The organism is Paracoccus ferrooxidans (assembly GCF_029909815.1).
GTDB classification, from domain to species: Bacteria; Pseudomonadota; Alphaproteobacteria; order Rhodobacterales; family Rhodobacteraceae; genus Paracoccus; species Paracoccus versutus.
Genome location: NZ_CP038202.1, coordinates 1242938 through 1300608 on the forward strand (window position 1 = coordinate 1242938; position 57671 = coordinate 1300608).

The 57671-nt window shown below is 69.0% G+C and carries 49 protein-coding genes (2 of these 49 running past the window's edge); 10 read left to right on the top strand and 39 right to left on the bottom strand.

Going from position 1 to position 57671, the window contains the following annotated elements; translation table 11 throughout:
• From E3U26_RS23055 to capB, 7 genes are all read right to left on the bottom strand, one after another.
• Nucleotides 1-161, bottom strand: partial view of a tripartite tricarboxylate transporter TctB family protein gene (locus E3U26_RS23055; protein ID WP_036753322.1) — the 5' end (the start) only. The gene continues 304 nt to the left of window position 1, outside the view; 161 of the gene's 465 nt are visible here — the first part of the coding sequence; its start codon is at nt 159-161; the stop codon falls past the left edge of the window.
• A gap of 56 nt (nt 162-217) precedes the next feature.
• Entirely contained in the window at nt 218-1192 is a 975-nt protein-coding gene (locus tag E3U26_RS23060) for a type 2 periplasmic-binding domain-containing protein (RefSeq protein ID WP_499106781.1), read from the bottom strand.
• A gap of 191 nt (nt 1193-1383) precedes the next feature.
• Nucleotides 1384-2730: a sigma-54-dependent transcriptional regulator gene (locus E3U26_RS23065; protein WP_036753328.1), complete on the bottom strand. Its 1347-nt coding sequence runs from the start codon at nt 2728-2730 to the stop codon at nt 1384-1386.
• Nucleotides 2727-4556 carry a sensor histidine kinase gene (locus E3U26_RS23070; RefSeq protein WP_499106783.1) on the bottom strand — a complete coding sequence of 610 codons (1830 nt, stop codon included), beginning with the start codon at nt 4554-4556 and terminating at the stop codon, nt 2727-2729. The genes E3U26_RS23065 and E3U26_RS23070 overlap by 4 nt, the downstream gene beginning before the upstream one ends.
• Nucleotides 4557-4674: 118 nt before the next feature.
• Nucleotides 4675-5997, bottom strand: coding sequence for a purine-cytosine permease family protein (locus E3U26_RS23075; protein ID WP_449045825.1), 1323 nt, complete (start codon nt 5995-5997; stop codon nt 4675-4677).
• Nucleotides 5998-6086: 89 nt separating this feature from the next.
• On the bottom strand, nt 6087-8210 hold the full coding sequence (gene capA / locus E3U26_RS23080) for a caprolactamase subunit alpha (RefSeq protein WP_499106786.1): 2124 nt from the start codon (nt 8208-8210) through the stop codon (nt 6087-6089).
• Nucleotides 8211-8304: 94 nt separating this feature from the next.
• Entirely contained in the window at nt 8305-10053 is a 1749-nt protein-coding gene (capB, locus tag E3U26_RS23085; RefSeq protein WP_036753335.1) for a caprolactamase subunit beta, read from the bottom strand.
• A gap of 306 nt (nt 10054-10359) precedes the next feature.
• On the opposite strand from capB, the gene E3U26_RS23090 reads away from it, so the two are divergent.
• Nucleotides 10360-11316 carry an AraC-like ligand-binding domain-containing protein gene (locus tag E3U26_RS23090; protein WP_116220680.1) on the top strand — a complete coding sequence of 319 codons (957 nt, stop codon included), beginning with the start codon at nt 10360-10362 and terminating at the stop codon, nt 11314-11316.
• Nucleotides 11317-11501: 185 nt separating this feature from the next.
• On the opposite strand, the gene E3U26_RS23095 is transcribed toward E3U26_RS23090, so the two are convergent.
• Together E3U26_RS23095 and E3U26_RS23100 are read right to left on the bottom strand one after the other, a co-directional pair.
• On the bottom strand, nt 11502-12647 hold the full coding sequence (locus E3U26_RS23095) for a CaiB/BaiF CoA transferase family protein (RefSeq protein WP_499106788.1): 1146 nt from the start codon (nt 12645-12647) through the stop codon (nt 11502-11504).
• A complete protein-coding gene (locus E3U26_RS23100) occupies nt 12647-13846 on the bottom strand; it encodes an acyl-CoA dehydrogenase (protein ID WP_499106789.1) in 1200 nt (399 codons plus the stop codon). The genes E3U26_RS23095 and E3U26_RS23100 overlap by 1 nt, the downstream gene beginning before the upstream one ends.
• A gap of 104 nt (nt 13847-13950) precedes the next feature.
• Here E3U26_RS23100 and E3U26_RS23105 point away from each other — a divergent pair, with 104 nt between their 5' ends.
• On the top strand, nt 13951-14853 hold the full coding sequence (locus E3U26_RS23105; RefSeq protein ID WP_499107531.1) for a LysR family transcriptional regulator: 903 nt from the start codon (nt 13951-13953) through the stop codon (nt 14851-14853).
• Nucleotides 14854-14876: 23 nt separating this feature from the next.
• On the opposite strand, the gene gabT is transcribed toward E3U26_RS23105, so the two are convergent.
• Nucleotides 14877-16157 (bottom strand): aspartate aminotransferase family protein, encoded by a 1281-nt coding sequence (gabT, locus tag E3U26_RS23110; RefSeq protein WP_499106791.1) that lies wholly within the window; start codon nt 16155-16157, stop codon nt 14877-14879.
• Nucleotides 16158-16300: 143 nt separating this feature from the next.
• Here gabT and E3U26_RS23115 point away from each other — a divergent pair, with 143 nt between their 5' ends.
• Nucleotides 16301-16879: a cupin domain-containing protein gene (locus E3U26_RS23115; RefSeq protein ID WP_036753347.1), complete on the top strand. Its 579-nt coding sequence runs from the start codon at nt 16301-16303 to the stop codon at nt 16877-16879.
• Here the strand turns inward: E3U26_RS23115 and E3U26_RS23120 are convergent.
• The 5 genes from E3U26_RS23120 to E3U26_RS23140 form a co-directional block, all read right to left on the bottom strand.
• The gene (locus E3U26_RS23120) at nt 16876-18309 is read right to left on the bottom strand and encodes an NAD-dependent succinate-semialdehyde dehydrogenase (protein ID WP_072462269.1); all 1434 of its coding nucleotides are present in this window, start codon (nt 18307-18309) and stop codon (nt 16876-16878) included. The genes E3U26_RS23115 and E3U26_RS23120 overlap by 4 nt on opposite strands.
• A 130-nt stretch (nt 18310-18439) precedes the next feature.
• Nucleotides 18440-18808: a hypothetical protein gene (locus E3U26_RS23125; protein WP_147278991.1), complete on the bottom strand. Its 369-nt coding sequence runs from the start codon at nt 18806-18808 to the stop codon at nt 18440-18442.
• Between the two features lie 60 nt (nt 18809-18868).
• A complete protein-coding gene (locus E3U26_RS23130; RefSeq protein WP_499106794.1) occupies nt 18869-19372 on the bottom strand; it encodes a hypothetical protein in 504 nt (167 codons plus the stop codon).
• A gap of 51 nt (nt 19373-19423) precedes the next feature.
• Entirely contained in the window at nt 19424-21223 is a 1800-nt protein-coding gene (gene lepA, locus E3U26_RS23135) for a translation elongation factor 4 (RefSeq protein ID WP_036753359.1), read from the bottom strand.
• 41 nt (nt 21224-21264) lie between these two features.
• Nucleotides 21265-22170, bottom strand: a complete 906-nt coding sequence (locus E3U26_RS23140; protein ID WP_116220673.1) for a DMT family transporter — start codon at nt 22168-22170, stop codon at nt 21265-21267.
• A 104-nt stretch (nt 22171-22274) separates the two neighbouring features.
• On the opposite strand from E3U26_RS23140, the gene E3U26_RS23145 reads away from it, so the two are divergent.
• From E3U26_RS23145 to E3U26_RS23165, 5 genes are all read left to right on the top strand, one after another.
• Nucleotides 22275-22460, top strand: coding sequence for a heavy-metal-associated domain-containing protein (locus E3U26_RS23145; RefSeq protein ID WP_036753366.1), 186 nt, complete (start codon nt 22275-22277; stop codon nt 22458-22460).
• Between the two features lie 167 nt (nt 22461-22627).
• On the top strand, nt 22628-22933 hold the full coding sequence (locus E3U26_RS23150) for a hypothetical protein (RefSeq protein ID WP_072462232.1): 306 nt from the start codon (nt 22628-22630) through the stop codon (nt 22931-22933).
• Between the two features lie 7 nt (nt 22934-22940).
• Nucleotides 22941-23621: an NAD-dependent deacylase gene (locus E3U26_RS23155; RefSeq protein ID WP_214274477.1), complete on the top strand. Its 681-nt coding sequence runs from the start codon at nt 22941-22943 to the stop codon at nt 23619-23621.
• Nucleotides 23622-23802: 181 nt separating this feature from the next.
• Nucleotides 23803-24948 carry an alpha-D-ribose 1-methylphosphonate 5-triphosphate diphosphatase gene (locus E3U26_RS23160; RefSeq protein ID WP_072462234.1) on the top strand — a complete coding sequence of 382 codons (1146 nt, stop codon included), beginning with the start codon at nt 23803-23805 and terminating at the stop codon, nt 24946-24948.
• A 103-nt stretch (nt 24949-25051) separates the two neighbouring features.
• Entirely contained in the window at nt 25052-25390 is a 339-nt protein-coding gene (locus E3U26_RS23165; RefSeq protein ID WP_449045815.1) for a carboxymuconolactone decarboxylase family protein, read from the top strand.
• A gap of 21 nt (nt 25391-25411) precedes the next feature.
• Here the strand turns inward: E3U26_RS23165 and E3U26_RS23170 are convergent, their stop codons facing one another.
• The 10 genes from E3U26_RS23170 to nadA form a co-directional block, all read right to left on the bottom strand.
• Nucleotides 25412-27043 (bottom strand): phosphohexomutase domain-containing protein, encoded by a 1632-nt coding sequence (locus E3U26_RS23170; RefSeq protein WP_499106799.1) that lies wholly within the window; start codon nt 27041-27043, stop codon nt 25412-25414.
• Nucleotides 27044-27053: 10 nt separating this feature from the next.
• Nucleotides 27054-28889 (bottom strand): 4-alpha-glucanotransferase, encoded by a 1836-nt coding sequence (locus E3U26_RS23175; protein WP_499106801.1) that lies wholly within the window; start codon nt 28887-28889, stop codon nt 27054-27056.
• Nucleotides 28882-30975 carry a glycogen debranching protein gene (gene glgX, locus E3U26_RS23180; RefSeq protein WP_499106803.1) on the bottom strand — a complete coding sequence of 698 codons (2094 nt, stop codon included), beginning with the start codon at nt 30973-30975 and terminating at the stop codon, nt 28882-28884. Before glgX ends, E3U26_RS23175 begins: the two co-directional genes overlap by 8 nt.
• The gene (glgA, locus tag E3U26_RS23185; protein ID WP_499106805.1) at nt 30975-32378 is read right to left on the bottom strand and encodes a glycogen synthase; all 1404 of its coding nucleotides are present in this window, start codon (nt 32376-32378) and stop codon (nt 30975-30977) included. The genes glgX and glgA overlap by 1 nt, the downstream gene beginning before the upstream one ends.
• On the bottom strand, nt 32375-33637 hold the full coding sequence (gene glgC, locus E3U26_RS23190) for a glucose-1-phosphate adenylyltransferase (protein ID WP_072462239.1): 1263 nt from the start codon (nt 33635-33637) through the stop codon (nt 32375-32377). Before glgC ends, glgA begins: the two co-directional genes overlap by 4 nt.
• Nucleotides 33638-33680: 43 nt before the next feature.
• Nucleotides 33681-35882: a 1,4-alpha-glucan-branching protein gene (glgB, locus tag E3U26_RS23195; protein ID WP_499106807.1), complete on the bottom strand. Its 2202-nt coding sequence runs from the start codon at nt 35880-35882 to the stop codon at nt 33681-33683.
• Between the two features lie 22 nt (nt 35883-35904).
• Entirely contained in the window at nt 35905-38301 is a 2397-nt protein-coding gene (locus E3U26_RS23200) for a glycogen/starch/alpha-glucan phosphorylase (protein ID WP_499106808.1), read from the bottom strand.
• Nucleotides 38302-38534: 233 nt separating this feature from the next.
• A complete protein-coding gene (gene nadC / locus E3U26_RS23205) occupies nt 38535-39386 on the bottom strand; it encodes a carboxylating nicotinate-nucleotide diphosphorylase (protein ID WP_072462242.1) in 852 nt (283 codons plus the stop codon).
• Entirely contained in the window at nt 39383-40951 is a 1569-nt protein-coding gene (locus tag E3U26_RS23210; RefSeq protein ID WP_499106809.1) for an L-aspartate oxidase, read from the bottom strand. The genes nadC and E3U26_RS23210 overlap by 4 nt, the downstream gene beginning before the upstream one ends.
• 1 nt (nt 40952) lies before the next feature.
• Complete coding sequence (gene nadA / locus E3U26_RS23215; protein ID WP_499106810.1) at nt 40953-42005, bottom strand: quinolinate synthase; 1053 nt, start codon at nt 42003-42005, stop codon at nt 40953-40955.
• Nucleotides 42006-42233: 228 nt separating this feature from the next.
• Between nadA and E3U26_RS23220 the strand changes: the two genes are divergently transcribed.
• Nucleotides 42234-42998 carry an IclR family transcriptional regulator gene (locus E3U26_RS23220; RefSeq protein WP_499106812.1) on the top strand — a complete coding sequence of 255 codons (765 nt, stop codon included), beginning with the start codon at nt 42234-42236 and terminating at the stop codon, nt 42996-42998.
• 5 nt (nt 42999-43003) lie between these two features.
• On the opposite strand, the gene E3U26_RS23225 is transcribed toward E3U26_RS23220, so the two are convergent.
• The 14 genes from E3U26_RS23225 to E3U26_RS23290 all read right to left on the bottom strand — a co-directional run bounded on the left by E3U26_RS23225 (nt 43004) and on the right by E3U26_RS23290 (nt 57481).
• Nucleotides 43004-43639 (bottom strand): aminotransferase class IV family protein, encoded by a 636-nt coding sequence (locus E3U26_RS23225; protein ID WP_499106813.1) that lies wholly within the window; start codon nt 43637-43639, stop codon nt 43004-43006.
• Entirely contained in the window at nt 43597-44724 is a 1128-nt protein-coding gene (locus tag E3U26_RS23230) for an aminodeoxychorismate synthase component I (protein ID WP_499106814.1), read from the bottom strand. Before E3U26_RS23230 ends, E3U26_RS23225 begins: the two co-directional genes overlap by 43 nt.
• Before the next feature lie 270 nt (nt 44725-44994).
• On the bottom strand, nt 44995-46155 hold the full coding sequence (locus tag E3U26_RS23235; RefSeq protein WP_499106816.1) for a Gfo/Idh/MocA family protein: 1161 nt from the start codon (nt 46153-46155) through the stop codon (nt 44995-44997).
• A 66-nt stretch (nt 46156-46221) separates the two neighbouring features.
• Nucleotides 46222-47271, bottom strand: a complete 1050-nt coding sequence (locus E3U26_RS23240; RefSeq protein ID WP_449045803.1) for a Gfo/Idh/MocA family protein — start codon at nt 47269-47271, stop codon at nt 46222-46224.
• Nucleotides 47271-48056, bottom strand: coding sequence for a ThuA domain-containing protein (locus tag E3U26_RS23245; protein ID WP_036753417.1), 786 nt, complete (start codon nt 48054-48056; stop codon nt 47271-47273). The genes E3U26_RS23240 and E3U26_RS23245 overlap by 1 nt, the downstream gene beginning before the upstream one ends.
• Before the next feature lie 41 nt (nt 48057-48097).
• Nucleotides 48098-49099: an ABC transporter ATP-binding protein gene (locus E3U26_RS23250; RefSeq protein WP_499106817.1), complete on the bottom strand. Its 1002-nt coding sequence runs from the start codon at nt 49097-49099 to the stop codon at nt 48098-48100.
• 3 nt (nt 49100-49102) lie between these two features.
• Complete coding sequence (locus tag E3U26_RS23255) at nt 49103-49936, bottom strand: carbohydrate ABC transporter permease (protein WP_036753423.1); 834 nt, start codon at nt 49934-49936, stop codon at nt 49103-49105.
• Entirely contained in the window at nt 49933-50895 is a 963-nt protein-coding gene (locus E3U26_RS23260) for a carbohydrate ABC transporter permease (protein ID WP_028713855.1), read from the bottom strand. Before E3U26_RS23260 ends, E3U26_RS23255 begins: the two co-directional genes overlap by 4 nt.
• 73 nt (nt 50896-50968) lie before the next feature.
• On the bottom strand, nt 50969-52246 hold the full coding sequence (locus E3U26_RS23265) for an ABC transporter substrate-binding protein (protein ID WP_499106819.1): 1278 nt from the start codon (nt 52244-52246) through the stop codon (nt 50969-50971).
• A 411-nt stretch (nt 52247-52657) separates the two neighbouring features.
• Entirely contained in the window at nt 52658-53290 is a 633-nt protein-coding gene (locus tag E3U26_RS23270) for an SCO family protein (RefSeq protein WP_499106821.1), read from the bottom strand.
• The gene (locus E3U26_RS23275; RefSeq protein ID WP_499106822.1) at nt 53277-54260 is read right to left on the bottom strand and encodes a DUF1775 domain-containing protein; all 984 of its coding nucleotides are present in this window, start codon (nt 54258-54260) and stop codon (nt 53277-53279) included. Before E3U26_RS23275 ends, E3U26_RS23270 begins: the two co-directional genes overlap by 14 nt.
• A gap of 68 nt (nt 54261-54328) precedes the next feature.
• Nucleotides 54329-54748 carry a DUF2946 family protein gene (locus tag E3U26_RS23280; RefSeq protein ID WP_036753432.1) on the bottom strand — a complete coding sequence of 140 codons (420 nt, stop codon included), beginning with the start codon at nt 54746-54748 and terminating at the stop codon, nt 54329-54331.
• Nucleotides 54749-54801: 53 nt separating this feature from the next.
• Nucleotides 54802-56445 carry an ABC transporter permease gene (locus E3U26_RS23285; protein ID WP_499106824.1) on the bottom strand — a complete coding sequence of 548 codons (1644 nt, stop codon included), beginning with the start codon at nt 56443-56445 and terminating at the stop codon, nt 54802-54804.
• 22 nt (nt 56446-56467) lie between these two features.
• Nucleotides 56468-57481, bottom strand: coding sequence for a type 2 periplasmic-binding domain-containing protein (locus E3U26_RS23290; protein WP_499106825.1), 1014 nt, complete (start codon nt 57479-57481; stop codon nt 56468-56470).
• Between the two features lie 92 nt (nt 57482-57573).
• On the opposite strand from E3U26_RS23290, the gene E3U26_RS23295 reads away from it, so the two are divergent.
• Nucleotides 57574-57671 carry the 5' portion of an ABC transporter ATP-binding protein gene (locus E3U26_RS23295; RefSeq protein ID WP_052095842.1) on the top strand. Its footprint extends 1006 nt past the window's final position, so the window shows 98 of its 1104 coding nt (coding positions 1-98); it begins with the start codon at nt 57574-57576; its stop codon lies off the right edge, out of view.

The following is a 57671-nucleotide window of genomic DNA, read 5'->3' on the forward strand; positions in this document are numbered from 1 at the left end:
ACGAACAGAAGGCCGGACAGGACCATCGGGAAATATCCCGGCCCCATCCGCAGCGAAGTGCCGATTTCCAGCCCGGCCGTGTGCCAGCCGAAGAATGCCGCCGCCGCCATCATCGAAAGCCCGGCGACGATGTCGGTGGTATCCTTGGGTTTTGCGGACATGCGTTCCTCCCCCCGAGTGACGGGCCCCGCCGCAAGGGACGGGGCCGCTTTCCGTTTCAGTCGGCATAGACGCCGGCGGCCTCGATCACCGGCTTCCAGCGGGCGATCTCGGATTCCAGCTTGGCCTTGAGCGCGGCCGGCGTGGCGTTTTCCGCCGGCTCGGGCGCGGTGCCCAGGTCGGCCATCGCCTTGGCGACGCCCTCGTCGGCCAGCGCGACCTGCAGGGCCTGCGACAGCCGCTCGGTCACTTCGGCCGGCGTGCCCTTGGGGGCATAGATGCCGTGCCAGATGCCGAATTCCATCGTCTCGACCCCGCCTTCCTTGGCGGTGGGCAGGTCGGGGAACAGCTCCAGCCGCTCGGGCGAGGTCACGGCATAGGCCTTGATCGTGCCGCCCTTGATCTGCTGGGTGGTGTTGGTGGTCTGGTCGCACATGATGTCGGTCTGCCCGCCCAGCAGGTCGGTCATCGCCGGACCGGTGCCCTTGTAGGGCACCGTCACCAAGGGCGCCTCCAGCGCCTGCATCAGCAGCATGCCGCACAGGTGGCTGGCCGCGCCGATGCCGGCATTGGCCAGCGTCAGCTGGTCGGCATTGGCCTTGACGTAGTCCTTGAAGGCGGTGAAATCGGCCGGCTCGAAATCCTTGCGCGCCGTCACCACCATCGGCACCTCGGTCACCAGCCCGACATATTCGAAGGCGTTCAGCGTGTCATAGGCCAGGTTGCGGTAAAGCGTGGCCGAGGTCGCCATGCCGATATGGTGCAAAAGCACCGTATAGCCGTCCGGATCGGCCTTGGCGACATTGGCCGCGCCCAGGGTGCCGCCGGCGCCGCCGATATTCTCGACGATGATCTGCTGGCCCAGGTCGGCCGACATGCGCTCGGCCACCATGCGCGCGACCGTATCGGTCGGACCGCCAGCCGAGAACGGCACGACCATGGTGATCTGGCGGTGCGGCCAGTCCTGCGCAAAGGCCGGCGCGGCCAGCAATGTCGCGGCGCAAAGCGCGCCCAGAAGCTTCGGATAAGCCATGTTCCCTCCCCAAGGATATTCCGGCCGGCGCCTTGCCCGGCGCGGCCACCGGGTGAAGCCTGCGGCGGGCCGGACCGCGGCACAAATCAAAAACGCAGCCCATGCGGCGCATATTGCCGCAATGCGCCGGAAATGGGTGGAAAGGGGAACATCGCCCGGCAGGAATGGGTGGATTTCCACCCATTTTTCGCTCAGCCCGTCTCGTCCTCGGGCGCATCCAGGATCAGCCGGCGGTCTAGCCCGTATTTCTGCATCTTCTCGTAGAGCGTCTTGCGCGAGATCCCCAGCGTCTCGTAGACCGGGCGCAGCTTGCCGTCATGGGCGGCGATGGCGCCGGCGATCAGGCTGCGCTCGAAGGCGGCCACGCGGTCGGCCAGGCGCGCGCCCTGCACCGGGCCAAGCTCAACCCCTTCCAGCCCCAGCACGAAACGCTCGGCCAGGTTGCGCAATTCGCGCACGTTGCCCGGCCATTCCCGCGCGGCCAGGCCGGACAGGAAGGCGGCGGGGGCCTGGCGCTCGGGCAGGTTGTGGCGGGCGGCGGCCTCGCGCAGGAGCTGCAGGAACAGCAGCGGAATGTCCTCGCGCCGGGCGGAAAGCGGCGGGACGTGCAGCACGGCGACATTCAGCCGCCAGAACAGATCCTCGCGAAAGCGGCCCTGCGCGACCAGCCCCTCCAGATCGGCCTTGCTGACGGCGATGAAGCGCACGTCCAGCGCCACCGGGTCGTTCGAGCCGAGCCGGGTGATCGTGCGTTCCTGCAGCACCCGCAGCAGCTTGGCCTGCAATTCCAGCGGCATCGAGCCGATCTCGTCCAGCAGCACCGTGCCGCCGCGCGCATGTTCGAACTTGCCATAGCGCGGGCGCAGCGCGCCGGGAAAGGCGCCGGCCTCGTGGCCGAACAGCTCGGATTCGATCAGCGCCTCGGGCAGGGCGGCGCAGTTGATGGCGATGAAGGGCCGCCCGGCGCGGGCCGAGATGTCGTGCAGCGTGCGCGCCACCACCTCCTTGCCGGCGCCGGTCGGGCCGATCACCAGCGCATCGGCGTCCGAGGCGCCGATGGCGCGCAGCCGATAGCGCAGGTCGACCATGACCTGGGTGCGGCCGGGCAGCCGCGCCTCGACATCGTCGCGCTTGCCGGCGACGGCGCGCAGGCGGCGGTTTTCCAGCACCAGCCCGCGATGGTCGATGGCGCGGCGGATCACCGTGGCCAGTTCCTGCACCACGAAGGGCTTTTCGATGAAGTCATAGGCGCCGCCGCGGATCGCCTCGACCGCCAGCGGCACCTCGGCATGGCCGGTGACCAGGATCACCGGGATCTCGGGATCGACCTCGTGCAGCCGGCCCAGCAGGGTCATGCCGTCCATGCCCGGCATGCGGATGTCGCTGACCACCGCGCCGGCAAAGCCCGGCCCGGCCAGCGCCAGCGCCTCCTCGCCCGAGGCCAGCGGCTCGACGGCGAAACCCGCCAGTTCCAGCGCCTGGGCGGTCGAGCTGCGCATCTGCTCGTCATCCTCGACCAGAAGCACGCGCCGGGTCATGCGGCGGCCTCGGCAGCCGCGGCGGCGGGCAGGGTCACGCAGAACTCGGCGCCGGGGTCCATGTTGCGGCAGGCGATCTCGCCGCCGAAATCGCGCACGATATTGGCGGTGATCGACAGGCCCAGGCCCAGCCCCGCCCCCATGCCCTTGGTGGTGAAGAACGGGTCGAAGATGCGCGCGGCGATGGCCGCGGGCACACCGGGGCCGCGGTCGCGCACCCGGATGGCGATACGGCCCGCCTCGGCCCGCGCCGACAGCGTGATGCGGCGGTCCGCCCCGCCCTCGACCGCATCGGCGGCATTGGTGATCAGGTTCACCAGCACCTGCTGCAGGCGCGTCGGCCCCGCCCGCAGCGGCGGCAGGTCGGGCGGCACGTCCAGCTCCAGCACCGCGCCGCTGCTGGCCAGCCGGGCGGCGACGATGGTGCGGGTCTCGTCCAGCAGCCCGGCCAGCGCCACCGCGCCCAGCCGGTCGTCGGGCTTTCGCGCGGCATGGCGCAGGTGCTTGCCGATGGCGGCCATGCGGTCCACCAGCGCCAGGATCTGGGCGATGTTTTCGCGCGCGCGGGCCAGGTCGCCGCGCTCGATCAGGATGGCGGCGCTGTCGGCATAGTTGCGCGCCGCCGCCAGCGGCTGGTTGATCTCGTGCGAGAGCGAGGCCGACATCTGCCCCAGCGCCGCCAGCTTGCCGACCTGCACCAGGCTGGCCTGGGCGGCGCGCAGCTCGGCCTCGGTGGCGCGGCGCTCGGCGATCTCCTGCTCCAGCTGGCTGTTGACCCGCGCCAGGTCGGCGGTGCGCTCGACCACGCGGCGCTCCAGCTCGGCGGTGGCGGCCAGGCGGTCGGCGATCCGCGCCCGGCGCTGGCGCCACATCATCAGCCCGATGCCGGCGACGGCGATCAGCAGCGCCAGGCTCAGCACCGCCAGCCGCGCCTCGGCCCTCAAGTCGGCGCTGTCCAGCAGCACATGCACGGTCCAGCCCGCCCCCGGCATGTCCTCGGAGGCGGCGATATAGTCGTGGCTGCGCGCCTCCTCGCCGCCAAGCGCGGGCGGCAGGCGGAACACCGGCGCGCCATGCAGCGCCAGCCGCTGCATCGGCAATTCGGCCAGCGGCGTGCCGGCATAGCGGCGCGAGGATTCGGTGCGCGCCAGCCGCTCGGGCGTCAGCGGCCGGATGCTGTGGTAAAGCCAGCTCGGCTCCGAGGACAGGAAGGCCGTGCCCTCGGGGTCGGTCACCAGCACGCGATACTGGTTGCCGCGCCAGGAGGCCTCGATCCGGTCGACGCCGATCTTGACCGCGACGACGGCGCTGATCCGGCCGGCATCGTCCTCGACCGGGGCCGAGAAGAAATAGCCCCGCACCCCCGAGGTGGTGCCGATGCCGTAGAACCGCCCCTGCCCGCCCGCCATGGCGTCGATGACATAGGGCCGGTAGCTGAAGTTCTGCCCGACGAAGCTGGCCGGGCCCAGGTAGCCGGAATGGGCGATGGTCTCGCCATCGGGCAGGATCAGGTAGATGTCCGAGGCCTGCACCGCCTCGTTCTGCTCGGCCAGCCAGCGGTTCGTCTGCCGGCGCAGCGCGGCATTGCCGGGATCGGCGGCAAGCTGGCGGATCAGGTCCAGGTCGGCGACCAGTTGCGGCACCACCTCGTAGCGCGCCAGGTCGGCGTTGAGCGCGTTCACCGTCAGCCGCAGCGCGGTGGTGGCGCGGGCGTGGCCTTCGCGGAAGTAATGCTGATGCGCCAGCTGCGCCCCCAGCCACAGGACCGCCGCCACGCAGGCCAGGCACAGCGCCAGCGGCCAGCAGCCCGCAACCGGCTTGCGCAAGGCCGGCCCTATCCGCATCTGGACCCGTGCATCCAAGGCATGGCTCCGCCCCCTTCCTTCCTCCGCGGCGGAATCTGACAGCAAGGCCGGCTGCGCGCAACCGGCCTTGCGCCAGGGGTCAGGACAGCGCCCGGCGCGGCGCCGCCCGGCCCGCCAGCGCCGCATAGCCTGCCGCCGCGACCAGGAAGGTCGCCGGCGCCGAAAGCGAGGCCGCCGTGCCGCCGGCGAAATGCAGCGCCAACCCCGCGCCCGAGGCCAGAAGCCAGGCCCCCAGCCCCGCCGGGTTGACCGCGCGCGCCTGCGCCAGATCGGCGTCGCCGGCGCCGCGATCCGTCGCGATATGGACCAGCGCGATGCCGACCCAGGCCACGACGAAGATGCCCTGATAGGCCAGCGCCTGCAGGATATAGGCAAAGACATCGGCCAGCATCAGCGCATAGGTAACGGCGCCGACCACGCAGGCCCAGACCCATTTCGGCAGGTGCAGGCGAAAGACGGTCTGGGCAAAGCTCTCCATGTTCACCGCGGCGAGGTAATAGTTCGCGGTATTGATCCGGGTCTGCGAGATCCAGACGAAGGCGAGGCCCCCCACGCCCATCAGCTGCACCAGCGCGAAGACGACCGAGACCTCGGAAACCCCGCCCTCGGTCGGCAGGCTGGCGGCCAGGAAGATGCCGACCAGCCCGTTGAGCAGGAAGGCCACGGCATAGAAGGGCGCGCCGAAGTTGATGGTGGCGTGGAAACGCGCGTCCTCGGACCGGCCGAAGCGGGCATAGTCATAGGTGAACATCATCAGGATCCAGACGCCCATATAGGCGACGAAGCAATCCCACCAGCCGCCGGCGGGCGCGCCGCCCTGTGGCCCAAGGTTCAGCCAGGCGTCCGAATAGCCGTATTCCGCCACCGCCAGCGCCACCGCCGCGACCAGCCCCAGCAGGTAGAAGGGCAGAAGCACGCCGTTGAACTTGTCCAGCCAGTTCTGGATCGAGCCAAAGATCAGCGCCACCGAATAGACCGCCACCACCAGCGCCGCCAGCGGATAGGAGATGCCGGCATATTCGCGCAGGGCGACGGCGATCACCGAGCCCTCGAACACCGCGTAATAGATCGCGGTGGCAAAGAAGATCAGCGTCGCCACCGCCGCCCCGCTGCGGCCCAGCAGGATGCGCGAGAACAGCGATACGCTGAGCCCGGTGCGGATCGCGTGCCGCACCAGCACCGCGTTCACCGCCGCATAGGCGATGACCGACAGCACCAGCCCGATGATGGCGTTGCGCGCCCCATAGGCCAGCGCCAGCGAGGCGGCGATGACGAGATAGAACATGGCCGAGCAGACCGACCACCAGGCCATGGTCAGGGGCAGCCGGCCCATGCGCTGGTCGCGCGGCACCGGCCGGTCCGAAAATTCCAGTTCTTCCGAATTGTCCAAAGATCCAGCCATGGCTGAAGCTCCCTGCATGATTTTTGTGATTGGATGGGGATGGGCGGGGCCTTGCGCGGCCCCGCCCGGCCTTGGGCCCGGCCTTGGGGTCAGGCCTCGGCCAGCGCCCTGGCCTGCTTGTGCGCCTGCGCCGCGCCGCTGGTCGCGGTCACGACATAGACGCCGTTGCCGTCCAGTTCCGCGACCCAGCCCGGCTCGATGACGATGGTGGTCGTCACCTCCTGGATGACCGCCGGGCCGGTGACGACATCGCCCGCGCCCAGCTTGGCGCCGTCATAGACCGGGGTTTCGTGCTTGCGGCCCGAGGCGTCGAAGATCATCTCGCGCGTGCCCGACAGCGCCGCATGGGCGCCTGCACCCTGCGCGATGCACATCCGCGCCGGACGCTCGACCGCGCCCGAGACGGCGCTTTCCACGTTCACCACCTCGACCGGGCTGTGCGGCTCGGCATAGGTGTAAAGCTCCTCGTGGCGGGCGTGGAAGGCGGCCTTGAGCCGGTCCAGGGCCGCCTCGTCGATCGGGAAGGGATCGACGCTGACCGTGCATTCATGCACCTGCCCGACATAGCGCATGTCGAGGCTGCGGCGGATACCGATCCGGTCGGGGGCGAAATCGTCGGCCATCAGCTCGGCCCGGCCCCTGTCTTCCAGCCGGGCGAAGGTCTGGTCCAGGCGCTTGGCCGCCTCGGCCCCTTCCAGCCGCGCGGCGATGGGGGCCATGTAGTTGTATTTCACGTCCGAGATGATCTGGCCGAAGGCGCAAAGCCCCGAGGCGAGCTTGGAGACCAGCACCTTGCCGATTCCCATCTCGCGGGCGAGCGCGGTGATATGCGCGCCGGTCGCGCCGCCCGCGCAATTCAGCACGAAGTCGCGCGGGTCGTAGCCACGCTCGACCGAGACGCGGCGGATCGCGTTCACCATGTTGTTGTTGACGATGGTGAACATGCCGTAGGCGGCCGTCTCGACGCTGATGCCCAGGGGCTCGGCCAGGTGCTTGCGGATCGCCTCGCGTGCCTTTTCGACGCCGAGCGGCAGGCGGCCGCCGACCAGCCCCTGCGGGTTCAGGTAGCCCAGCACCAGGTTGGCGTCGGTCGTGGTCGGCATCTCGCCGCCCTTGCCGTAGCAGGCCGGGCCGGGCTCGGACCCCGCAGATTGCGGCCCCATCTGCATCAGCCCCATCGAGTCGATCCAGCCGATCGAGCCGCCGCCCGCGCCCAGGGTCTCGACCTGGATCATCGGGATGCCGATGCGATAGCGCAGGAAGTCGATGTTCTTCGAGACATTGGCCTGGCCGTCGCGGGTCAGGGTGATGTCGAAGCTGGTGCCGCCCATGTCGACGGTGATGATGTCCTTCAGGCCGTAGGGCTCGCCCAGGTAAAGCGCCGCCCGCGGCGCCGAGGCCGGGCCCGAGTTGATCGCATAGACCGAACGGTCCGAGACCACCGAGCCCAGCGCCAGCCCGCCGTTCGACTGGAAATAGCGCACCGGCTGGCGCGCGCCGAGGCTTTGGAAATAGCCGTCCACCGCCTGCACGTAGCGCGACAGGATCGGCGCCAGATAGGCGTTCACCACCGCGGTCGAGGTGCGGGTGTATTCGCGCAGCTGCGGATAGAGCTGGCTACCGACGGTCAGCGGCACGCCCGGCATCATCTCGCGCACGATCTGCGCGGCGCGCAATTCGTGATCGGGATGCAGCACGGACCAGACGAAGCTGATCGCGACCGACTGCACGCCTTCGCGCAGGAAATGCCGGCAGGCCTCGCGCAGCTCGTCTTCGTCCAGCGGGGTGTGGACGGCGCCGGTCGAGATCACCCGCTCGCTGATCCCGCGCCGCAGGTAGCGCGGCACCAGCATGGTTGCGGGCGGATAGTCCGGGTCGTAGCGATAGCCGTCCTCCTTGTGGCCGAGGCGGATCTCGATGCTGTCCTCGTGGCCTTTGGTGGCGATCAGGCCGGTCTTGGAGCCGGTATGGGTGATGAGCGCATTGAGCCCGACCGTGGTGCCGTTGATGCAGAGATCGGCGTTCGAGACCAGTTCGCGCGGGGCGATCCCCGTCTCTTCCTCGATCACGGCGAGGCCGTTGCGGATGGCCTGCGTCGGGTCTTGCGGGGTGGAGAGCGCCTTGAAGATGCGCAGCTCTCCCTTGCGGTCGGCGAGGATGAAATCGGTGAAGGTGCCGCCGGCGTCGATGCCGAGGCGATATTGGTGTTTCATGGCGGGTTCCATCTGTGGCTGCGGTCCGCGGGTCCGGAGCCGGGGGCTTCGCGCCCCCGGACCCCCGCGGGGTATTTGGAAAACGGAGAAAGCCTTACGCGGCGCGCAGGCGCGCGGTGGCGGCGTGATCGACGGCGAGGGTCGCGGCATCGGCGATGACGACGCCGTAGTCGAGCCGCGCCCCCTCCAGGCTGACGAGGCCGTTCCTGACATCCTCGACCACCTTCTCGACCGGGCGCTGGTAGGGGTTGCCGTAGCCGCCGCCGCCGGGGTTGCGGTTCGCGGCGCGTTCGCCCGGCTGGATGGTCTCGATGACGTTTTCGGTGATGACCTGCGTCTGGCCATTGCGGGTCACTTCCAGCCGGCCGACCTTGGGCGGGATCAGCGTCGATTTCGCCCCGGCCGCGCCCATGGCCGGGATGCGGCGGCCCTCGCCGAAGGTGACGAGCGTCATCGGGCTGTCCAGCGGCTCGACCTCCCAGCAGGTGCCCGAGCCGCCGCGGAACTGGCCGGCGCCGCCCGAATCCTGCATCAGGGAATAGCGGTGGATGATGATCGGATAGCTGTGCTCCAGCATCTCGATGTCGCCCGAGGTCAGCGCGCCGAAGCAGCATTCCGGCCCGCAGGCGTGCCAGCCGTCCTGGCTGGCCGTGGCCCCCGCCCCCGAGATGATCGAGGCCAGCACCATGGTCACGTATTCCTCGTCATGGCGCTTGTCCCAGCCGGCGATGTTGCAGCCGTTGGCGTGGCCCCAGCTGGCCGAGACCTTGGCGGGTGCGGCCTGTTCGAAGGCCAGCCGCACCGCATCGGTCAGCGTCTCCATCGGCGTCGTGGTGCAGTTCATGTGCGGCGCCGGGGATTTCGCGTTGCAGAGCGTGCCCCTGGGCCCCATGTCGGTGGTCACGCAGCGATAGAGCCCCTCGTTATAGGGCGGCGGCAGCTGCGCGAACATCATCAGCCCCAGGTAGACGCCGGAATGGCTGTTGCCTTCGTAGCTGTTGATGAAATAGGGCACCTGCGGCGGCGAGCTGATGGCGATGTGGCAGCCGTCGCCCTGGATCGTCACCGTGGCGGTGATGTCCATGTCGCCGAAGCCGTGGCCCGCATCCTCGAGCACCGCCGTGCCGGTATAGGTGCCGTCGGGCACCTGGGCGATGAGCTTTCTCATATGCGCCTCGGCCATGTCCAGAAGCTCGGCGATGCAGTCCTGCACCACCTGCTTGCCGTATTTGTCCATCAGCCGGACCAGGTTGCGGGCGCCGACCTGGCAGGCGCCGATCAGGGCGTTGAAGTCGCCCTCCTGGTCGCGGCGGGCGCGCATGTTGGTCAGGATCAGGTTCATCACGTCATGGCGCGGCCTGCCGCGGTCCCAGAGCTTGACCGGCGGGATGCGCAACCCCTCGGCATAGATCTCGGTCGCGTTGGGGTTGTAGCCGGCGGGCACCGGGCCGCCGATATCGGTCAGGTGGCCCTTGCAGACGGTCCAGAACACCAGCTCGCCCTGGTAGAAGACCGGGTAATACATGCAGGTGTCGATGATATGGCTGCCGCCATGGGCCGGGTCGTTGTGCAGGATCAGGTCGCCCTCGTGGATGTCGCCCTGGAAGAACTGCGCCACCGATTTCATCGCCGGGATCAGGCTGCCCAAGTGGATGGGGATGTCCTGGCCTTGCAGGATCATCTCGGGCGTGTGGTTGAAGAGCGCGGTCGAATAGTCATGCGCGAGGTTGAAGACCGAGCTGCGGGCGGTCTGTTCCAGCGTCAGCGTCATCTCGCGCTGCGTGGTCTCCAGCACGCCGCGCACCACCGAAAGCGTGATGGGGTCGGGTTTGGGTCTGGTCATGGCTTTTCCCTGTCTGGGGCCGCATGGGCGCACACGGGCAGGGCAGCCGGGAATCGGCTGGTCACGGTCTTCTCCCTGCGGCGTGCCGCCTGGCGCGGCATCTTTTCGGTCGGACCATGGTGCGGCCTGGGCGGCGGCCGGTCTTGGCGCTGGGTGCGGATAAACTTGTCGCCGGGTGCAGTCCTGCCGATCCAAGCGGCAGGATCGGCCGCCGCGGCGCAGCCTCCTGCCCGCCGCGCCAGTTTTCTTTTGCCCGATTGCTCGCGGCGCGCTACGAATCGCCCAAGCGATGCGGGGAGGCGCATCATGACCCTGGAAAGCTACGGCACGGCCGCCATCGCCCCGCCCGAGCGCGCGGCGCATTGGTCGGCGATCATCGCGGATACCTATTTCCCGCTGCACCTGAGCTATCGCGACCCCGCCACCTTCCAGGGCCGGCTGGAGCGGCGCGGCATGGGGCGGGTGTCGCTGTCGCGGCTGCGCACCGAGCCGGCGCGCTATGAACGGGTGCCCGGCCTGATCCGGCAGGGCGAGGCCGAGGAATACCTGGTCACCATCCCCAGCCTTGCCCCGGTGCTGTTTCGCCAGCTGGGCCGCGACATCACCTGCGCCCCCGGCGGCTTCATCGTCGAGCGCGGCGACGAGCCCTATCGCTTCGCCTATCAGGCGCGCAACGACCTGTTGGTGATGAAGATCGCCCGCGGCGCGCTGGCCGAAAGGCTGCGCCAGCCCGACCGGCTGTGCGCCACGGTCTTCGACGGGCGCGAGGGGCTGGGCGGGCTGTTCGCCGAGACGGTGCGCCGCGCCCATGCCATGCCGGCGGACCCCGCCGCCTCGGAGGTGCTGGGCCGGCAGCTGGTCGAGCTGCTGGCGCTGGCCCTGGACCGGCAGGCGGAGACCGATGCCGGCGCCGCCACGGTGATCCGCGCCGCGCATCTGAAGCGCGCGCAGGACACGATCCTGCGCAACCTGACCGATCCGGCCCTGTCGCCCCAGACAGTGGCGGCGGCCTGCGGCATCTCGAAACGCTATCTGCACGACCTGTTCGGCGATACCGAGACGACGGTCGCACAATTCATCCGCGAGGCGCGGCTGAAGGCGGCGCGGGACATGTTGCAGATGCCGGGCGACCTGTCGCTGGCCGCCATCGCCTATCGCTTCGGCTTCAGCGACCAGGCGCAATTCTCGCGGCTGTTCCGGGCCATGTTCGGCCAGACCCCCAGCAGCTATCGCGCCGCCTGCCGCGCCGGGCGGCAGGGCTAGCCGTTCGGTTTCTGCATCTGGCGGATCGGATCACCGATGAATCGGTGTGGTCCTTGCCGAAGCATTCCCATGGCATGAGGCCGTTCAGCGTCTTGCCCCTGCGGGCAAGGCTGCAGGCTGCGACGAACCGCTCCATTCATTGGCGGGAATCGCCCCATCAGATCATCGGAACAAACACCCAGGGCTCACCCTTGGAACCGCCATTCGCCCTCGCCAAGCGCCGGGGCGGCGCGATCCGTCACCAGCGGGCTGCGTGAGAAGCGCAGCGGGCTGCGCAGCCCGGCGATGCCCTCGGGGGCGATGCGCAGGCCGCGGGCCTGCACCTGCGGTTCGGCCAGGGCCTCGGCCACGTCGTTGACCGGGCCGGCGGGCACCCCCGCCCCCTCCAGCGCGGCGATCAGCGCGCTCCGGGTGAAGCGGCGCGTGGCATCGGCCAAGAGCGGCACCAGTTGCACGCGGTTCGCCACCCGTGCCGGGTTGGTCGCGTAGTCGGGCGCCACGGCCAGGTCGGGCAGGTCCAGCACCCGGCAAAGCGCGGCGAATTGCCGGTCGTTGCCGCAGGCGACGATCAGGTGCCCGTCCGAGGCGGGGAAAAGCTGATAGGGCACGATATTCGGGTGCGCATTGCCCAGCCGGTGCGGCACCGTGCCGCCCAGCAGGTAATTCGTCGCCTGATTGGCCAGCACGGCGACGCCGCAATCCAGCAGCGACAGGTCCAGATGCTGGCCCAGGCCCGAGCGCGCCCGCTCGGCCAGTGCCGCCTGCACGGCGATCACCCCGTAAAGCCCGGTGAAGATGTCGATCCAGGCCACGCCGACCTTCTGCGGCTCGCCCTGCGGATCGCCGGTCAGGTCCATGATGCCCGACATGCCCTGGATCAGGAAATCATAGCCCGGCTGCGCCGCGCGCGGCCCGTCCTGCCCGAAGCCGGTGATCGAGGCATAGACCAGCCGCGGATTGCGCGCCGAAAGCGTCGCGTAGTCCAGCCCGAACTTGCGCAGGCCCCCTAGCTTGAAATTCTCGATCACCACGTCGGCCTGGTCGATCAGCGCCCGCAGCCGCTCCAGGTCGGCGGGATCGTTGAAGTCGCAGGTGACGGAGCGCTTGCCGCGGTTGGCGGCGTGGAAATAGGCCGCGACCCGTTCGGTCGTCCCGTCCGCGCGCGGCCGCTCGATGAAGGGCGGACCCCAGCGGCGGGTGTCGTCGCCCTCGGGCGCCTCGACCTTGATGACCTCGGCGCCCAGATCGGCCAGCGTCTGGCCGATCCACGGGCCGGCCAGGATGCGCGCCAGCTCGACGACGCGCAGCCCCTTCAGCGCCGGCTGATCCATCACGCAAACGCCTGGATGCCGGTCTGCGCCCGGCCCAGGATCAGCGCATGAACGTCATGCGTGCCCTCATAGGTGTTCACCGTTTCCAGATTCTGCGCGTGCCGCATGACGTGATAGCCGATCTGGATGCCGTTGCCGCCATGCATGTCGCGGGCCTGGCGCGCGATCTCCAGCGCCTTGCCGCAATTGTTGCGCTTGACGATGGAAATCATCTCGGGCGCGAACTTGCCCTCGTCGAAAAGCCGCCCGACCCGCAGGCTGGCTTGCAGGCCCAAGGCGATCTCGGTCTGCATGTCGGCCAGCTTTTTCTGGTAAAGCTGCGTCGCGGCCAGCGGGCGGTTGAACTGGTGGCGATCCAGCCCGTATGCCCGTGCGCGGAACCAGCAATCCTCGGCCGCGCCCATGGCGCCCCAGGAAATGCCGTAGCGCGCGCGGTTCAGGCAGCCGAAGGGACCGCCCATGCCCTCGATATTCGGCAGCAGCGCGTCCTCGCCGACCTCGACATTCTCCATCACGATCTCGCCGGTGATCGAGGCGCGCAGCGACAGCTTGCCCTCGATCTTCGGCGCCGAAAGCCCCTTCATGCCCTTGTCCAGCACGAAGCCGCGCACCTTGCCGCCATGCGCCTCGGACTTGGCCCAGACCACGAAGACATCGGCGATGGGCGCGTTCGAGATCCACATCTTGGACCCGTTCAGCACATAGCCGCCCCCGGTCTTGCGGGCCACGGTGCGCATGCCGGCGGGGTCCGAGCCCGCGTCCGGCTCGGTCAGGCCAAAGCAGCCGATGAACTCGCCCGAGGCCAGTTTCGGCAGGTATTTCTGCTTCTGCTCTTCGCTGCCATAGGCCTCGATCGGGAACATCACCAGCGAGCTTTGCACCGAGGCCATCGAACGATAGCCCGAATCGATGCGCTCGATCTCGCGCGCGACCAGCCCATAGGCGACATAAGAGGCACCGACGCCGCCATAGGCTTCGTCCACGGCGACGCCCAGCAGGCCCGAGGCACCCATTTCGCGGAATATCTCGGGATCGGTCTCTTCGTTCAGATAGGCGGCCTCGACGCGCGGTGCCAGCCGGTCGGCGGCGAAGGCCGCGGCACTGTCGCGGATCATCCGCTCTTCCTCGGTCAGTTGGTCGTCGAGCAGGAACGGGTCGGACCACAAGAAAGGGCCGCCCTTGTGCGATTTCGTCGTCACGGTGATGCCTCATGCGCTGATGCTTGTCGGTTCATTCATTACCGCTTTCAAACCGGGCCGGAAAATGGATAATCCTCATTACTTCATGCATGGGATGAATGTTCTTGCGGCAAAGGCGCTTTCTTCCGAACCTCAGCCTGCTGCTGGCCTTCGACGCGGTGATGCGCACCGGCTCGGTCACGGGCGCGGCGCAGGACCTGGGGCTGACGCAAAGCACGGTCAGCCGGCTGCTGCAAAGCCTTGAGGCGCAACTGGGGCAGGAGCTGTTCATCCGCCACAAGAAGCGCCTGGCCCCGACCGAAGCGGCCGAGCGCTATTTCCGCGACATTTCCGCGGCGCTGGACCTGGTCCAGCGCGCCAGCATGTCGCTGATCGCCAATCCCGACGGCGGCAGCCTGGACCTGGCCGTGCTGCCGACCTTTGCCACGCGCTGGCTGGCGCCACGGCTGCCGGATTTCCTGTCGGCGCATCCGGGCGTGTCGATCAACCTGACGACGCGCTTTCGCCGCTTCAGCTTCGACGAAGAGCCGTTCGACGCGATGATCTTCTACGGCCGGGACGACTGGCCGGGGGCCGAGCACCTGAAGCTGTTCGACGAAAGGCTGACCGCCTGCGCCGCGCCCGACCTGCTGGCGCGGCGGCCGGTGACGGCGCCCGCCGACCTGGCCGGGATGGTGCTGCTGCAATTGCCGACCCGTCCCGATGCCTGGCAGGCCTGGTTCCGGGGCCAGGGGGCCGAGCCGCCGGCGCCGCTGGAGGGTATGATGATGGACCAGTTCTCGATGATGATCCAGGCGGCGATCTCGGGGCTGGGGATCGCGCTGCTGCCCGACTACCTGGCCCAGGTCGAGATCGCCGAGGGCCGGCTGGCGCCGGTGCTGCGGCAGGGGGTGCCGGGTAGCGGCGCCTATTGGCTGGCCTGGCCCACGCGCAAGGCCGGGCTGAAGCCGCTGGCGGCCTTTCGCGACTGGATCGCCGCCCGCATGGCGCGGGACGGCATGGGTTAAGGGGCGGCCGGGGCCGCCCGCTTTCAGGCCGGGACCAGCACCGCCTCGATGGCCGCTTCCAGGATCGCCAGCGCTTCGGACAGCTGCGCGTCGGGGATGGTCAACGGCGGCAGCAGGCGGATGACATTATAGCGCGTGCCGCAGGACAGCAGGATCAGCCCCCGCGCCTCGGCCTCGGCCACGATGGCGGCGGTCAGCTGCGGGTCGGGCTGGCTGCGGTCGCCGGCCTGCACCAGTTCGAAGGCGTCCATCGCCCCCAACCCGCGCACGTCGCCGATGGCCGGGAAGCGTCCCGCCAGCTTCTGCAGGCGCGCGCGGATGGCCAGGCCGATTTCCTCGGCGCGGGCGCAAAGGTCTTCGTCCTCGACCACCTCCAGGACGGCAAGCGCTGCGGCGATGGCCAGCGGGTTGCCGGCATAGGTCCCGCCCAGCCCGCCGGGCGCCGGCGCGTCCACGATTTCGGCCCGCCCCGTCACCGCCGACAGCGGAAAGCCCCCTGCGAGCCCCTTGGCCATGGTCACCAGGTCGGGCGCGACGCCGGAATGCTGGAAGCCGAACATGCGGCCGGTGCGGGCCATGCCGGCCTGGATCTCGTCGCCGATCAGCACGATGCCGTGGCTGTCGCAGATCCGGCGCAGCGCGGCCAGGAACTCGGGCGGCGCGACGTTGAAGCCGCCCTCGCCCTGCACCGGCTCGACGATGATCGCCGCCACGCGCCGCGGGTCGATGGACGAGGCCAGCAACGTCTCGAGATGCGCAATCGCCTGCGCCGTGGTCACGCCCGCCATGGCGTTCGGGAAGATCGCGTGATGGATCTCGGGCGGCATGGCGCCGAAACCGGCCTTGTAGGGCGCGACCTTGCCGGTCAACGCCATGCCCAGAAGCGTGCGGCCATGGAAGGCACCGTTGAAGGCGATCACGCCCGAGCGCCCGGTAAAGGCCCGCGCCATCTTCACCGCATTCTCGACCGCCTCGGCGCCGGTGGTGGCGAACATGGTCTTTTTCGCGAAATCGCCGGGGGTCAGCGCGTTCAGCCGCTCGGCCAGGGCGACATAGGTTTCATAGGGCGCGACATGGAAGCAGGTATGGGTGAAGTCCTGCATCTGGCGCTGGACCGCCTCGATCACCCTGGGATGGCGATGGCCGGTGTTGTTCACCGCGATGCCGGCGGCGAAATCCAGCATCCGCCGGCCATCCGCGGTCCAAAGCTCGGCATTCTCGGCCCGGACGGCATAGATGTCCCGCGTGCCGACGCCGCGCGCCACCGCCGCCTTGCGCCGGTCGATCAACTGTCTCGATTCCATGTGCACACCTCCATGCTGACGCAATCGCAATACACGATGCTCAATATCTTGAGCAACAGGTTTCTTGGAATCCTCGCATGCCCGCAATGCTGGTGCGCAGTCGCCAGCCCTGATAACCTGCGCAAAACGGCATCGGGGCAAGGATGAGCGATTTCGACGTAGGCGCACGGCTGAAGGAATTGCGCAGCGGCGCGGGCCTGTCGCAGCGGCAGCTGGCCGAGGCTTCCGGCGTGCCGCATGGCCAGGTCTCGATGATCGAGACCGGGCGCTCCAGCCCCTCGGTCGCCTCGCTGCGCAAGATCCTTGGCGGGCTGGGCGTCACCATGTCCGAGTTCTTCGAACCGGACCTGCCGCAAAGCCCGCAGCCCTTCTTTACCCCGGCCGAGCTGCGCGACCTGACTTCGCGGCTTTACTCGGCGACGCAGGGGCCGGTCGGGCGCATGACCCTGCGCCAGGTCGGCGACGCGCGGCTGCACAACCTGCAGGTCCTGCACGAACGCTATGAGCCGGGCGCCGACACCGGCGAGACCATGCTGGCCCATCACGGCAGCGAGGGCGGCATCGTCATCGCCGGCGAGATCGAGCTGACCGTGGGCGACCAGAGCCGAGTGCTGAAGGCGGGCGACAGCTATCTCTTCGCCTCGAACCAGCCGCATCGCTTCCGCAATGTCTCGGATCGCGAGGCGGTGGTGGTCAGCGCCTGCACGCCGCCCTATCTCTAGCCCTTGCGAGTGACCAGGCGGGTTTGCAGATAGGCGCCGATCGCCTCGGAACCGCCCTCGGTGCCCATGCCGGAATCGCCGATGCCGCCAAAGGGCAGTTCCGGCAGCGACAGGCCGACGTGGTTGATCGTCAGCATCCCGGCCTGGATCTCGTCCTGCAGCCGCTGCGCGCGGGCCGAACTGCCCGTCCAGGCATAGCTGGCCAGGCCATAGGGCAGCCGGTTCGCCTCGGCAAAGGCCTCGTCATCGCTGCGGAACCTGTTGACCACGGCGATGGGACCGAAGGGCTCCTCGTTCATCACCGCCGCATCCGCGGGCACGTCGGCCAGCACGGTCGGGGCAAAGAACCAGCCCTCGTTGCCGATGCGCGCGCCGCCGGTCGCCAGCCGCGCGCCGCGGTCCAGCGCATCGCGGATCAGCCGCTCGATGGCGGGGATGCGGCGGGCGTTGGCCAGCGGTCCCATGGCGCTGTCCGGGTCCGTGCCCGGCCCGACCTTGGCGGCAGCCAGCGCGGCGGTGAAGCCTTCGGTAAAGCGATCCGCCACGCCTTCCTGCACCAGGAAGCGGGTGGGCGAGATGCAGACCTGCCCGGCATTGCGCAGCTTCGCGGCCGCCATGGCCGAGACCGCCGCATCCACATCGGCATCGTCGAAGACCAGCACCGGCGCGTGCCCGCCCAGCTCCATGGTGGCGGGCTTCATGTGCAGCCCGGCCATCGAGGCCAGCTGCTTGCCCACCGCCGTCGAGCCGGTGAAGGACACCTTGCGGATCACCGGATGCGGGATCAGGTAGCCCGAGATCTCGGCCGGGTCGCCATAGACCAGGTTCACCACCCCCGCCGGCACCCCGGCATCGGCAAAGCAGCGGATCAGCTCGGCGGGCGAGGCCGGGGTCTCCTCGGGCGCCTTGACGATGATGGTGCAGCCCGCCGCCAGCGCGGCCGAGACCTTGCGAACCGCCTGGTTGATCGGGAAATTCCACGGCGTGAAGGCGGCGACCGGGCCCAGCGGCTCCCGGATCGTCAGCTGGGTGACGCCCGGCACGCGGGGCGGGATGACCTGGCCATAGGTGCGCCGGGCCTCTTCGGCGAACCATTCGATGATCTCGGCGCCGGCCATGGTCTCGACCCGCGCCTGGGCCAAGGGCTTGCCCTGCTCGGCCACCATCAGCGCGGCGATGGCCTCGGCCCGCTCGCGCAAAAGCGCCGCCGCCTTGCGCATCAGGTCCGAGCGCTGCAGCGGCGAGCTGCGCTTCCATTCGGCAAAGGCGCGGTCGGCGGCGGCCAGCGCCTCGTCCAGGTCGGCGATGCCGGCATGGGCGACGCGGCCGATCTCGGCGCCGGTGGCCGGGTTCAGCACCGGCAGGCTGCGCCCGTCCCGCGCGGGGCGCCAGGTTCCGTCGATGAAAAGCTGCGTGTTCGGATAGCTCATCCTGTCCCCCTGCTGGAATCGGCCGTCGGCCGCTTCGGTCATAGGGCAAGGCCGGGCGGTTTTCAATCCGCTTGCTCAATATCCTGAACGCCGGCTTGCAGCATGATTGCGCATCGGCAGGGGCCCTGCCCTAGCCTCCGCCGCCGCCGCCGAACAGCAGGTTGAAGAATCGCGAGCCGATAACGAACGAGCCGACGGTGACGATCCCCGCCGCGAGCGTCATCTTGGTTCCCAGGGGCACCTCTGCCCCGGTCTTGGTCCGACCGAACAGCTGAAAGAAGAATGCCAGGATCACGACAAAGGACGGCAGCAGGTTTTCCAGCAAGGTATCCTTGCTCAGATAGGTCAGATAGGCGACCAGCAGCCCGATAAAGGAAAAGAATGTCAACTCGAATGGGGCGAGAACCTTTTCCCCTTCATCGAAGCGGATGAAAAGCAGCAGGACCAGCGGAAAGGCGATCGCGAAGAATATGGCGGGCAGCAGGTCCGAAAGCGCCAAAAGGAAATTGAAAAGCGAAAGCTCGGCCCGCTCGGCGATGTTGCCCCAGTTCAACGCCATCTATTCCTGCCCCAGCCGGCAAGGATCGCTGGCATAGCAACTGTTCAGGCGATCCCTGGAACTGGCGGCCTCGTCCCGATAGATGCCCATGAACTGGTCATAAAGCCTGTAATACCGGCTGGAGGACTTGTTCGACACCGAGCATTGCCCGCGTTCCTCGGCGATCCGGTAGTCGTAATTGCTTTTCTCGTTCGGGGAAAGGTCGCCCCTGCCGGCGGCGGCATTCACCCTGGTCTCGACAATAAGCAGATCCCGGCAGATCTGGTCTATCGACTCGTTGAACGCCTCGAGATGGGTGACCCGGTAAAGCTCCAGATCCCGGCGATACTTGATCAGGCTGTCCAGTTTTTTCAGGCTGTTATCGACCTGCGGAAAGGCTTCGCTCAGCAGCTGCCGCTGGGTCTGCACATTGATCGGGACCGGGAAGCCGAAATCGTCGCCCTCCTGGGCGAAAGCTCCCGTGCCCAGGGAAAAACCCGCCAGTAAAACGAATGCAACACGCATACCATTCCCCGATGTGGCGCGAATCCATGCTGCCACAATCCGGGGAATGTGTCATCCATCCATCTTCAACGCCTGGATGAATGCCGTCTGCGGGATCTCGACCTTGCCGAACTGGCGCATCTTCTTCTTGCCGGCCTTTTGCTTTTCCAGCAGCTTCTTCTTGCGCGTCGCGTCGCCGCCATAGCATTTCGCCGTCACGTCCTTGCGCATCGCCGACAGCGTCTCGCGCGCGATCACCCGGCTGCCGATGGCGGCCTGGATCGGGATCTTGAACATGTGGCGCGGGATAAGCTCTTTCAGCTTTTCCACCATCGCCCGGCCGCGGCTTTCGGCGCGGTCGCGGTGGACCATGATCGACAGCGCATCCACCGGCTCGTCATTCACCAGGATCGACATCTTGACCAGATAATCCTCGCGATATTCCGAGAGCTGGTAATCGAAGCTGGCATAGCCCTTGGTCACGGATTTCAGCCGGTCGTAGAAATCGAACACCACCTCGGCCAGCGGCAGGTCATAGACCACCATCGCCCGGTTGCCGGCATAGGTCAGGTCCATCTGGATGCCGCGGCGGTCCTGGCAGAGCTTGAGCACGTCGCCCAGGTATTCGTCCGGCACCATGATCGTGGCCTTGATGCGCGGCTCTTCGATATGGTCGACATGGGTCAGGTCGGGCATGTCGGCGGGGTTGTGCAACTCGCGCACTTCGCCGTCGCGCATGTGCAGGCGGAACACCACCGAAGGCGCGGTGGTGATCAGATCGAGGTCGTATTCGCGCTCCAGCCGGTCGCGGATCACCTCGAGGTGCAGAAGGCCCAGGAAGCCGCAGCGGAAGCCGAACCCCAGCGCGGCCGAGGTCTCCATCTCGTAGGAAAAGCTCGCGTCGTTCAGCGCCAGCTTCTCGATGGCATCGCGCAGCGCCTCGAAGTCGTTGGCATCGACCGGGAAGAGGCCGCAGAAGACCACCGGCTGCGCCGGCTTGAAGCCCGGCAGCGGCTTGTCGGTGCCCTTGCGCTCATGCGTGATGGTGTCGCCGACGCGGGTGTCGCGCACCTGCTTGATCGAGGCGGTCAAGACGCCGATCTCGCCCGGCCCCAGCTCGGCGATGTCCTGCATCTGCGGGCGCAGCACCGCCAGCTTGTCGATGCCGTAGACGGCGTTGGTCTGCATCATGCGGATGCGGTCGCCCTTGCGGATAACCCCGTCCATGACCCGGATCATCACCACGACGCCCAGATAGGGGTCATACCACGAATCGACCAGCATCGCCTTCAGCGGCGCGTCGCGGTCGCCCTTGGGCGCCGGCAGGCGGGTGACGATGGCCTCCAGCACGTCGGGGATGCCAAGCCCGGTCTTGGCCGAGATCTCGATGGCGTCCTGGGCGTCGATGCCGATCACGTCCTCGATCTGTTCCTTGACGCGGTCGGGCTCGGCCGCGGGCAGGTCGATCTTGTTCAGCACCGGCACGATCTCGTGCCCGGCGTCGATGGCCTGGTAGACATTGGCCAGCGTCTGCGCCTCGACCCCCTGGGTCGCGTCCACGACCAGAAGCGAGCCCTCGACCGCGCGCATCGACCGGCTGACCTCATAGGCGAAGTCCACGTGGCCGGGGGTGTCGATCAGGTTCAGCACATAGGTGCGCCCGTCCTTCGCCGGGTATTCGATGCGCACGGTGTTGGCCTTGATGGTGATGCCCCGCTCGCGCTCGATATCCATGCTGTCGAGCAGCTGGGCCTTCATGTCGCGTTCGGCGACCGTGCCCGTCAACTGGATCAGGCGGTCGGCCAGGGTGGATTTGCCGTGGTCGATATGGGCCACGATCGAGAAATTGCGGATGAGGTCAAGGTCGGTCATGGCCGGGCTATACAAGGGCTTTGGCGTTGCGGAAAGGGGGTTCATGCGGCCGTGACAAAGCCGGCCTCGCGCAGCCGGCGCCGGCGCAGCGCGGCCTCGCGCCACATGGTATAGCAGCCCGAGACGACGATCAGCCCGGCGCCCAGAAGCGTGGGCAGGTCGGGACGTTCGTCGAAGACCAGGAAGGCCAGGATCAGCGCAAAGACCAGCCGGGAATAGCGATAGGGCGCGATGGCCGAAGCCTCGCCAATGCGGGTGGCGGCGACCAGCAGGGCATAGCCGCCGACGCCGACGACCATGCAGCCCGCCAGCTGGCCCAGCTGCACGGCACCGGGCCGCGCAAGCGGCTGGCCCAGGGCGGCCCACATGGCGAGCCCGCCCAGCATGATCGCCAGAAAGGCCGAGCCGGCGATCTGGTCCGAGGGGATGCTGTCGGGGATGCGGCGCGTCGCCAGGTCGCGCACCACCAGCGCCACCACGGCAAGCAGGGCCATCAGCGAGACCGGCTGGAAGCCCGCAAATCCCGGCCGCACGATCAGCAGCACGCCCGCGAAGCCCACGGCGATCGCGCTGCAGCGGCGCCAGCCCACCGGCTCGCCCAGAAACAGCGCCGCGCCCAGGACGATGAAAAGCGGCAGCGCCTGCAGGATCGCCGAGGTCGAGGAAAGCTCGCTCAGCGCCAGCGCCACGGTAAAGCCGATGGCGCCCACAACCTCGCCCAGGTTGCGCAAGAGCAGCAGCGGATGCAGCAGCTGGCGCGTCCAGAAGCGCCGACGCCGACGCAGGAGCGAGGCCCAGAAGGCCAGGAAACCCATGCCGCCCACCATGGCCAGAACCTGCGCATAGGGCAGGCCCATGGTCATCAGCTTGACGAACATGTCCTCGAAGGCGAACAGCGCCATGGACAGGACCATCAGGATCGCGCCACGGAAGTTTTCAGTGACCATCGGTCGCAGCCTCATGTGGGGGAGTTGCGCCCGCGGCGCCTTGGCGCGATCATAGCCGCGTTGCCGGGCAGGCGAAAGGTCCGGGCAGGCGAAAGGATGCACCGATGAAATTCCGCGTCGAGGACATGAGCTGCGGCCATTGCACCGCCGCCATCGAAAAGGCGGTGGCCGAGGCGGGCGGCAGGGCCGCGACCGACCTCGCCGGCCGCAGCGTCACGGTCGAGGGGCTGGATGCCGCCCGCGCGGCCGAGGTGATTCGCGAAGCCGGCTATACGCCGGAACCGGCCTGAGCGCATATCTTGGGGCGCGCGCGCCCGCAGCCGCCATCCTTGGATCCCCTGCGCCGCCCCGCCGCAATTGAGGCGAGGGGCGGCTTCTGCTAAGCTGCGCCGGACAAGAACGCGGCCGAAAGAGGGTGCCCAGCCCCGCTGCCGTGGCAGGAGCCGAGGAGACAGAGATGTTCAACCGATTGATGATCGCCGCCGCCGCGGTGGTGCTGACCACGCCGCTCGCCGTGGCGGGCCCGATCGATTCCGCCTGCGTCCGTTCGGAACGCGGCGCCCGCAACGGCCAGGCCTGCCGCTGCATCCAGCAGGTCGCCGACCAAACGCTGTCGCGCTCGGACCAGCGGCGCGCGGCGCGCTTCTTCCGCGACGCCGATGCGGCGCAAGAAGTGCGGATGTCGAAAAGCGACGCCGACAACGCCTTCTGGGCGCGCTACAAGAGTTTCGCCGCCGCGGCCGAGGCCTATTGCACGCGCTGAGGCGGGGATGCGCATCACCGTGCTGACGGGGGCCGGCATCTCGGCCGAAAGCGGGATCAGGACGTTCCGCGCCACCGACGGGCTGTGGGAAGAGCATCGCATCGAGGATGTCGCGACGCCCGAGGGCTTCCGCCGCGACCCGGCGCTGGTGCATCGCTTCTACAACCAGCGCCGCGCCGATGCCGCCCGCGCCCGGCCCAATGCGGCGCATCGGGCGCTGGCGCGGCTGGCGCAGCGCCACGAGCTGACCCTGGTCACGCAGAACGTGGACGACCTGCACGAACGCGGCGGCTCGCCCGAGGTGATCCACATGCACGGCAGCCTGCTCGGCGCGCTCTGCGCCGGCTGCGGGCACCGCTGGCCGGCGGCGCTGGTGATGCGCCCGCCCGATCCCTGCCCGGCCTGCGGCCAGGCCCTGGCCCGGCCAGACATCGTCTGGTTCGGCGAGATCCCCTATCACATGGAGCGGATCTGGCAGGCGGTCGAAAGCGCCGAACTCTTCGCCGCCATCGGCACCTCGGGCCTGGTCTATCCGGCCGCGGGCCTTGCCCAGCACGCCCGCCGCAACGGCGCCGAGACGATCGAGCTGAACCTGGCGACCTCGGCCGTCAGCCGCGACTTCTCCGACCGCCGCACCGGCCCCGCCACCCTGGTGGTGCCGGAATGGGTCGATGCGCTCTGCGGCTGACCCCTCCCGCGTTTTTCTCCGTTGCAAAAATACCCCGGGGGAACGCCGGGCCGACCCCATCGAGGGGCCGGCCCGGCGTGGGGGCAGAGCCCCCAGGCGCCCCCTGCAACCCGCACCGCGCTTGACCAGGGCGGCGCAATCGGCCACCCCTGGCCTGCGCCCCGCAACCCCAAGGCCCGCCATGACCCGCACCATCCTTGCCAATGCCCGCCTGATCCTGCCCGGGACCGTAACCCCCGGCGCGCTGGTGCTGGAAGACGGCGCCATCACCGCGATCCAGCCGGGCAACGCCGTGCCGGCCGGCGCGCTGGACATGCAGGGCGACTTCATCGCCCCCGGCATGGTCGAGCTGCATACCGACAACCTGGAGCGCCACATCCGCCCCCGCCCCGGCGTGGACTGGCCCCATGCCGGCGCCATCCTCGCCCATGACGCCGAACTGGCGGGCTGCGGCATCACCACGGTCTTCGACGCCATGCGCGTGGGCTCGATCCCGAACGAGGGGCCGGACCAGGATTACGACAAATATGCCCGCGAGCTGGCGCATGAACTCGCCGCGCTGCGGGCGCGGGGCGCCTTGCGCATCAGCCATTTCCTGCACCTGCGCGCCGAGATCTGCTCGCAAACCCTGCTGGCCGAGCTGGACGAATTCGGCCCCGAGGACCGGGTCGGCATCATCAGCCTGATGGACCACACCCCCGGCCAGCGCCAGTTCCGCGACATCTCGAAGCTCGCGCAATACGTGCAGGGCAAGTACAAGCTCTCGGACGCGGCCTTCGCCGAGCATGTCGCCCGGCTGCAAGACCTGCGCGCCCGCTTCGGCGACCGCCACGAGGCGGCGGCAGTCGAGATCGCGCATCGGCTGGGCGCGGTGCTGGCCAGCCATGACGACACCACGGCCGCCCATGTCGCGCTTTCGGCCGGCCATGGCGTGCGGCTGGCCGAGTTCCCGACCACGCCCGAGGCGGCGGCCGCCTGCCACGACCACGGCATCATGGTGATGATGGGCGCGCCCAACCTGATCCGCGGCGGCAGCCATTCCGGCAATGTCTCGGCGGCGGAGCTGGCGCGGGCCGGGCACCTGGACATCCTGTCCTCGGATTACGTGCCCTCGGGGCTCCTGGCCGGGGCGCTGATCCTGGCGCGGATCTGGGACGACCTGCCGCGCGCCATGGCGACGGTGACGGCCAATCCGGCGCAGGCGGCCGGGCTGAACGATCGCGGCCGCCTGGCGCCGGGGCTGCGCGCCGACCTGATCCGCTTTGCCATGCTGGACGAGGCGACGCCGGTCATGCGCGAGACCTGGGTGCGCGGGCGCCGGGTCTGATCCTTGCCGCGAACCTACGAAAATTCGTAATTTCCTTGACCTGGATCAAGCCGTTCCGGCCGGCACCGGGCTAGCCATGCCCGGCCCAGAAGGAGTGCGAACCATGAGCTACAAGGCAAAGATCGACGAGATGCGCGGCGAATTGCGGGTGATGAACAAGGCCATCCCCGACACTACAAAGGGCTTCGGCGCGCTGACCAGGACGGTGCATGACGGCGGCGTGCTGGACGCCAAGACCAAGGAGTTCATCGCCGTCGGCATGGCCATCGTCCAGCGCTGCGAGCCCTGCATCCTGTTCCATGTCGAGGCGCTGATGAAGGCCGGCGCCACCCGCAAGGAACTGGGCGACGTGCTGTCCATGGCGATCCAGATGAGCGGCGGGCCCGGCCTGATGTATGCCGGCCGGGCGCTGGCCTGCTGGGACGAGCTGGCGGCGGGCTGATCCCGCCGCCGCAAGGCGCGCTCAGGTGATGACGTCGGGCGCGGCGCGGCCGGTGCGGGCGCGGATGCCGGCGATCTCCTCGGCGGCGGCGATGACCGCGGCCAGCGCCTGTTGCGGGTCGTCCTGCATCCGGGCCGGGTCGGTCTCGACCCGCTCCAGATAGACGCGCAGCGTCGCCCCCTCGGTTCCGGTGCCCGACAGGCGCAGCACGATGCGGCCGCCGCCCTCGGTCATGATGCGCAGGCCCTGCCCCTCGCTGCGCGAGCCGTCCACCGGGTCGTCATAGGCGAACTCGTCCGCCGCCTCGATCCGCAGCCCGGCGGCACTCCGGCCCGGCAATTCGGCCAGCCGGTCGCGCAGGGCCGCCATCAGCTCGGCCGCGGCCGCCGCATCCACCGCCTCGTAATCGTGGCGCGAGTAATAGTTGCGGCCGTATCGGGCCCAATGGTCGGCCATGATCTCGGCCACGGACTGCCGGCGCTCGGCCAGCAGGTTCAGCCAGAACAGCACCGCCCAGAGCCCGTCCTTTTCCCGCACATGATCCGAGCCGGTGCCGGCGCTTTCCTCGCCGCAGAGCGTGGCGCGGCCTGCATCGAGCAGGTTGCCGAAGAACTTCCAGCCGGTGGGCGTCTCGTAGCAGGCGATCCCAAGGCTCTCGGCCACCCGGTCCAGCGCGCGCGAGGTCGGCATCGACCGCGCCACCCCCTTCAGCCCGCCGGCATAGGCCGGGACCAGCGTGGCATTGGCCGCCAGCACAGCAAGGCTGTCCGAGGGCGTGACGTAGCAGCCCCGCCCGACGATCATGTTGCGGTCGCCGTCGCCATCCGAGGCGGCGCCGAAATCCGGCGCACCCTCGCCGAACATCGCCTGCATCAGATCCTTGGCCCAGATCGGGTTCGGGTCCGGGTGGCCGCCGCCGAAATCGGGTTTCGGCTCGGCATTCACCACCGAGCCCGCGGGCGCCCCCAGCGCCCCTTCCAGGATCGCCCTGGCATAGGGGCCGGTCACGGCATGCATGGCATCGAAGCGGATGCGAAAGCCGTCCGCGAACAGCGCGCGGATCTTGGCGAAATCGAAGATCTGCGCCATCAGCGCCTGGTAGTCGGCGACGGGATCGACGACCTCGACCTCCATGCCGCCCAGGGTGGTGGTGCCGGGCCGGGACAGGTCCACGTCCTGCGCGTCGAGGATGCGGTATTCCGTCAGCGCCTTGGTCGCCTCGAAGATCGCCTCGGTCACGGGCTCGGGCGCGGGGCCGCCGTTGGCGGTGTTGTACTTGACGCCGAAATCCTCGGTCGGGCCGCCGGGGTTGTGGCTGGCGGACATGATGATGCCGCCGTCCGCGCCGCGCAGCCGGATCAGGTGCGAGGCGGCGGGGGTGGACAGCAGCGCGTTCTGGCCGACGATCACCTTCTTCGCCCCGCTCGCCGCCGCCATGCGCAGGATGACCTGCGCGGCGCGGTCGCCGAAATAGCGCCCGTCGCCGCCCAGCACATAGGTCTTGCCCGCGGCGCCGCCGGTGCCGTTCCAGATCGCCTGGACGAAGTTTTCCAGGTAATGCGGCTCGATGAAGACCGGGGTCTTCTTGCGCAGGCCCGAGGTGCCGGGCTTCTGGCCCGCGATGGGCTGGGTCGGGACGGTGTGAACGGTCATGGACCTCTCCTTAGCGTTCGTGGTCGCGCATGATGCTGGCAGTCCGCGCGACCGAGGGCAATGCCGGGAAATCCCCGGCCGCCACCGGCAGGCGCAGCTGCCAGTTCGGATATTCGCCGACCGTGCCGGGCAGGTTCGGCTGGTCGGCCATATCGAGCAGCAATTCCGCCTGCACCGCCACCAGAAGCGACGGGGTGCGGGCCAGGAAATCGTGCAGCATATCGACGCCGGGATCGGGCAGCAGCCGGTCGAAGGCGGCGACCTCCTCGGCGCGTTCCTGCTGCTGGGCGGCGGTTTCCTGCCCGGCAATGCGGGCGCGGGCGGTTATGTCGGCGCCCTGCCGCCAGCCGCGCCAGGTCGGCAGGTCGTGGGTCGAGAAGCTGGCGATGGCGCCGCGGTCATAGGATTCGGCCGCGCGAAAGGCGGGCGGATGCCAGCCGTCGCGCTCGAACATCGCCACGCGGCAACCAAGGATGCCCGAGGCCGCCAGCGCCTCGCGCAGCCCCTCGGGGATATTGCCCAGATCCTCGCCGACGATGACCGCATTGCCGGCGCGCGCCGCCTCGATCCGGGCCACGGCCAGCATGGCGTCGCGCGGCATGGCGACATAGGCGCCGGGGGCCGCGTCGGGCACCCAATAGGCGCGCTCGAAGCCCAGGATGTGGTCGATGCGCAGCACGCCCGCGAATTGCAGCTGGCGGCGCAGGGTTTCCGCCAGCGGCGCATAGGCCCGCGCGCGCAGGCCCAAGGGGCTGAAGGGTGCGAGCGACCAGTTCTGCCCCTCGGGCGCAAAGGCGTCGGCCGGAGCGCCCAGCGAGGCGCCGAAGGCGAAGCTCGCGCGATCCTCCCATGTCTCGGCGCCGAAGGGATGGGTGCCGACGGCGAGGTCCAGGTAAAGCCCATGCGCCATGCCGCCGTCGCGCGCCGCCTGCCCGGCCGCCGCCAAGGCCCGCTCGGCCCGCCATTGCAGCCAGGCGTGAAAGCGCATCTCTGCGGCCAGTTCCGCCCGCGCGGCGATGGCAGCGGGCGTGTCGGGCGAGGCGAGCGTCGCCGGCCAATCGCCCCAGAAGGCACCCAGCCGCGCCGACAGCGCCTGATGCAGGGCAAAGCGTTGCAGGCCCTCGCCCTCGGCCGCCTGCCAGGCGTCGAAACCGGGATCGCCGGGGAAGGCGTCGTATTCCGCCCGCAGCGCCGCCATGCGGGCCGGGATGTCGCGGGCGTAATCGACGCGCGGGCCGGGCGAGCCCGCGCCGCCGGGCAGGTGGATCACGTTCAGCCGCCGGCGGTGCGAGGGGGTATAGGGGCTGAAAAGCTGCGGCACGGTCGGGAAACCGGCATGGACCGGGTTGATGCCCAGAAACGCCGCCCCCTTCCCGCCCATACCCTGCGCCAGGGCCGCAAGGTCGGCATAGCTGCCGATCCCCGTTTCCGAGATGCCGTAAAGCGGCGCGACCAGCCCCCAGCAGCGCGCCGGCTCGGGCAGGCGCGGCGGCGCGGCGAGCAGCGTCAGCTCGCGCCCCTCGGCCCGCAGGCGATGGATGCCCAGCGGCAGCTCGGGCAAGGGGCCGTTGCCCTCAGCCTCGGCGCCATTCTCGAAGGTCAGCTGCCAGTCGCCGAAGGACAGGTCGGGGCGCGAGCCGGCGGCGCAGATCACGTCCTGCGGCAGGCGGTCGGCATGGTCGTCCAGCGCCGCCTGCGCCTCGGCCGCGGTCGGCACGGCCAGGCCCATGGCGGCAAGCAGCGCCACCGCCGTCTCGACCGAGGTCGCGCGCCATTGCCCGGCAAGGTCGTGAAAACCCGGCAGCACGCCCATGCGCTCCGCCAGGGCCAGGCGCGGGTCAGTCATCCTCGCGCTCCAGATCGAAGGCCAGGACGGATTGGCCATCCACCGCCAGCCGCTCGGCCTCGACCACATGCGGGGCCAGGTCGGGGCGGCTGGTGTCCAGGTGCAGCCGCCAGCGCCAGCCCGCGGGGCGTTCGGGCAGCACCACCTCCAGCGGGTCGCCGTTGTTGAAGACCAGGAACAGCGCCTCTTCGCGCTGCGCATATTCGGGGGTGCCGGCGGCCATGCGCAGCTCGGCGCAAAGCACGCGCAGCTCGGGGTTGCCCCAGTCGGCCGGCGTCATCCCGGCCCCGTCCGGGCGCAGCCAGAACAGGTCGGGCAGCCCGTCGGTCAGACGCGGGCGCGAATGCAGGAAGCGTTTCTGCCGCAGGATCGGATGGGCGCGGCGAAAGGCGATGAGCTTGCGGGTGAAGTCCAGGAAGGCCGGGTCGGCGCCGTCCCATTGCACCCAGCCGATCTCGTTGTCCTGGCAATAGGCGTTGTTGTTGCCGGCCTGCGAATTGCCCAGCTCGTCCCCGGCCAGCAGCATGGGCGTGCCCTGCGACAAAAGCAGCGTCGCCAGCAGGTTGCGGCGTCGCCGCGCGCGGGCATCGAGGATCGCGGGATCGTCGCTGGGCCCCTCGGTGCCCATGTTGTCCGAGAAATTCTCGGAATGGCCGTCGCGGTTCTCCTCGCCATTGGCGGCGTTGTGTTTTTCGCAATAGCTGACCACGTCCATCAGCGTGAAGCCGTCATGCGCGGTCAGGAAGTTCACCGAGGCCGTGGCGGGCCGGCCGGAATGGTCGAACTGCCGGGCGGAACCCGCCATGCGGTCGGCAAGCTCGGGCACCTGCCGGGCGTCGCCGCGCCAGAAGCGGCGGATGCCGTCGCGATACTTGTCGTTCCATTCCAGGAAGGGCGGCGGGAAGCCGCCCAGCTGATAGCCGCCGGGGCCGATGTCCCAGGGCTCGGCGATCAGCTTGACCCGCGTCAGCACCGGATCCTGCCGGATCGCGTCGAAGAACGAGGCGCTGCGGTCGAAGCCGCCGCGCGCCCGCCGCCCCAGCGTCGCGCAGAGGTCGAAGCGGAATCCGTCCACATGCATGACCTCGACCCAATAGCGCAGGCTGTCCATGACCATGCGCAGCACCATCGGGTGGTTGACGTTGAGCGTGTTGCCGGTGCCGGTGTCGTTGATGTAATAGCGCGGATCCTCCTGCAGCCGGTAATAGCTGCGGTTGTCGAGGCCGCGGAAGCTCAGCGTCGGGCCAAGCTCGTTGCCCTCGCCGGTGTGGTTGTAGACCACGTCCATGATGACCTCGATGCCGGCGGCATGCATGCGGGCGACCATGTGCTGGAACTCGGCGATCTGATCCTTGGCCAGGTAGCGCGGATCGGGGGCGAAGAAGCCCAGCGTCTGGTAGCCCCAATAGTTCACCAGCCCCTTTTCCAGCAGGAAGCGGTCGTTGAGGAAGGCCTGCGCCGGCAGCAGTTCCAGCGCGGTGATGCCCAGGGACTGCAGATGCTCCAGCACCGGGTCCGAGGCGAGGCCCAGGAAGCTGCCGCGATACGGGACGTCGGGATGCGCTTCGGTCAGGCCCTTGACATGGGCCTCGTAGATCACCGTCTCGGCGATGTCGCGGCGCGGCGGCTGGTCGGCGCCCCAGGCGAAGGAGGGATCCTCGACCACGCAGCGCGGCATGAAGCGGGCGCTGTCGCGGCGGTCGAAGCTCAGGTCGGATTCGGGCGCGCCGACGGTATAGCCCATCAGCGCGTCGTGCCAGACCGGGTGCCGGGTCAGCCGCTTGGCATAGGGATCGAGAAGCAGCTTGTGATAGTTGAAGCGGTGCCCCTCGGCGGGCGCATAGGGGCCGTCGGCGCGCAGCCCGTAAAGCTGGCCGGGGCGCAGGCCGGGGACATAGCCGTGCCAGACGTCGCCGTCGCGTTCCGGCAGGTCCAGCCGGTGCGTCTCGGTCCGGCCGTCGGGGGAAAACAGGCACAGCGTCACCCGCCGCGCATGTTCGGAAAACACGGCGAAGTTCACCCCCTCGCCGTCGAAGGTCGCGCCCAGCGGTTCCGCCCGGCCCTCGAGGATGCGCAGCAGGGTCATCAGGCGGCCATCGCCCCGAACAGCTGGGCATAGGCGCGGGCCGAGGCGTCCCAGCCCACCGGATGCGCCATGGCGTTTTCCATCATGCGGCTCCAGACCGCCGGCTGGCGCCAGAGCGCGCAAAGCCGGGACAGCGCGCGGGACAGCGCCTGGGCATCGACCGGGTGGAACTGCACCCCGGTCGCCACCCCCGCGGCCAGCCCGGCGGCCGAGGCGTTGATGACGGTATCGGCCAGCCCGCCGGTCAGCGCCACCAGCGGCAGGGTGCCGAAGCGCAGCCCGTAAAGCTGCGTCAGCCCGCAGGGCTCGAAGCGCGAGGGCACCAGGATGGCGTCGCCGCCGGCGATCATGCGGCGCGACAGCGGCTCGTCATAGCCCAGCCGCAAGGCCACGCCGGGATGGCGGGCGGCGGCCTGGGAAAAGGCGGCCTCGAGTCCAGGGTCGCCCGAGCCCAGCACCGCCAGCTGGCCGCCGTTGTCGAGCAGCGTGGGCAGTGCCTCGATCAGCAGGTCCAGCCCCTTCTGCCCGGTCAGGCGCGAGACGACGACGCAAAGCGGCCCATCCGCCTCGGGCAGGCCGAACTCGTCGCGCAGCGCGGCGCGGTGGGGCGCCTTGCCCTCGGGCGTGGCATAGGGCGGCTTCCAGGCGTCCAGGTCGATGCCGTTCAGGATGCCGGTGAAGTCGGCGGCGCGGTCGGCCAGCACCCCCTCCATCCCCATGCCGTATTCGGGGGTCATCAGCTCCTCGGCATAGGTAGGGCTGACGGTCGAGACCTTGTCGGCAAAGACGATCCCCGCCTTCAGCGCCGAGATCCGGCCCCAATATTCGAAGCCGCGCGGGTTGAAGAGATGCGCCGGCAGTTGCAGCGCCGACAGCATATGCGCCGGCGCAAGGCCCTGGAAGGCGATGTTGTGGATGGTCAGCAGCGTCCGCACGTCCCGCACGCCCGCCTGGCGCAGATAGACCGGGGTCAGCCCCGCCTGCCAGTCGTGCAGGTGCAGCACCTGCGGCCGCCAGCCCTCGACCCCATCGGCGGCGATCAGGGCGGCGGCCTTGCACAGCGCGGCGAAACGCTGCGGATTGTCGGGCCAGTCGCGGCCGTCCGGGCCCAGGTAGATGCCGCCCTGCCGGTCGAAAAGATGCGGCGCGTCCAGGATGTAAAGCACCGCCTTTCCCAGCGCGCCGCGCCGGATGCGGGCCGGGCCGCCGAACAGCTCCGGGATCTCGCGCACCACCGGCGCCTTGGCCGCGGCCCCCAGCACCGCCGGATAGCCGGGCAGCAGCACCCGCATCCCGACCCCCTGCCCGGCCAGCGCCGCCGGCAGCGCGCCCGCCACGTCGGCAAGGCCGCCGGTCTTGACCAGCGGCACGCATTCCGAGGCGACGGACAGAACCCTTGTCATAAAGACGCTTCCCTTCGATCCAGCATGTCCTGCGTGATCAGCGTGACACCCCCTTCCGAGACGCGGAACCATTTCGCGTCCTCTTCCGGGTCTTCGCCGACGACCAGCCCTTCGGGGATTCGAACGGCGCGGTCAATGACCACATTGGTCAAACGCGCGTGTCGGGCGACATTGGCATAGGGCAACACCACCGCGCGCTCCAGGCTGGAATAGGAATTGGTGTGGACCTGGGTGAACAACAGCGACTCGCGGATCTCGCTGCCCGAGATGATGCAGCCGCCCGAGATCAGCGAACTGACGGCGCTGCCGCGGCGGTCGGGCTCGTCATGGATGAACTTGGCCGGCGGCACCAGTTCGGAATAGGTCCAGATCGGCCAGTCGCGGTCCCACAGGTTCAGGTCCGGGTTGAAGTCGGTCAGATCGATATTCGCCCGCCAGAAGGCATCGACCGTGCCCACGTCGCGCCAATAGACCGGCTCGCCGTCCGAGCGCACGCAGCTGTCGGCAAAGCGATGCGCCTGCGCCTTGCCGTCCCTGACGATCTGGGGGATCAGGTCGTTGCCGAAATCATGGCTGGAATTGTCGTCCTGCATGTCGCGGATCAGCAGGTCGCGCAGGAAATCCCAGCGAAAGACATAGATCCCCATCGAGGCCAGCGTCACCTCGGGGTCGTCCGGCGTTCCCGGCGGATCGGCGGGCTTTTCCAGGAAGCTGGTGATGACGTCGTTGCCGTCCACCGCCATGACGCCAAAGGCCGATGCCTCGGCCCGCGGCACGGTCAGGCAGCCGATGGTCACGTCCGCGCCCGCCTCGACATGATGGCGGATCATCAGCTCGTAATCCATCTTGTAGATATGGTCGCCGGCCAGGATCAGCACGTAGTCGACGCCGTAGCTGTCGATGATGTCGATGTTCTGCGCCACCGCATCGGCCGTGCCGCGATACCACATCGATTCGTCGTAACGCTGCGAGGCGGGCAGGATGTCCAGGAACTCGTTGCGCTCGGCGCGAAAGAAGTTCCAGCCGCGCTGGACGTGGCGGATCAGGCTGTGGGCCTTGTATTGCGTGGCCAGCGCCATCTTGCGGATGCCCGAGTTCAGCGCATTCGACAGCGCGAAGTCGATGATCCGCGACTTGCCGCCGAAATAGACCGCCGGCTTCACGCGCTTGTCGGTCAGCTCGCGCAGGCGCGAGCCGCGGCCGCCGGCCAGAATGAAGGCCATGGATCTTCTGGAAAGCCTTTCCTCACGCGGTGCCATCTCTCTGCCCTCCCCCTTTTTGCCCGGCGCGCGGGTGTGGTTGCTATGATGTCGTCCTGTCGTCCTTGATGAAGATCAGCGTCGAAAGCGGCGGCAGCACCAGGTCCGCATGGGCGGGCTGGCCGTGGCTTTCGCCCGGCAGGGCGGTGACGCGGCCCAGGTTGCCGCGCCCGGCGCCGCCATAGACCTCGGCATCGCTGTTCAGCACCTCGCGCCACAGGCCCGGCTGCGGAAAGCCCATGCGCCAGCCGCTGCGCTCGACCGGGGTGAAGTTGCAGACCACCACCACCTCGGCATCGCCCGGACCCCCGCGCCGCACCCAGGCATAGATGGAATGGGCGGCATCATCGGCCTCGATCCACTGGAAGCCCGCGCCGTCGCAATCATGCGCGTAAAGCGCGGGCGTGGTGCGATAGATCGCGTTCAGGTCGCGCACCAGCAATTGCATGCCGTAATGCAGCGGGTTGCCGATGCAGGCCCAGTCGATCTCGGCATCGTGGTTCCATTCGGCGCGCTGCGCGAATTCCTGGCCCATGAACAGCAGCTTCTTGCCCGGATGGCCCCACATGAAGCCGTAATAGGCGCGCAGGTTGGCGAATTTCTCCCATTCGCTGCCGGGCATCTTGGTCAGCATCGAGCCCTTGCCGTGGACCACCTCGTCATGGCTGATCGGCAGGATGAAATTCTCGCTGAAGGCGTAATGCAGGCCGAAGGTCATCTGGTGGTGATGGTGCTTGCGATGGATCGGCTCGCGCTTGATGTAATCCAGCGTGTCGTTCATCCAGCCCATGTTCCACTTGAAGCCGAAGCCCAGCCCGCCTTCATGCACCGGGCGCGAGACCCTGGGATAGCTGGTCGATTCCTCGGCCACGGTCATGATCCCCGGCTCTTCGCCATAGGTCAGGCGGTTCATCGCCTGCAGCATGGCGATGGCCTCGTAATTCTCGCGCCCGCCGTCCTTGTTGGGCACCCATTGGCCCTCGGCGCGGGAATAGTCGCGGTAGAGCATCGAGGCCACCGCATCCACCCGCAGCCCGTCCAGGTGATATTCCCTGAGCCAATACAAGGCATTGGCGGTCAGGTAATTCATCACCTCGGCCCGACCGTAGTTGTAGATCAGCGTGTTCCAGTCCTGGTGGAAGCCCTCGCGCGGGTCGGCATGTTCGTAAAGCGCGGTGCCGTCGAACTGCACCAGCCCGTGCGGGTCGGTGGGGAAATGGCCCGGTACCCAGTCGAGGATCACCCCCAGCCCGGCCTTGTGCGCGGCGTTCACCAGGTCGCGGAACTCGTGCGGCGGGCCGAAGCGGATCGTCGGCGCGAACAGCCCGACCGGCTGATAGCCCCAGGAGCCGTCAAAGGGATATTCGCTGATCGGCAGCAGCTCGATATGGGTGAAGCCCATGTCTTTGGCGTAATCGACCAGCTCGACCGCCGCCTCGCGGTATGAGATCGGGCGGCCGCCGTCCTTCCTGCGCCAGCTGCCCAGATGCACCTCGTAGATCGAGATCGGGCGGTCGATGCGCTGCGCCTCGGCCCGCGTGCCCATCCAGCCACGGTCCGACCAGCCATAGCCCGCAATGTCGCGCACGACCGAGGCCGTGGCCGGCGGGTGCTGGGCGCCGAAGCCGACCGGATCGGCCTTTTGCGCCAGCCCGCCATAGGCGCCGAGGATCTCGTATTTATAGGCGGTGCCCTCGCCCAGGCCGGGCATGAAGATCTCCCAAACGCCGGTCGCGCCGCGGCGGCGCATGACATGGCGCCGCCCGTCCCAGGCGTTGAAATCCCCGATCAGCGAGACGCGGCGGGCATTGGGCGCCCAGACCGCGAAATGCGTGCCGGCCGTGCCCTGGTGTTCGATCACATGCGCCCCGAGCGCCTGCCACAGCCCATGGTGCCGCCCCTCGCCCAGCAGGTATTCGTCAAGCTCGCCCAAGACCGGGCCGAAGCGATAGGCGTCCTCGACCAGCCATTCCTCGCCGTCGCGCCGCCCGCGCAAGAGATAGGGTTCCGCGCCCGGCACCATGCCATGGAACAGGCCGGGATAGCCCTCGACCGGGTCCAGCGGATGCGCCTTGCCGCCCGCCATGGCCGCCATCTCCTGCGCGCCGGGATCGAAGGCGGTGACATGGCGCGTGCCGCCCCGCGGATGCGGGCCAAGGACCGCGAAGGGATCGTCGAAGCGTCCCTCGGCGATGCGGCTCAGCACCGCGGGGTCGGCGATATCATCCGGGTCGATCTGCGCCATGGTTCCCCCCTCCGCGACGGCGTCACTCCTGCCCGAGCAGGCTTTGCGCGTTCCAGATGTCCTGCATGTAGCCGCGGATGGTGCGATCCGACGAGAACCAGCCCGAGCGCGCCACGTTCAGCGCCGCCATGCGCGTCCATTCGGTCCGGTTGGCATAGGCGAAATCGACCTCGCGCTGCGCCCGCCAGTAATCGGCGAAATCCGAAGCGACGAGGAAATAGTCCGCCCGCGTCAGGTTCTCGACGATATTCGCATAGCGGTCCGGCTCGCCTGGGCTGAAGGTGCCGCTGCGGATCGCCTCGACGGCGCGGGTCAGGCGCGGATCGGCTGCGACCGCGCGTGCGGCATGGTCGGGGACGGCGCGGCGGGCCTCGGCCTCCTCGGCGGTCAGGCCGAACAGGAAGAAGTTCTCGGCCCCGACCAGTTCCCGGATCTCGACATTGGCCCCGTCCAGCGTGCCGATGGTCGGCGCGCCGTTCAGCGCGAATTTCATGTTGCCGGTGCCCGATGCCTCCTTGCCCGCCGTCGAGATCTGCTCGGACAGGTCGGCGGCCGGGATCAGCCGCTCGGCCAGCGTCACGTTGTAGTTGGGCAGGTAGAGGATCTGCAGCTTCTCATTGGTCGCCGCATCGGCGTTGATGACGGCAGCCACGTCGTTGATCAGCCGGATGATGTCCTTGGCGAAGAAATAGCCCGGCGCCGCCTTGCCGCCAAAGATCTTGACCCGCACCGTCCAGTCCGCGGACGGGTTCTCGCGCATCTCCTGCCACAGCGCGATGGCTTCCAGGATGTTCAGGTGCTGGCGCTTGTATTCGTGGATGCGCTTGATCTGCACGTCGAACAGCGCCTGCGGGTTCAGCGCCACGCCATGTTCGCGGGCGATCCAGTCGCACAGGTCCGCCTTGTTCGCGGCCTTCACGGCGGCGAACGCATCCAGCCAGCCGGCGTCGGCGACATGGGGCTCCAGCGCGTGCAACTGCTCCAGATCGCCCACCCAGCCATCGCCGATGGTCTGGGTGATCAGCCGCGACAGCCGCGGGTTGCAGCCCAGAAGCCAGCGCCGCGGGGTCACGCCGTTGGTCTGGTTCACGATGCGGTCGGGCCAGATGCGGTGCTGGTCGGCAAAGACCGTGGTCTTCATCAGCCCGGTATGCAGGGCCGAGACGCCGTTCACCCGGTTCGACAGGATGAAGGACAGCTCGCCCATCCGTACCTTGCCATCGCCGCGCGCGGTATTGCGGCGGTCGGGATGCGCCTTGGCATCGGCCTCGTCGATGCGGTCGATGATCTGCAGGTGCCGCGGCAGCAGATCGGCAAACAGCCCCTCGCCCCAGCTTTCCAGCGCCTCGGGCAGAAGCGTGTGGTTGGTGTAGTTGACGCAGCCGCGGGTGATCCCGACCGCCTCGTCAAAGGGCAGGCCGCGTTCATCATGCAGGATGCGCACCAGTTCCGGCCCGGCGATGGCGGGATGGGTGTCGTTCAGCTGGATCGCCACCTTCTGCGGCAACAGGCGCAGGTCGGCATGATCGGCCTCGAAGCGGCGCAGGATGTCGCGGATCGAGGCGGCCGAGAAGAAATATTCCTGCGTCAGCCGCAGCCGCTTGCCCTTTTCAGTCGAATCCTCGGGATAAAGCACGCGCGAGATGGTGCGGGCCAGCGCCTCGGCCTCGGCCGCGGCGGCAAAATCGCCGGCGTTGAAGCGGTCGAGGTCGAAGGGATCGACCGCCCGCCCGGCCCAGAGCCGCAGCGTATTGGCCCAGGCCCCGCGCCAGCCGATGACCGGCGTGTCGAAGGCCTCGGCCTGCACGAAGCTTTCGGGTTCCCAGACCGCCCGGCCGTCGCGGGTCGCGACGCGGCCGCCGAAGCCCAGGGTAAAGCGCGCCTCGGGGCGCTCGAACTGCCAGACGAAGGGCCGTTCCAGCCAGTCCTCGGGCGCCTCGACCTGCCGGCCCTCGGCAAAGCTCTGACGAAACAGCCCGTGTTCGTAGCGGATGCCATAGCCATAGGCCGGGCAGCCCAGCGTGGCCAGCGATTCCATGAAGCAGGCCGCCAGCCGCCCCAGCCCCCCGTTGCCAAGCGCCGCGTCGGGTTCGTCCAGCAGCAGCCCGGCATAGTCGAGGCCAAAGCTTTCCACCGCCGCCTGCGCCTCGTCGGCCAGTTGCAGGTTGACGATATTGTCCTGCAGCAGCCGTCCGATCAGGAATTCCATCGACAGGTAATAGACCCGCTTGGCATCGGCGCGATAGGTGGCGCGGGTCGCCGCCATCCAGCGGTCCACGATGCGGTCGCGCACCGCGTGGCTCAGCGCCAACCGCCAGTCGAAGACCTGCGCGTGGTCGGGATCCTTGCCCAGCGTATAGGCCAGGTGCCACAGGATCGCGTCGCGGAAATCGCTTTGGGGCATGTCGTCCCTGGCCATGGATCACCCTTCTTTCGGCACACCCGTATCCTTTCGGGTCATCCCCTTGGCTTAAGCCATCCGTTATCGAAAGCAAGCGGTTGGGAGAAAATTCTGTTAGCGTTAACCGACGCGGGCAATATCGTGCCGAAACCCGGCTCGGATCGTCGGAATCGCCCGCGTTCCCGGCCCCACACGCCAAAGGATTGCGCCAAACCGGGCAAGGGCCGCATGTTCTGCGGCTCTTTGGCCGGTCAGAAATCCAGGCCCAGGTCCAGCGTGCGCGCCGAATGCGTCAACGCGCCCACCGAGATGTAATCGACCCCCGTCGCCGCCACCTCGGCCACGCGCGCCAGGCGCATGTTGCCCGAAGCCTCCAGCACCACGCGGCCCTGGGCCATGGCGACCGCCTCGCGCAGCTCTGCCGTCTCCATGTTGTCCAAGAGCACGACATCGGCGCCGCCCTCCTCCAGCACCTCGGAGAGCTGGTCGAGCCGGTCCACCTCGATCTCGACCCGCATCATATGCGAGGCGCGGGCCTTGACCGCTTGCAGGACCGGCCGGATGCCGCCCGCCGCGGCGATGTGGTTGTCCTTGATCAGGATGGCGTCGGACAGGCTGAAACGATGGTTGAAGCCGCCGCCGTGCAGCACCGCCTGTTTCTCGACCAGCCGCAGGCCGGGCGTGGTCTTGCGGGTGCAGGTGATGCGCGCGCGCGTTCCCGCCGTCTCGGCCACGAAGGCCGCCGTCTGCGTGGCGATGCCCGCCAGCCGGCCGGCGAAGTTCAGCGCCACCCGCTCGGCCGAGAGGATCGAGGCCGCCTCGCCCTCGATCTCGGCCAGCGTGTCGCCGGGCTGGAAGCGGCTGCCGTCGGCATGGTGCAGCCGCCAGTCCAAGCCTGGGTCGATCAGGCGAAAGGCGATGGCCGCCAGCTGCATCCCCGAGGCCACGCCCGCCTCGCGCGCCACGATCCGCGCCCGGTAGCGGGTGCCTGCCGGGATCACCGTGCGGGTGGTGATGTCGCCATAGGTGCCCAGATCCTCGGTCAGCGCGGCCCGGACCAGCGGTTCCAGGATCATCTCGGGCAGCGGGGGCATCTCGGTCATGTCGTCTCCGGTTCAAGCGAGGCGCGCAGGGCCAGCGCCTGCGCCAGCCGCAGGCGCGAGCGGCGCCCTTCGGGCAGGGTCTGCGGGAAATCGGTGCGGCAATGCGCGCCGCGGCTTTCCTGCCGCATCAGCGCCGCGGCGGCGATCAGCGTGGCGGTGGCGGTCATGTTCGAGAGCGCCGGGCAATCGGGCTGCGCGGCCTCGATGGCGGCGATCTCGCGCAGGCAGCGGGTCAGGCCCCCGGCGTCGCGCAGGACGCCCGCGCCCTCGGTCATGGCGCGGCGCAGGCGGGCGACCAGCGCCGGGTCGGGCACCGGGCCGGGTGGCAGGTCGGGCAGCACGACTTCCGGCGCGTCCTGCGCCGCCGGGCCCAGCCGCGCCTCGATCGACAGCGCGCAGCGGCGGGCAAAGACCAGCGCCTCCAAAAGCCCGTTCGAGGCCAGCCGGTTCGCGCCATGCAGCCCGGTCGAACTCGCCTCGCCGCAGACCCACAGCCGGTCGAGGCTGGCCCGCCCCTCGTCATCCACCGCCACCCCGCCCATGTGGTAATGCGCCGCGGCCGCCACCGGGATCTGCTCGCGGGTGGGGTCGATCCCCGCCCGCGAGCAGGCCCCCGCGACGGCCGGGAATTCGCTCAGGATGCGGTCGCCCAGGCAGGCGCGGGTGTCCAGCACCGGCCGCAGCCCGGCCTGGCTTTGCGCATAGATCGCGCGCGCCACCACGTCGCGCGGCGCCAGCTCGGCATCGGGATGCACCGCCAGCATGAAGCGCTCGCCCAGCCGGTTCAGCAGCTGCGCCCCCTCGCCGCGCAGCGCCTCGGTGGCCAGCGGCGCCGGGTCTTCGCCGCAGTCGACGGCGGTGGGATGGAACTGCACGAATTCCACATCGGCGATCTCGGCCCCCGCCCGCGCCGCCATGCCGATCACCTGGCCGCGGATGCGCGGCGGGTTCGTCGTCAACGCGTAAAGCCCGCCCGAGCCGCCGCCCGCCAGCAGCACGCCCGGCGCCCGGATCAGGACCGGCGCCGAGCCCTGCGGGCCCGAAAGCGTGACCTCGACCCCCGCGACCGCGCCGCCCTCGACGCGCAAGCCGGTGGCCATGACGCCCTCCAGCACCTGCACCGAGGGCGCCTCGCGCAGGCAGGCGACCAGCGCGCGCATGATCTCGGCCCCGGCCTGGTCGCCGCGCACCCGCACGACGCGGGCAAAGCTGTGCGCCGCCTCGCGCGACAGCACATAGCCGCCGTCCGGCTTGCGGTCGAAGGGGGTGCCGAGCCGGGTCAGGTCCAGGATATGCGCCCGCGCCTCGTCCGTGACCAGCTGGGCGATGGCGGGATCGACGGTGCCGGCGCCGGCGCGCAGCGTGTCGCGGGCATGGGCCTCGGCGCTGTCGGCCGGGTCCATGGCCGCCGCCACCCCGCCCTGCGCCCAGGCCGAGCTTGCGCCCTGCCCCAGAACCTCGGGCGAGATCATCAGCACCGGGCGCGGCGCCAGTTTCAGCGCCGCGTAAAGCGCGCCCAGACCGGCGCCGACGATGATGACGCGGCCGGTCGAGACCTCGCGCACCTCAGGCCGCCAGGCGCTGCGACAGGTCGATCATGCGCTGCACCGCCAGGCGGGCGCGGTCCGCGACCTTGGGATCGACCTCGACCACGCCGGTCATGGTGTGCAGCGACCACAGCACCTTTTCCAGCGTGATCTTCTGCATGTAGGGGCACATGTTGCAGGGGCCCAGGAACTCGACCCCGGGATTGGCGTCCGAGATGTTCGAGGCCATCGAGCATTCCGTGACCAGCATCACCTGCTTCGGCCGCTCGGTCTCGACCCAGCCCTGGATATTGGCGGTCGAGCCGGCATAGTCGGCTTCGGCCACCACATCGGGCGGGCATTCGGGATGGGCGATGATCTTCAGCCCCGGATTCCAGTCGCGAAAGTCGCGCAGGTCCTGCGCGGTGAACTGCTCATGCACGATGCAGGCGCCGTCCCACCAGACGATGCGCTTTTGCGGCACCTTGTTGGCGACGTTCTGCGCCAGCCACTTGTCGGGCGTCATGATGACGGTGTCGCTGTCCATGGCCGCGACGATCTGCGCCGCATTGGCCGAGGTGCAGCAGATGTCGGACGCCGCCTTCACCTCGGCGGTGGTGTTGACGTAGCTGACCACCGGCGCGCCGGGATAGCGGGCGCGCATCTCGGCGATGCCCTCGGCGGTGATGCTTTCGGCAAGCGAGCAGCCGGCCGCCATGTCGGGCATCAACACGGTCTTTTGCGGGTTCAGAATCTTCGAGGTCTCGGCCATGAAATGCACGCCGCATTGCACGATCACCTCGGCCTCGACCTTGGTCGCGGCGATGGCCAGCGCCAGGCTGTCGCCCACCACGTCCGAGATGCCGTGATAGATCTGCGGCGTCATGTAGTTATGCGCCAGCACCACGGCGCCGCGTTCCTTCTTGAGCTTGTTGATCGCGGCGACATAGGGGGCATGGATCGCCCAGTCGGGCCAGGGCATGACGCGACCCATCCGGGCATGGATATCGGCCATGCGCTCGGCCAGCTCGAGCGAGGGCTCGAGATCGTAATGCGAGCCCAGCTCGCTGCGGATGGTCGTCAGATCGAGCATTCGGTCCCCCCACTCTGCCCGCGTCGCAGTCACCCCGGATATAATGCGCCCGGCCCCCGATACCAGAGCGCCGGGCCCGTGAGTCGCGGTTCCTAACCCATGGATGACGCTCGGGCAACGCAAATGCTACGCCGCGGCAAGGGGACAAGCGGCCTTGCCCGGCCTTGGCGTCTGGACCTCGGCCCGTCCTGCGGTAAAAAGGACGGTGAAGTGATCGGGTTCCAGGCCATGCAAGAGTTCCAAGACAATTCCCCTGTGCCGCCCAGCCTGCGAAACCTCCAGATCCTGGAAGTGCTGGCGCGCGAGGCCCGCCCGATGACCGCGACCGAGATCAATGCCGCCCTGGGCCTGCCCAAGCCCACCATCCACCGCCTGGTCGCCCATCTGGAGCAAGAGGGCTACCTGTCGCGCCAGCTTGACGGGCGCAGCTACCTGCCCGGCCTCAAGCTGCGGCAGATGATGCTGGGCGTCATGCATGCCGGCCAATACGACCTGCCGCGCCACGACGTGCTGGTGCGAGTGTTCGCCGCCGTGGGCGAGACCTGCTCGATCTCGATCCCCGAAGGGGACACGCTGGTCTATGTGGACCGGGTCGAGACCACCTGGCCCTTGCGGCTGGTGATCCGGCTGGGCACCCGCATCCCGCTGCATGCCACCGCGGCCGGCAAGGTCTGCCTGGCCTTCATGAACCCGCAGAGCGTCGAGCATTTCCTGCGCCATGCCCGGCTGCAACCGCATACGCCGAACACCTTCGCCTCGGCCGAAAGCCTGCGCGAGGAACTGGCGCGGGTGCGCGAACAGGGCCATGCCGTCGACGACCAGGAGTTCATTCCCGGCATGGTCGGCATCTCGGTCCCGGCGCTGGATGCGCGCGGCCGGGTTCTGGCCGCCGTGACCTTCCACGCGCCGGTGCAGCGCATGTCGCTGGAAACGGCGATGACGCATCTGCCGGCGCTGCAGCGCGCCGCACGCGAGCTGGCGGCGCTGGCCTGACCGGCTCAGCCCGCCCAGGCGGCGGGGATCAGGCCGCGCAGCGCATTGCCGACCCACAGCCGGACGCGGGGCAGATCCTCGGCCGGCAGCAGCTCTTCGCGGCAGGTGCCCTCGGCCAGCATCCCGGCGCGCAGCACGCCCGGCAAAAGCCCGCAGGACAGGGGCGGCGTGCGCATCCCCTGCCCGCGGTCGAAGAAGACCGTGGTGATGGTGCCGTCGCAGACCTCGCCGCGCTCGTTCAGGAAGACCGCCTCCTCGATCCCCTCGGGCAGGGCGGCGCGGGCGGCGTCGTAATGCGCCCGCCGCGTGGTCTTGAGCCGCAGCCAGGGATCGTCCGAGCGCAGCCGCGTCCCGGCCAGCGCCAGCCGCCACTCCGGCCGCGACTGCGGCAATGGGCCGCGCGTCACCTCGATCCGCCCAGCCCGGTCCAGCGTCAACCGCAGCCGCGCGGGCTGGCCCGCAGGTGCGACCAGCGCGGCGCGGGCGGCCTGCGGATCGCAGGGCCAGCCAAGCGCCCGCGCCCCCGCCACCAGCCGCGCCAGGTGCCCCTCGATCCGCGGGCAGCCGGCGCCGTCCCACAGCACCGTCTCGATCAGCCTCAGATCGGGGTCGTCAGATCCTGCGCGTAGCGGGCTTTCCATAGCGCCTCCTCCCATTCGCCTTCGGCGGTCGAATCCTGCACCACGCCGCCGCCGACGTTCAGCGTGACCTCGCCATCCGGCCAGACCGACAGCGTGCGGATCGCGACCGAGAAACAGGCCGCCCCGTCCGGCGCCATCCAGCCGATGGCGCCGCAATAGACGCCGCGCGGGAACGGCTCGACCTCGCGGATGATCTGCATGGCGCGGATCTTGGGCGCGCCGGTGATCGAGCCGCAGGGAAACAGCGCCCGCAGCAGCGCGCCCAGGTCCGCCGGGCGCTCCAGCTGGCCCACCACGCGCGAACTCATCTGGTGGACGGTGGCAAAGCTGTCCACGGCGAAAAGCTCGGGCACCCGCACCGAACCCACGCGCGAGATGCGGGCGATGTCGTTGCGCAGCAGGTCGACGATCATCAGGTTCTCGGCCCGGTTCTTTTCCGATGCCGCCAGCCCCGCCGCCAAGGCCGCGTCGCGCGCCGGATCGGGGTCGCGCGGCGCGGTGCCCTTCATCGGCCGCGCCTCGATCCGGCCCTGCGCATCCAGGCGAAAGAACAGCTCGGGCGAGCGCGAGACCACCACCGGCCCCTGCCCCAGGTCGGCATAGGCGCCGAAGCCGACCGGCTGGCGCGCGGCCAGCGCGGCGTAAAGCTCCAACGCCGAGCCGGAGATCAGGCGCGAGCGGATGGGAAAGGTCAGGTTGATCTGGTAGCAATCCCCCGCCGCGATATAGTCGCGGGTGCGGGCAAAGGCCGCGGCATAATCCTGCGGCGAGATCATCGGCTCCAGCGGCGCCAGCCGGGCCGCGTCGCCCGCGGGCAGCGCCGGCGCGGGCTCGGGCGCGTCATGGACGGCGAAGGCCATGAGCGGCGTGCGCCGGCCGGCCGGCATGTCGCGCGCCAGCACCGGCTCCAGCGCATAGCCCAGCTCATAGGACAGGTAGCCCGCGATCCAGGCCCCCTGCCGGCGCCGGGCCTCGAGATGGTCAAGCGCGGCAAGGGCGTCCTCGGGGCGCGTGACCACCAGCACTTCCCGCGGATCCCGGAACAGGACCGGCTTGCCGTCAGGACCGAATTCGCAAAGGATCACGCGCGCCTCCATTCTCGCGGCGCGAGGTAGCATGGCCGGGGCGGCATGAACAATGGCCGGCGCTGGACCGGCGCGACAATCGCGCGGAATGCCGGGCCCTGCCGGGGCCTAGCAGGCTGCTGAAAAAGTCCTTGCGACAGGACAGTGCGGGCGGGGAACCGGGAAATCCACCTCAAATTTGCCGAAAACACCCCGTTTCCGGGCCGATATTAGCTGGATCCAGAACGATTTCTGCTGCGTGCCCTCTTAAAATCCTTTTTCAGCAGCCTGCTAGAGCGCCAACGCGACCCAGGCGCCGTTGCGCTTGCTGGAACGCAGGCAGGCATCGACGAAGGCCACGCCCTCCAGCCCCTCTCGGATGCCGGGAAAGACCACCTCCGGGTCGGGCGCGGCCCCGTCGCGGCGGGCCAGGATGGCGCGCGCCGCCTCGGCATAGATGTTCGCGAAGCCCTCCAGATAGCCCTCGGGGTGGCCGGCGGGGATGCGGGTCAGGCGCGCGGCCTCGGCCCCGGTGCCGGCACCGCCGCGCGACAGCCGATAGCGCGGCCGGCCCAGAGGCGTGACCCACAGGGCATTGGGTTCCTCCTGCGCCCATTCGAGCCCGGCGCGGCTGCCATAGACCCGCAGCCGCAGCGCGTTCTCGCAACCCGAGGCGACCTGCGAACACCACAGCATCCCGCGCGCCCTGCCGCGATAGCGCAGCAGCACATGGCCGTTGTCGTCGACCGGACGGCCGGGCACGAAGCTTTGCAGGTCGGCGGCCAGCGCCTCCAGCTCCAGCCCGGTGACGAAGCCGGCCAGGTTGAAGGCATGGGTGCCGATGTCGCCGATGGCCCCGCCCGCGCCGGATTGCGCCGGATCGGTGCGCCAGCCGGCCTGCTTGTTGCCCGCCTGCTCGATGGGCTCGGCCAGCCAGTCCTGGGCATATTCGACCTGCACCAGCCGGATCTCGCCCAGCTCGCCCGATGCGATCATGGCGCGGGCCTGCCGCACCATCGGATAGCCGGTGTAGTTGTGGGTCAGCACGAACAGCGCATCCGAATCCGCGGCGGCATTGGCCAGCTTGCGCGCCTCGGGCAGGGTCGCGGTCAGGGGCTTGTCGCAGATCACATGGATGCCGCGTTTCAGGAACGCGCGGGCGACGGGGGCGTGCAGGTGGTTCGGGGTGACGATGGCCACCGCCTCGATCCCGTCCTTGCGCCGCGCCTCGCGCATGGCCATCTGCGCGAAATCGCCATAGGCGCGGCCCACGCCCAGTTCCGCCGCCGAGGCCGCGCTTTTTTCCGGCGTCGAGGAAAAGCAGCCCGCGACCAGCTCATACTGGTCGTCGATCCGGGCGGCGATGCGATGCACGCCGCCAATGAAGGCGCCCTGCCCGCCGCCGACCATGCCAAGGCGGATGCGGGGCGCGCGATGAACGGTCTGGGTCATGCCATGCTCCTTGCGGGATGTCCGGCGGCGGCAGGGAGGAGAAGGCCGCCGCCGGATCGGTTGCGCCTAGACGGCGAGGCTAAGGCCGGACTCGACCGAGGATTCCTCGGCCCGGTCCAGCAGGCGTTGCAGCGCCGCGCCGCGGGCGAAATCGGGATCGGCCGCGCCCTCGCCCCGGATCGCGGCGATGAAGCGCTGGTAGATCGTCGGCACCGGCGGGCATTCGACCTCGTGCCAGGCGGCGGTCTCCAGGTCCGGCGACAGGCAGGCGCGCAGCCGGCTCACGCGGTTCTCGAAGCCGACCTCCAGCCCGCCGCGGTCGCCGTAGATCCGCAGCCGCAGGTCGTTCAGGTGCCCGCTGGCAAAGCGCGTCGCCGCCACCGTCCCCAGCGCGCCGTTCTCCAGCACGATCTGCATGGTGGCGCTGTCGTTGGCGTCCAGCACATAGTCCCCGATCCGCCCGCCCGGCGCCTTGTCAAAGGTCTTGAGCAGGCAGGAAACCTGCGCCGCGTCCTGCCCGGCGATACAGGTGGCGAAGTCGAGGATATGGATGCCCACGTCGCCCAGCACGCCCTTGGAGCCATGCGCGGTCGACACCCGCCACAGCCATTTCGGGTCGGTGCGCCAGTCGCCCCAGCCGGGCTGGGTCAGCCAGCTTTGCAGGTAGCTCGCCTCGAAATGCCGCACCTCGCCGATCTCGCCCGCGCGCACCATGGCCGCGGCCTTTTGCAGCGCCGGCACGTCGCGATAGCTGAGATTGACCATGTTCACCACGCCCGCCCGCGCCGCCGCCTCGGCCATCGCCTCCGCATCCGTGGCATTGGTGGCCAGCGGCTTTTCGCAAAGCACATGCTTGCCCGCCGCCAGCAGCGGCATGGTGGTCGGGTAATGCGCGGCATCCGGCGTCACGTTGGTCGCGGCGTCGAATGCGCCCCAGGCCAGCGCCTCGTCCAGGCTGGCAAAGCCGCGGGCGATGCCGTGCTCGGCGTTGAAGGCGGCCAGCGGCTCGGGCCGCGGATCGACGCCGCCGACCAGCTCGACGCCGGGCATGGCGGCGAAGGCGCGGGCATGGTTCGCCGCCATGCCGCCGGTGCCGATGACGAGAAGCCGGACCATCAGCGATAGCCCTCTTCGCCGGCGGCGTGCAGCTTGGGACCGCGCTCCTCGATCGGCTCCAGCGCCTGCTCGACCGGGACATTGGGCGCGACGGTCGGCTCGGCCAGGCGCGCGGCCGGGTTATGCGCCCATTTCACCGCGTTCAGGATCACCCGCTGCACATTGGCGTCGTGATAGGTCGGATAGGTCTCGTGACCGGGGCGGAAATAGAACACGTTGCCGGCCCCGCGCTTGTAGGTCAGGCCCGAGCGGAACACCTCGCCGCCCGCGAACCAGCTGACGAAGACGGTCTCCAGCGGCTCGGGCACGCCGAAGGGCTCGCCATACATCTCTTCGTGCTCCAGCTCGAAATGATCGGGCAGGCCGGCGGCGATGGGATGGTTGCGCGAGGTCAGCCACAGCCGCTCGCGCTCGCCCGCCTCGCGCCAGGTCAGGTTGCAGGGCGTGCCCATCAGCCGCTTGAAGGGCTTCGAGAAATGCGCCGAATGCAGGAAGATCATGCCCATGCCGGACCAGACCGCCTCGGCCACGCGCTCGACCACCGCGTCCTGCACCTCGCCATGGGCGCAATGGCCCCACCAGATCAGCACGTCGGTCTGGGCCAGCTTTTCGGCGGTCAGCCCATGCTCGGGGTCTTGCAGGGTCACGCTGCCGGCCGCGATGCCGCTATCGCGGTTCAGCGCCGCGGCGATGGTGTTGTGCATGCCGTCCGGGTAGATCCCGGCGACGGTCTTGTTCTTCTGCTCGTGGACGTTCTCGCCCCAGACAGTGACTCGGATGGTCATTCATCGCTCCTTGTTGTTCCCTGCGGGAACGGGTGGTGGGTTCAGCGGATCGGCGCGTCCTTGGCGTCGAAACGGTGCAGGTGGCCTTCGCGCGGCCCAAGGCTCAGCCGCGTGCCCAGCGGCAGGGCCAGCTTGCCCGGCTGGCGCACGACCATGGGCTCGGCCGCGCCGATCTCGACGAAAAGGTAATGGTCGGCGCCCAGATCCTCGGCATGGACGACCTCGCCCGACCAGGGACCGGCCTCGACGATGTCGATATGCTCGGGCCGGATGCCCAGGGTCGCGCAGTCATGCGCATGGGCGAAACCGTCGGTCAGGAAGTTCATCTTGGGACTGCCGATGAAGCCCGCGACGAAGGTCGAGTTCGGCCGCTCGTAAAGCTCGGCCGGGGTGCCGACCTGCTCCAGCTTGCCGTCGCGCAGCACGGCGATGCGGTCGGCCAGCGTCATCGCCTCGACCTGGTCATGGGTGACGTAGATCATCGTCACGTCCTCCATGCCGTGGTGCAGCCTGGCGATCTCCAGCCGCGTCTGCACCCGCAGCGCCGCGTCGAGGTTCGACAGCGGCTCGTCGAACAGAAAGACGCGCGGGTCGCGCACGATGGCGCGGCCGATGGCGACGCGCTGGCGCTGGCCGCCCGACAGCTGCTTGGGCAGGCGGTCCAGCAGATGCTCGATCTGCAAGAGCCGCGCCGCCTCGCGCACGCGGCGGTCGATCTCGGCCTTGCCGGCCTTGGCCAGCTTCATGCCGAAGGCCATGTTGTCATAGACCTTCATATGCGGGTAAAGCGCATAGCTCTGGAACACCATGGCGATGCCGCGGTCCGAGGGCATCAGGTCGTTCACCCGCTGCCCGTCGAACAGCATGTCGCCGGTGGTGATCTCCTCGAGCCCCGAGATCAGCCGCAACAGCGTGGACTTGCCGCAGCCCGAGGGGCCGACGAAGACCATGAACTCGCCCTTGCGGATCTCCAGGTCGATGCCCTTGATGACCTGCAAGCCGCCATAGGACTTGGTGACGTTCTTCAACTCGATCTTGGCCATGGTTCAACCTTTCACGCCGCCGGCGGTCAGGCCCGCCACGATCTTGCGCTGGAAAATGAGGACGAGGACGATCAGCGGCACCGTCACGATGACCGAGGCGGCCATGATCGGGCCCCAGGGGATCTCCTGCTCGGACGCGCCCGAAAGCAGGCCGATGGCCACCGGCACGGTGCGCATGCTTTCGGTGCTGGTGAAGGTCAGCGCGAACAGGAACTCGTTCCAGGCGCCGATGAAGGCCAGAAGCCCGGTCGTCACCATCGCCGGCCACAGCAGCGGCAGGAAGACGCGGGTGATGATGATCCAGGGGCTGGCGCCGTCGACGATCGCCGCCTCCTCGATCTCGACCGGCAGGTCGCGCATGAAGGTGGTCAGCACCCAGACGGTAAAGGGCAGCGTGAAGATCGTATAGGACAGGATCATCGCCCAATGGGTGTTGAAGATGCCCAGGAAGCGCACCAGCTCGAACAGCCCGGCCAGCACCGCGATCTGCGGAAACATCGACACGGCCAGGATGGTCATCAGCAGCAGGCCCCGCCCCCGGAACCGCACCCGCGCCAGCGCATATGAGGCGGTGACGCCCAGGAACAGCGACAGCCCCACCGTGGCCGTGGCGATCACCAGCGAGTTGCCGATGGAGTAAAGGAAGTTCTTCGACCCCAGCACCGCCTGGTAATTGCGCAGGTCGAACCCCGCGGGCAGGTAGTTCACCCGAAACAGCGCCGTCCCCGAGGCGAAGCTGGTCACGACGGCATAGTAGAAGGGAAAGACCGAAAAGACGACGATCACCACGACCAGCGCATAAAAGCCGATCTGTTTCAGCAGCTTGTGACGGGTCATTTCGAGCCCTCCCCGCCCAGGTCCACGCGGCCGAGCCAGATATAGGCGCTGACGAAGACGGCGATAATCGCGAACAGCAGCGTCGATTGCGCCGCGCCATAGGCGAACTTGTCGAAGTCGATCATGTTCTCGCGGCTGATGACCGACATGGTCTTGGTGGCCGAGCTGTTCGGCGTCAGCACATAGATCAGGTCGAAGATGCGCAGCGCGTCGAGCATGCGAAAGATCACCGCCACCATCAGCGCCGGCTTGATCAGCGGCAGGGTGACGCGGAAGAACACCTTGACCGGGTGGATGCCGTCGATCCGCGCCGCCTCGTAGATGTCGCGCGGCACCATCTGCAACCCGGCCAGGATCAGCAGCGCCATGAAGGGCGTGGTCTTCCAGATGTCCACGATCAGCACAGCGGTCATCGCCGTCTCGGTGCTGGCGGTCCAGGCGATCTTCTCGCCGATCAGCCCCAGCCGCAGCAGGATGTCGTTCAGGATCCCGAACTGGTCGTTCAGCATCCAGGCCCACATCTTGGCCGAGACGATGGTCGGGATCGCCCAGGGGATCAGGATGGCGGCGCGCACCAGCGCGCGGCCCTTGAACTCGGCATTCAGCACCAGGGCGACGATCAGGCCCAGCACCGTCTCGAACCCGACCGAGATCAGCGAGAAGCGGACGGTGTTCCAGACCGCGTTCCACCAGGCCGGATCGACCAGCGTGCCGCGCCAGACCACCCGGCCCGAGGACAGCGTGCGCATCGACAGGTAGTTGTCGAAGCCGATCCATTCGCCGCCATAGAGGTTCGACAGCGTGGTGTTGGTGAACGAGAACCAGATGGTGCGCGCCAGCGGCCAGGCCGCGACGCAGAGCAGCGCGAAAAGCATGGGGGCCAGGAACCAGAAGGCCGCCCTTTGCCGACGCTGCCGCAGGCTGGGACCGCCGGGGCGGCCCGCGATGGGGTCAGTCATGGGGGAAACTCCTCATCGGCCGCAAGGGCCGCTCGGGGCCGGCGGGCTTGCGCGCCGGCCCCCGCCAAGCGCCTTACCAGCCCGAACCCTGCATGTCGCTCAGGTCCAGCTCCAGCAGTTCCAGGTTCTCGGCCGCGGTGCCGTTGCCAGACAGCGTGTCATGCACGGCCGACCAGAATTTCGACGAGACCTCGTTATACTTGCTCTTGGTCGGCCCCGAGGGACGCGGCACCGCATCGGCGAAGACCTCTTTCCAGCGCGGGATCAGCGGCACCGCCTCGGCAATCTCGGGGTCGTCGTAAAGCGCGACCACGGTCGGCAGGTTGCCGTCCAGCAGCGCGCGACGCTTCTGCGCCTCGGCCGAGGCGAGATAAAGCGCCAGGTCGACCGCCGCCTCCTGCTTGGTCGAGAATTTCGACACCGCGACGTTCCAGCCGCCCAGGGTCGCGGCCGAGCCGGCCTCTTCGGTGCCGGCGGGCAGCGGCGCCACGTCGAACTTGCCCTTGACCGCGCTGTCCGCGCCCGCGCTCAGCGCGAAGGCATAGGGCCAGTTGCGCATGAAAACGGCATTGCCGGTCTGCCAGACGCCGCGCGCCTCTTCTTCCTTGTGCGCCAGCACGCCGCGCGGGCTGATGGTGCCGATCCAGCCGGCCGCCAATTCCAGCGCCGCCACCGCCTGCGGATTGTTGATCGAGATGGTGCCGTCCGCCTCGACGATCTGGCCGCCGCCAAAGGACTTCACCCATTCCAGCGCGTTGCAGGTCAGCCCCTCATAGGCATTGCCCTGCCAGACGAAGCCCCACAGATCGCCCTGGCCTTCGGCGCGCTCGCCGTCCTGGACCAGCTTGGCGGTCTCGGTCAGCTCGGCCCAGGTCTTGGGCACCGGCTTGCCGTATTTCTCCAGCAGGTCGGTGCGGTAGTAAAGCGCCGGGGCATCGGTATAAAGCGGCAGCGCCACCAGCTTGCCGTCCGAGGTCTGGCTTTCGATGACCGAGGGGAAATGCTCGCCGACAATATCCTTGGCCGCCTCGGACAGGTCGACGAAATATTCGGACAGCTGCGGCGCCCAGATCACGTCGGTCTGATAGAGGTCCACATCCGCCGTCCCCGCCGCCAGCCACAGCCGGTATTGCGCGAACTGGTCCGAGCTGGACTGCGGCATCGGCACCAGCGTCACCGTGTGGCCGGTGCGTTCCTCCCAGGGCTTGACCAGATCCTTGAAATGCTCGGCCTGCTTGCCCACGCCGCCGGCGACATAGAACAGCTCGTCCGCCACGGCAGGCAGCGCGATGCTGCCCAGCAGCGCGGCCAATGCGACCGGGCGCAGCGCGCCCCGGCTGATTTTTCCCATCCTCATCCTCCCCTTGGTAAAGGTGCCTCCCAGCACCGTTCGCAGCATCGGGCGCCCCTGCCTGCGCCCGTTCCGAAACCTTTCGGGAATTTCCTACCGCATCCGGCCGATCCGGTCAATAATTCCGGCAGACCCCGCCGGAAACCTCCGGCATGCGGCAAAAAACCATGCATTTCCCGGGAAAAACCGTATCGGCGCTGCGGGTGTCGCGGCGACCGGGCGGGGCGGCGGATGTCATACGCTAACATCGCAGAGCGCATTTCGCCGCCAAGGGCGCTTTCGCGGCCGAATCACCGGCGCGAGGCCAAGAATCGTCCGCCGCGCAGGTTTCCAAAACATTTCGGAGACGAAAACCGGCCAGACCCGCCGGATCGGGGAAAGCGGCGCCGGAAACCCGGCGCCGCAGGGGCTCTAGCCGTTCAGCAGGCGGCGCAGGCTCGCCAGGGCGCGCTCGCGGTCCTCCTGATAGCCGATCAGCCCGGCATAATCGCCATTGTCGTCAAAGAGCAGCATGGTCGAGGAATGGTCCATGGTGTAGTCGCCCCCTTCCAGCGGCGACTTGCGGGCATAGATGCGGAAGGCCTTGACCGCCTTGGCGACCTCCTCGGGCGCGCCCGAGACGCCGACCACCCCCGGCACCCAGGACACGTATTCGCGCAGCGCCTCGACCGTGTCGCGCTCGGGGTCGACGGTGACGAAGAACACCCGCAGCTTCCTGCCGTCCTCGCCCAGTTCCTCCTGCCAGCTGGCGACGTCGCCCAGCGTGGTCGGGCAGACGTCCGGGCAATGGGTGAAACCGAAGAACACCGCCGAGGGCTGGCCCTTCAGCGCGGCCTGGCTGAACTCGGTACCGTCGGTCGCCACCAGCCGGTAGTCGCCCCGCCCCAGCGCCGCCGTCCCGGCATCGGCGATCGAGCCCGTGCCCGAACCCGAGCGGGGCGAGACGAACTGGAACCAGCCCAAGCCGGCCAGCGCCAGCACGACCAGCGCCCAAAGCGCATAGCGCAGCGGTTTCAACCCGGACTTGCCCTTAGTGCCCGCCATGGCCACCCCCTTGATGCGCCGCCCCGGCATTGCGCGGCCCGACCGCCAGCGGCAGGCTGACCTCGCCCGCCTTCTCGAAGCTCAGCGTGACGTTGACCGTCTCGCCCTCGACCAGCGGCTGTTTCAATTCCATGAACATCAGGTGATAGCCGCCGGGCTTCAATTCAACCGTGGCGCCGGCCGGGATCGCCAGACCCTCGGGCAATTGGCGCATCCGCATCACCTCGCCCTCCATCGCCATCTCGTGGATCTCGGTGCGGCCGGCGAAATCGGCATGGGCCGCGACCAGCCGGTCCTCGGCCCCGCCGTTGGCGATGGTCAGGAAGCCGCCCGCCACCGGCGCGCCGGGGGGCGTCGCGCGGCTGAAGGCGCCGCTGAGCGACAGGTCGCCCAGGACCACCGGCCCGGCCGACGCCGCCTGATCGGCCTGGCCATGCCCGTGTCCATGACCGTGACCAGCCTTGCCCGCCGTGACCGTCAGCCCCGGCGCTGGGTTCGGCACGTCCTTGCTGCCCGAGACGTCGGTCCAGTCGGCCTTGCCATCCGCGCATTCCTGCACGGTCGGGAAATACAGCACCGTGCCCGGCGCCACATCCGCGCCAAGGGTGCCGCGGATGACGAATTCGTCATACCAGTCGTCCTGCAACGCGCCGCCGGACCAGATCACTTCGCGCGCGCCCTCGGTCATCTGCGTGCCGTGGTTGTCGAATGGCTGGGCATAGGCGCCCTTGACCGTCTCCAGCGTCCAGCCCGGTTTGGGCATGGGCTTGGCGTTGTAGAAGCCATCGGGCAGTTGCACCCGCAGGGTGTTGGTCGCCTGGCCGTCGCAGCCGTGGCCGATGCGGATCACCGCGCGATAGGCGGCGCCGGCCGGGGCCTCGGATTTCTCCAGCGTGGCATGGGACAGGGCCGGACCGGCCGCAAGGCCAAGAAGCGTGGCGCAAAGCGCGGCGAAAACAGGTTTTTGCATGATCGTTCTCATCTGATGGGAAAGGCACCGCCGGGCCCTGGCCCGCCGGCTGCCGAAGCAGGATTCCGTCAGATGAGGCGCGGCGGCCCCCGCGCCGAGGGCTCGGGCAGGGCCGAGGCATGCGGCGGGGCCGGCGGCGCGGGCCAAAGCGCCAACCGCGCCGCGGCCGCCATGGGCTGGGGCGCATCGGCGACGACCCCTTGCAGCGCCGGCTGGCCATGCGGCGCCCAGTCGCAGGCATGGGGATCGCCATGCGGCATCTCGTCGGCCGGGACCAGGCTGCCATCGGCCGCCACGGCCATCTGGACCGGCCCCTCGCCCGAACACAGCACGACGGCGACGCTGCCCTGCGCGTCGCGGACGAACATGGTGCCGGGCTGGATCAGCGAGAACAGCAGGAAAGGCAGCACCGCCAGCCAGCAGCACAGGCGCCGCAGCGCCGTGCCGCGTCCAAGCCTCGTCGTCCGATGTCCGCTTCGACCCTGCATGGGCGCAGCCCTGTCAGAAATCGGGGCCGGAGAAAAGGGACAATCTGCCGCAATCACCGGCGAATCGTCCGCGCCAGCACCATCACCGGCAGGATGCCGATGACGACGATGATCAGCGCGGCGATGGCGGCGTCCTCATAGGTGCCGCGCGCCGCCTCGCCGTAAAGATGGGTCGAGAGCGTCTCGAAGTTCAGCGGCCGCAGCAGCAGCGTGGCGGGCAGTTCCTTGACGCAATCGACGAAGATCAACAGCCCCGAGGCCGCCAGCGCCGGGCGCGAGATCGGCACATGCACCTGCCGGAACACCTGGCCGGGGCTGCGGCCCAGCGTCCGCGCCGCATGGTCGAGCGAGGCGGGCACCCGGCTCAGCCCGGCCTCGATCCCGCCGGTGGCGATGGCGAGGAAGCGCGCGACATAGGCATAGACCAGCGCCGCGCCCGACCCCAGCAGCAAAAGCCCCGGCCCCGCGCCCAGCAGCGCCTGCGAGACGGCGGCGATCTGCCGGTCGGCCAGCGCGATCACCGGCAAAAGCCCGATGGCCAGGATGGTGCCCGGCACCGCATAGCCCAGCGTCGAAAGCCGCGCCATGCTGCGGGTCAGGCGCCCCGGCCGCATCCGCGCCGCCCCGGTCACGACCAGGCCCAGCACCAGCGCGACCAGCGTCGCCAGCGCGGCGAAAAGGGCGGTGTTGCCGGCCTCTTCGATGATGCGCGGCGAAAGCCCGGCAAAGCGATAGCGCGCCCAGGCCGCGCCGACCAGATACCAGGCCGGCGCCGCGAAACCCAGGGCCACCGGCAGCGCGCAGACCAGCGTGGCCCCCCAGGCGCGCCAGCCGCCCAGGCGGGTGCGCCGCAGGGGCTGCGCGCCCGCGGCATAGCGCTGGCGCCGGCGGCCGCGGCGCTCCAGCATCACCAGCGCCATGGTGATGGCCAGCATCGCCAGCGCGATCTGCGCCGCCCCCGGCAGGTCCGAGCGGTTGATCCAGGTCGAATAGACCGAGACGGTCAGCGTGCGCACGCCCAGGAACTCGGCCGCGCCGATGTCGTTCATCGCCTCCATCAGCGCCAGCGCCGTGCCGATGGCGACGGCGGGCCGGGCCAGCGGCAGGGCCACGCGCAGGAAGCCGGCGACCGGCCCCGCCCCCAGGCTCCGCCCCGCATCCAGCAGGTTGCCGGCCTGCATGGCGAACAGCGCCCGCACCGGCAGGTAGACATAGGGGTAAAGCACCAGCCCCAAGAGCAGGATGCAGCCCGGCATCGAGCGGATGTCGGGCAGGCGGAACTCGCGCGGGCTGGAATAGCCCAGCCAGCCGCGGATTGCGCCCTGCACCGGCCCGACCGGGTGCAAGAGGTCCAGATAGGCATAGGCGACGATATAGGTCGGCACCGCCAGCGGCAGCAGCAGCGCCCAGCCGAAGAAGCGCCGGCCCGGAAAGTCGCAGGCCGCGACCAGCCAGGCCGTGACCGTGCCCAGCGTGGCGACGATGGCGCCGACGCCGACCAGCAGGATCACCGTCTGCCGCGCCGCCACCGGCAGCACGTTGCTGACCAGATGCGCCCAGAGCCCCGGACTGCCCCGCAGCGCGAACAGCCCCAGCGCCAGAACCGGCAGCAGGACAAGCGCGGCGACGGCCAGTGCCGCCGCCTGCCAGCCCATCCCCGCGCGGACGCGGGGGGCTCGTGTCAGTTCCGGGGTCATGCGGCCTGCGCCCGCGGCGGGCTCAGTTGTCGAAGCCGACCGCCTCGGCCAGTTCGCTCGCCGCCTTGCGCTGGCGGGCGATCTCGGTCAGGTCGGTGCCGTCGACCTGAAGCCCCGCCATGTCCTCGATCACCGGGCTGACCGCGACGCCGGGCTTGACCGGATATTCGAAATTCGCCTCGGCATAGATCCTTTGCGCCTCGTCCGAGACCAGGTATTCCAGCAACTGCACCGCCTGGTCGCGGTTCGGCGCGTGCTTGGCCACCGCCGCGCCCGAGACGTTGACCTGCGTGCCGCCGCCCTCGAAGGTGGGCAGGATGACCTTGATCGCCTTGACCCATTCCTCCTGCTCGGGGCCGCCGGCACCGCTGCGCATCAACCCGACGTAATAGGAATTGGCGATGCCGATCTCGCAGATGCCGCCCATGATGTCGCGCGCCACGTCGCGGTCGCCGCCGCCGGCGGTGCGGGCCAGGTTCGCCTTGACGCCTTCCAGCCATGCCTTGGCGGCCTCTTCGCCGTGATGCACGATGTAGGAGGCGGTCAGCGCCACGTTATAGGGATGCTGCCCCGAACGGATGCAGACCTTGCCCTTCCATTCCGGCTTGGCCAGATCCTCGTAGGTGAAGCTCGCCAGGTCCAGATCCTTGTCGGCGTAAAGCACCCGCGCCCGCTGCGACAGCGCGAACCAGTTGCCGTCCTTGTCGCGCAGGTTCTCGGGGATGGCGGCGGCCAGCACCTCGGATTCGAGCGGCTGGGTCAGGCCGCGGTCGACCAGGTCGACCAGGTTGCCGATGTCCACGGTCATCAGAACGTCGGCGGGCGAGGCGTCGCCTTCCTGCTCGACCCGCTCGGGCAGGCCGTCCTTGAGGAAGATCGTGTTGACCTTCACCCCGGTGGTTTCGCTGAACGATGCCAGCAGCGGCTCGATCAGATTCGGCTCGCGCGTGGTGTAAAGGTTCAATTCCTGGGCGCTTGCGGCGACGGCCTGTGCCGCCAACAGGACACCGATCACTCCAGATAGTCCGACACGCATTCCCTGTCCTCCTTGCGATTTCTCGACATGTTTACTAAACTAATTAGTAATGTAAACTATTCTCATGCGGTTGCGGTCACGAAGGGATGCCGATGAACCAATTCGCCAGCCCTCCCGACTGGGCCAGCCAGGTGGATGCGCCAGATGCCACCCCGTCCCTGCCCATGCTGGAGGTCGAGGCGCTGTGCCG

Coding starts and splice junctions, on each gene's coding strand:
- E3U26_RS23200 (WP_499106808.1), bottom strand. CDS start 38,301: ATGGCCAGGGACGACATGCCCCAAAGCGATTTCCGCGACGCGATCCTG.
- E3U26_RS23275 (WP_499106822.1), bottom strand. CDS start 54,260: ATGCAAAAACCTGTTTTCGCCGCGCTTTGCGCCACGCTTCTTGGCCTT.
- E3U26_RS23060 (WP_499106781.1), bottom strand. CDS start 1,192: ATGGCTTATCCGAAGCTTCTGGGCGCGCTTTGCGCCGCGACATTGCTG.
- E3U26_RS23285 (WP_499106824.1), bottom strand. CDS start 56,445: ATGACCCCGGAACTGACACGAGCCCCCCGCGTCCGCGCGGGGATGGGC.
- E3U26_RS23095 (WP_499106788.1), bottom strand. CDS start 12,647: ATGGATCAGCCGGCGCTGAAGGGGCTGCGCGTCGTCGAGCTGGCGCGC.
- nadC (WP_072462242.1), bottom strand. CDS start 39,386: ATGACCGAGATGCCCCCGCTGCCCGAGATGATCCTGGAACCGCTGGTC.
- E3U26_RS23130 (WP_499106794.1), bottom strand. CDS start 19,372: ATGCGTGTTGCATTCGTTTTACTGGCGGGTTTTTCCCTGGGCACGGGA.
- E3U26_RS23225 (WP_499106813.1), bottom strand. CDS start 43,639: ATGGAAAGCCCGCTACGCGCAGGATCTGACGACCCCGATCTGAGGCTG.
- E3U26_RS23240 (WP_449045803.1), bottom strand. CDS start 47,271: ATGGTCCGGCTTCTCGTCATCGGCACCGGCGGCATGGCGGCGAACCAT.
- E3U26_RS23075 (WP_449045825.1), bottom strand. CDS start 5,997: ATGGCTGGATCTTTGGACAATTCGGAAGAACTGGAATTTTCGGACCGG.
- capA (WP_499106786.1), bottom strand. CDS start 8,210: ATGAAACACCAATATCGCCTCGGCATCGACGCCGGCGGCACCTTCACC.
- E3U26_RS23280 (WP_036753432.1), bottom strand. CDS start 54,748: ATGCAGGGTCGAAGCGGACATCGGACGACGAGGCTTGGACGCGGCACG.
- capB (WP_036753335.1), bottom strand. CDS start 10,053: ATGACCAGACCCAAACCCGACCCCATCACGCTTTCGGTGGTGCGCGGC.
- E3U26_RS23155 (WP_214274477.1), top strand. CDS start 22,941: ATGCGCATCACCGTGCTGACGGGGGCCGGCATCTCGGCCGAAAGCGGG.
- E3U26_RS23250 (WP_499106817.1), bottom strand. CDS start 49,099: ATGGCCAAGATCGAGTTGAAGAACGTCACCAAGTCCTATGGCGGCTTG.
- E3U26_RS23270 (WP_499106821.1), bottom strand. CDS start 53,290: ATGGCGGGCACTAAGGGCAAGTCCGGGTTGAAACCGCTGCGCTATGCG.
- E3U26_RS23160 (WP_072462234.1), top strand. CDS start 23,803: ATGACCCGCACCATCCTTGCCAATGCCCGCCTGATCCTGCCCGGGACC.
- E3U26_RS23170 (WP_499106799.1), bottom strand. CDS start 27,043: ATGACCGTTCACACCGTCCCGACCCAGCCCATCGCGGGCCAGAAGCCC.
- glgX (WP_499106803.1), bottom strand. CDS start 30,975: ATGACCCTGCTGCGCATCCTCGAGGGCCGGGCGGAACCGCTGGGCGCG.
- glgB (WP_499106807.1), bottom strand. CDS start 35,882: ATGGCGCAGATCGACCCGGATGATATCGCCGACCCCGCGGTGCTGAGC.
- E3U26_RS23140 (WP_116220673.1), bottom strand. CDS start 22,170: ATGGTCACTGAAAACTTCCGTGGCGCGATCCTGATGGTCCTGTCCATG.
- E3U26_RS23065 (WP_036753328.1), bottom strand. CDS start 2,730: ATGACCCGGCGCGTGCTTCTGGTCGAGGATGACGAGCAGATGCGCAGC.
- E3U26_RS23175 (WP_499106801.1), bottom strand. CDS start 28,889: ATGACTGACCCGCGCCTGGCCCTGGCGGAGCGCATGGGCGTGCTGCCG.
- nadA (WP_499106810.1), bottom strand. CDS start 42,005: ATGCTCGATCTGACGACCATCCGCAGCGAGCTGGGCTCGCATTACGAT.
- glgA (WP_499106805.1), bottom strand. CDS start 32,378: ATGACAAGGGTTCTGTCCGTCGCCTCGGAATGCGTGCCGCTGGTCAAG.
- glgC (WP_072462239.1), bottom strand. CDS start 33,637: ATGGCACCGCGTGAGGAAAGGCTTTCCAGAAGATCCATGGCCTTCATT.
- E3U26_RS23150 (WP_072462232.1), top strand. CDS start 22,628: ATGTTCAACCGATTGATGATCGCCGCCGCCGCGGTGGTGCTGACCACG.
- E3U26_RS23255 (WP_036753423.1), bottom strand. CDS start 49,936: ATGACCCGTCACAAGCTGCTGAAACAGATCGGCTTTTATGCGCTGGTC.
- E3U26_RS23235 (WP_499106816.1), bottom strand. CDS start 46,155: ATGACCCAGACCGTTCATCGCGCGCCCCGCATCCGCCTTGGCATGGTC.
- gabT (WP_499106791.1), bottom strand. CDS start 16,157: ATGGAATCGAGACAGTTGATCGACCGGCGCAAGGCGGCGGTGGCGCGC.
- E3U26_RS23245 (WP_036753417.1), bottom strand. CDS start 48,056: ATGACCATCCGAGTCACTGTCTGGGGCGAGAACGTCCACGAGCAGAAG.
- lepA (WP_036753359.1), bottom strand. CDS start 21,223: ATGACCGACCTTGACCTCATCCGCAATTTCTCGATCGTGGCCCATATC.
- E3U26_RS23090 (WP_116220680.1), top strand. CDS start 10,360: ATGACCCTGGAAAGCTACGGCACGGCCGCCATCGCCCCGCCCGAGCGC.
- E3U26_RS23265 (WP_499106819.1), bottom strand. CDS start 52,246: ATGGGAAAAATCAGCCGGGGCGCGCTGCGCCCGGTCGCATTGGCCGCG.
- E3U26_RS23260 (WP_028713855.1), bottom strand. CDS start 50,895: ATGACTGACCCCATCGCGGGCCGCCCCGGCGGTCCCAGCCTGCGGCAG.
- E3U26_RS23120 (WP_072462269.1), bottom strand. CDS start 18,309: ATGAGCTATCCGAACACGCAGCTTTTCATCGACGGAACCTGGCGCCCC.
- E3U26_RS23165 (WP_449045815.1), top strand. CDS start 25,052: ATGAGCTACAAGGCAAAGATCGACGAGATGCGCGGCGAATTGCGGGTG.
- E3U26_RS23115 (WP_036753347.1), top strand. CDS start 16,301: ATGAGCGATTTCGACGTAGGCGCACGGCTGAAGGAATTGCGCAGCGGC.
- E3U26_RS23220 (WP_499106812.1), top strand. CDS start 42,234: ATGCAAGAGTTCCAAGACAATTCCCCTGTGCCGCCCAGCCTGCGAAAC.
- E3U26_RS23145 (WP_036753366.1), top strand. CDS start 22,275: ATGAAATTCCGCGTCGAGGACATGAGCTGCGGCCATTGCACCGCCGCC.
- E3U26_RS23290 (WP_499106825.1), bottom strand. CDS start 57,481: ATGCGTGTCGGACTATCTGGAGTGATCGGTGTCCTGTTGGCGGCACAG.